Raw genomic sequence first — 55398 nt, forward strand, 5'->3', positions numbered from 1 at the left:
CTGGACGCCGACACGGCCCGGCACCGGCATGTGCGGATCGGCGACGTACTGACGGTGCAGGCGCCGCCGGGCACCTTCCGGGTACGGGTCTCCGGCATCGCCGCCTTCACCACCGTCAACCCGGGCGCCGCGCTGCTCTACCTCGACACCAGGACGGCGCAGACGAGGCTGCTGGGCTCCACCGCCCGCGCCACCGGCATCTCGGTCGACGCGGCCGCGGGCGTCACCGACGCCGAACTGAAGCGGCGCGTCGGCGCGGCGGTGAGCAGCGGGACGTACGACGTGCGGACCGCCGCCGAGCAGGCCAAGTCGGCTGCCGCGAACCTGGGCGGGTTCCTGAAGGTCATCAAGTACGTGATGCTCGGCTTCGCCGGGATCGCGGTCCTGGTCGGCGTCTTCCTGATCGTCAACACCTTCTCGATGCTGATCGCCCAGCGCACTCGCGAACTGGGGCTGCTGCGCGCCCTGGGCGCCGACCGTGGGCAGGTGCGGCGGTCGGTGCTCACCGAGGCGCTGCTGCTCGGCCTGGCCGGCTCCACGCTGGGCCTGGCGGCCGGGATCGGGCTCGCGGCCGGCCTGATGCGGCTCGTGAGCACCTTCGGCGTCCGGTTGCGGACGGCGGGAATGGTCATCGGCTGGGCCACCCCCGTCGCGGCGTACGCCGTCGGCATCGGGGTCACGTTCGCGGCGGCCTACCTCCCGGCCCGCCGTGCGGCGGGCGTCTCCCCCATGGCGGCGCTCGCGGACGCCGAGGCCCCCGGTGCGGGACGGCCCCTGCGGTCGCGCGCGGTGGCCGGCGCCGCCGTCGGGACCCTCGGCGTGGGAGCGCTCGCGGGCTGCGCCGTCGCGGACCGGACCGCGACCGCCGTCGCCCTGCTGGGGGCCGGCGTCGTGCTCACCCTGGTCGCGACCGTCGTCGCCGGGCCGCTGCTGGCGCGCCCCCTGATCCGGGTGCTGGGCGGCGCCTTCCCGGTGCTGTTCGGCTCCATCGGGCGGATGAGCCGGCGCAACGCCCTGCGCAATCCGCGCCGCACCGGCGCGACGGCGGCGGCGCTGATGGTGGGGCTGGCCCTGGTCGGCGGGATGTCGGTGGCCGGCGCCTCCATGACCCGCTCGGTGGACCGCCGGATCGACAGGACGCTCGGCGCCGACTACATCGTGCAGAACCGCACCTTCACGCCGTTCCCGTCGGAGGTCACCGACCGGGTACGCCACACCCCGGGGGCGGGCCTCGTCGTACGCCGGCGGCCGGCGGCGATCGCGGTACGGCTGCCGGACGGCAAGCGGGTCGAGACGTCCGCCTCCGGCTACGACCGGCGGCTGGACGCCGTGGTCCACACGAAGTATGCGGCCGGGAACACGGCGGCGGCGCTGGCCGACGGGCGCCTGGCCATGGACGCGGGCTTCGCCCGCGAGCACGGCGTACGGGCGGGCAGCGTGCTGCCCGCCGAGTTCCAGGGCGGCCGCCGGGCGGAGCTGACGGTGGGCGCGCTGACCGACCAGGAGCAGGCCGAGGGGTTCGGTCCGCGCGGCGGCCTGTTCCTCGGCATCGGCACGCTCGACCGGTACGCGCCCGGCACCCCGGACGCCGCCCTGTACGTGAACGCGGCTCCCGGCACCGGTACCGGGCAGTTGCGCGCCCGTCTGGAGAAGACCCTCGCCCCCTTTCCGAACATGCAGATCCGCGACCAGGCCGACTACAAGAAGCTGGTGCACGACCAGATCGCGGTGCTGCTCCGCCTCGTCTACGCGCTGCTCGGACTGGCCATCGTCATCGCGGTGCTCGGCGTGGTGAACACGCTCGCCCTGTCGGTGGTGGAGCGGACCCGGGAGATCGGTCTGCTGCGTGCGCTCGGACTGTCCCGCCGGCAGCTGCGCCGGATGATCCGGCTGGAGTCGGTGGTGATCGCCGTGTTCGGCGCGGTCCTGGGACTCGCGCTGGGGCTGGTGTGGGGTGTGTGCGTCCAGCGGGTGCTGGCGCTGCAGGGCATGACCGCGCTGGCCGTTCCCTGGGGCACGATCGTCGCGGTCGTGGCCGGGTCCGCGGCGGTCGGGGTGGTGGCGGCCCTGCTGCCGGCCTCGCGTGCGTCGCGCATGAACGTGCTGGCGGCGATCGCCCACGAGTGATGGAATCGCGACGCACGCTCAAATGCCGCGCCCACGGGGAGAGTTCATGCCGCGACCGTTCCGCTTCGGTGTCAATCTGCTGAATCCCGGCTCCGCCGCGGAGTGGCGCGCCAAGTGCCGGCGGGCCGAGGAGCTCGGCTATGACGTGATCCTCGTGCCCGACCATCTGGGCTGGGTCGCGCCCTTCCCGGCGCTGGTGGCGGCGGCGCAGGCCACCGAGCGGCCCCGGCTCGGCACCTTCGTGCTGAACGCGGGCTTCTGGAACCCCGCGCTGCTGGCCCGCGAAGTGGCGACGACGGACGCGCTCACGGACGGCCGCCTGGAACTGGGGCTCGGCACCGGGTACGTACGGGAGGAGCACGAGAGCGCGGGGCTGCCGTTCGGTTCGCCGGGCGAGCGCGTGGGGCACCTGCGGCGCACGGTGGTGGAACTGGACCGGTTGCTCGGATCCCCCGAGCACCGGCCGCGACCGGCGCAGCGGCCGCGGGTACCGCTGCTGATCGGCGCCAACGGCGACCGGATGCTGCGGCTGACCGCCGAGCACGCGGACATCGCCGCGTTCACCGGGGCCCGCGCCGCGGCCGAGAGCCCCACCGGACTCGCCCCGCTGTCGGCCGACGAGCTGGCCGAGCGGGTGGCCCGCTACCGGAAGTACGCGGAGGGCCGCGCCGAGCCGGCCGAGCTGAACCTGCTGATCCAGACCGTCGCCGTCACCGACGACCCCGCCGCCGCGCTGCGACCGCTGCTGGAACGCCGGCCGCAGCTGACCCTGGAGCAGGCGCTGGCGCTGCCCATCGTGCTGGTCGGCACGGTGGAGGAGATCGTCGCGCGGGTGCGGGCCCAGCGCGAGCGGTTCGGCTTCTCCTACCTCACCGTCCTGGAACCGGACATGGAGGCCTTCGCGCCGGTGCTGGAGGCGCTGCGCGGGGAGTGAGGGAAGTGTCGCTCGGGGAGCGGGGCAATGGGCGCACGGGGGTGACGGGAGCGCTGCTCGGGGAGCGGGGCAAGCGGCCCGCGGGCTGCCGGGGAAAGCGGCGCCCCGGTGCGGGACAAGCGGCGTCCGGGTGCGGGGCAAGCGGCGCCCGGATGCGGGGCCGGCGCGTCCGGATGCCGGAATTCCCGTTCCGCGCCCGGGTCCGCGTGGTGGGATCTCCGCATGACGGACCTGCGCATACGCCCCGCGACCGCCGACGACATCGACACCGTGCTGGCCTTCTGGCGGACGGCCGCCGAGGGCACCAGCATCAGCGACGACCGCGACGGGGTGGGACGCCTGATCGCCCGCGACCCCGGGGCCCTGCTCCTCGCGACGGGGAGGGCGGGCGAGTTGCTCGGCACGGTCGTCGCCGGCTTCGACGGCTGGCGCTGCCATCTGTACCGGCTCGCGGTGCACCCCGGTCACCGGCGGCAGGGCATCGGTTCCGCGCTGCTGTCCGCCGCCGAGGAGCGGTTCGCGCGGCTCGGCGGGCGGCGCGGGGACGCGATGGTGCTCACCGGCAACGAGCGGGCGCACCACGCCTGGCGGGCGGCGGGATACACGCCCGAGGAGCACTGGCGGCGCTGGGTGAAGCCCTTGCCGGCCCGGGCGGACTGACGTCACCCGACTTCTTTGCCCATCCTTTACCATCGGAGGAGCACTCGGTCCTCCATGAAAGGTTGTGAGCGTCCGCCCATGGGCGAGCCTCCCGGTGAGCATCACCGCGCGATCCCCTTTGTCCTGACCGACCATGGAAGGGGGGTGACCCGATGACCGAAGTGCTCCTGCTGCTCGTGGCGGTGCTGCTGTCCCTGGCCTGCGGCGCCTTCGTCGCGGCCGAGTTCTCCCTGACCACGGTCGAGCGCAGCGCCCTGGAGCGCGCCGTGGAGCGTGGCGAGCGCGGCGCCTCCGGCGCGCTCAAAGCCGTACGGAACCTGACGTTCCAGCTCTCGGGGGCGCAGCTCGGCATCACCGTCACCAACCTGGTGGTCGGCATGCTCGCCGAGCCGTCGATCGCCGAGCTGCTCGCCGGTCCGCTCCAGGCGCTCGGCGTCTCCCGGTCCACGGCGACCTCGGTGGCGCTGGTGCTGGGCACCGCCCTGTCGACGGTGTTCCTGATGGTGGTCGGCGAGCTGGTGCCGAAGAACTGGGCGATCTCCTCACCGCTGGCGATCGCCCGGCGGGTGGCCACGCCGCAGCGCTGGTTCAGCGCGGCGTTCCGCCCCTTCATCACACACTTGAACAACGCGGCGAACCGGGTGGTGCGCCGGCTCGGGGTGGAGCCCGCCGAGGAGCTGGCCTCCGCGCGCGGCCCGCAGGAGCTGGCCGCGCTGGCCCGGCACTCCGCCAAGGAGGGCGCCCTGGAGGCGGACACCGCCGAGCTGTTCGTGCGGACCCTCAACCTCGCCGACCTCACCGCGGAGAACGTGATGACGCCGCGCGTCCAGGTCGTTGCCCTGGACGCCCAGGCGACCTGCGAGGACGTGGCGAACGCGACCCGGGCCACCGGGCTGTCCCGCTTCCCCGTCTACCGCGGCAACCTCGACTCGGTGGTGGGGACGGCCCACGTCAAGGACGTGCTGGCGGTGCCCGCCGAACGGCGGCTGCATCTGCGCGTCTCCGAGATCATGCGCGAGCCGATGCTCGTGCCCGAGTCGCTGACCGTCGACCGGCTGCTGGACCGGCTCTCCGGCCGGCGCACGATGGCCGTCGTCATCGACGAGTACGGCGGCACGGCGGGCGTGGCGACCCTGGAGGACATCGTGGAGGAGGTCGTCGGGGAGGTGCGCGACGAGCACGATCCGCACGAGACGCCCGACCTCGCTCCGGCGGGGGCCGACGCGGAGGGCCGCGCCCAGTACTCGGCCGACGGTTCCGCGCGCGTGGACCAGCTGGCGCGCGTGGGGCTCAGGGCCCCGGACGGGCCGTACGAGACGCTCGCCGGCCTGGTCGCGGCCGAGCTGGGCCGGATACCCGTGGCGGGCGACGTGCTGGAGGTCGCCGGGTGGCGGCTGGACGTGGTGGACGCGGGCGGCCGCCGGGCCGCGCGGGTGCTGCTGCACGCGCCGCTGGACGACGAGGCCGTCGTGGCGGTCCCCACGCGGCGCGGCAGGCACCGCACCGCGGACCGCGCGGAGCTTCCGGCGCGTGACGGGCGCGCGGACGACGGGAAGGGGGCCGGCCGGTGACCGCCGTACAGATCCTGATCGGTGTGGCGACCCTGGTCGTCAACGCCTTCTTCGTGGGCGCGGAGTTCGCTCTGATCTCGGTGCGCCGCAGCCAGGTGGAGCCCTTCGCCGAGGAGGGCGACCGGCGCGCCAAGAGCGTCCTGTGGGGCCTGGAGCACGTGTCCGCGCTGCTGGCGGCGGCACAGCTCGGCATCACCCTGTGCACGCTGGTCCTCGGCGTGGTCGCCGAACCCGCGATCGCCCATCTGCTGGAGCCGGTCTTCCACGCGGTGGGCGTGCCGGCGGGCGCGGGCCACGTGGTGTCGTTCGTCATCGCGCTGGGCCTGGCGACGTATCTGCACATGCTGCTGGGCGAGATGGTGCCGAAGAACATCGCGCTGGCGGAGCCGGTGCGCAGCGCGCTGCTGCTCGGGCCGCCCCTGGTCACGCTGTCGCGGGCCCTGCGCCCGGTGATCTTCACGGTGAACGCGTTCGCCAACGGCCTGCTCAAGCTGTTGCGGGTGGAGGCGAAGAACGAGGTCTCGGCGACCTTCACGGACTCCGAGCTGGCCGAGATCGTCAAGGACGCCAGCGAGGCCGGTCTGATCGACGACCGGGCGCAGGAGCGGCTGCACGACGCTCTGGAGCTGGGCAGCCGGCCCGTGCGCGATGTGGTGCTCCCGCTGGAGCGGGTCGTCTACGCCCGGCTCGGCGTCACCCCGGAGCAGCTGGAGCGGCTGTCGGCCGAGTCCGGCTTCTCCCGCTTCCCCGTGGTCGACGAGGGCCGCCGGATCATCGGGTACCTGCATGTGAAGGACGCGCTGGACGCCTCGCCGCGCACCGAGCCGTTCCGGCTGCGGGACATGCGTCCGATCGCCCGGGTCCGGGAGGGCACGCCGCTGGACGACGTCCTCACGGCGATGCGCGGCAGCCGTACGCACCTGGCGGCCGCGCTGGGCGCGGACGGACGGCTGGCCGGCCTGGTGACCATGGAGGACGTGCTCCAGGAGCTGTTCGGGCAGCGGGCCTGACCGGACGCCGGAGCCCACGGGAGCCGGACCGACCGCTTGGTATGCGGTCGGTCCGGCGGGTTACCATCGCTCACGCCATGCAGACGAATCCCACACACACCAGTCTGGTCGCGGTCGGCGACTCGTTCACCGAGGGCATGTCGGATCAGCTGCCCGACGGCTCCTACCGGGGCTGGGCCGACGTCCTGGCCGGGCGGATGGCCGCCCGCACGCCCGGCTTCCGGTACGCCAACCTCGCCGTGCGCGGCAAGCTCATCGGGCAGATCGTCGACGAGCAGGTCGAGGCGGCCGCGGCCATGAAGGCCGATGTGGTGACGCTGGTGGGCGGACTCAACGACACCCTGCGGCCCAAGTGCGACATGGGCCGGGTGCGGGGGCTGCTGACGGAGGCGGTGGAGCGGCTCGCGCCGTCGTGCGGACAGCTGGTGCTGATGCGCAGCCCGGGCCGGCAGGGGCCCGTCCTGGAGCGGTTCCGGCCGCGCATGGAGGCGCTGTACGCCTGCCTGGACGACCTCGCGCGACGGCACGGGGCGGTGGTCGTCGACCTGTACGGCGCGCCGTCGCTGGCCGACCCGCGCCTGTGGGGCGTGGACCGGCTGCACCTGACGGCCGAGGGGCACCGCCGGGTCGCTGAGGCCGTGTGGCAGGCGCTCGGGTACGAGCCGGAGGACACCGAGTGGCGCACGCCGATGCCCGCCTCCGCGCGGCCGGGCTGGGCCGACCGCCGGGCCGCCGACGCCCGTTTCGCCCGGGAGCACCTGCTGCCCTGGATAGGCCGGCGGCTGACCGGCCGCTCCTCCGGCGACGGCCGACCCGCCAAGCGGCCCGAACTGCTGCCGTACGAGGACCTGGCGCGGTCGGCGGCCGACGCGGAACCCGCGTAGCGCGACGGCGGCACCGGCCGCGCCTCCCGTGCTTCCGGCACGTCTCCCGCGAACCGGTCGGCCACCGCGTCCAGACGGCCCGCCCATGCGCCGCGGCCGGCAGCCCCGAGCCACGGTGCCTGGGCCCCGCGTGGCTCGCACCCGCCATGGCTCCACGGCCCCCGCATCCGCCGCGCCCCCGCAGCCCTCGGCACCGGGCACCGGGCGCCTCCCGCGGGCCCGGGCGCCCGCCGTCGCCCCGCGGCCCGCACATGCGCCGCATCTGCACAGCCCCCGAACCACGAGGGCCGGGCCCCGCGCGGCCCGGGCACCCGCCTTGGCTCCACGGCCCCCGCATCCGCCGCGCCCCCGAGCACCGATCACCGGGCACCGGGCGCCTCCCGCGGATCCGGGCGCCTGACCGCGTCCGGCACGGCTCGCGGCCGGCCGTCCCGCGCGTTTGCGCGCCGCCAGGTCCCGTGCGGGCTCGGGCACCGGCCGGGCTGCCGGGGCCGGGGCCCGGACGAGTCCCGGGCCCGGACGCCCTGCCGGACCCTCGTAGCTTCCGACGAACAGCCCCGCGGCGCTGGCCTGCACGAATCGCCAGTAGACTCTGGTCACGTGACTTCTGCGCCCGCCAAGCCCCGCATCCCGAACGTCCTCGCCGGACGCTACGCCTCCACCGAGCTCGCCATGCTCTGGTCGCCCGAGCAGAAGGTGAGGCTGGAGCGGCAGCTCTGGCTCGCCGTGCTGCGCGCCCAGAAGGACCTCGGCATCGAGGTGCCGGACGCCGCCCTCGCCGACTACGAGCGGGTCCTGGACCAGGTCGACCTGGCCTCGATCGCCGAGCGCGAGAAGGTCACGCGGCACGACGTGAAGGCCCGCATCGAGGAGTTCAACGACCTCGCCGGGCACGAGCAGGTCCACAAGGGCATGACCTCGCGCGACCTGACGGAGAACGTCGAGCAGCTGCAGATCCGGCTCTCCCTGGAGCTGGTGCGCGACCGCACGGTCGCCGTGCTGGCGCGGCTGGCGAAGCTGGCGGCCGAGCACGGCGAGCTGGTCATGGCCGGCCGCTCGCACAACGTGGCCGCGCAGGCCACCACCCTGGGCAAGCGTTTCGCCACCGCCGCCGACGAGCTGCTGGTGGCCCACGGCCGTGTCGAGGAGCTGCTCGGCCGCTACCCGCTGCGCGGCGTGAAGGGTCCGGTCGGCACCGCCCAGGACATGCTGGACCTGCTCGGCGGCGACGCGGCGAAGCTGGCCGAGCTGGAGGGGCGCGTCGCCCACCACCTCGGCTTCTCGCAGGCGTTCACCTCGGTCGGCCAGGTCTATCCGCGCTCCCTGGACTACGAGGTCGTCACCGCGCTGGTGCAGCTGGCGGCAGCGCCCTCCTCGCTGGCCAAGACGATCCGGCTGATGGCCGGCAACGAGCTGGTCACCGAGGGCTTCAAGCCGGGCCAGGTGGGCTCCTCGGCGATGCCGCACAAGATGAACACCCGCTCCTGCGAGCGCGTCAACGGCCTCATGGTGATCCTGCGCGGCTACGCCTCGATGACGGGCGAGCTGGCGGGCGACCAGTGGAACGAGGGCGACGTGTCCTGCTCGGTGGTGCGCCGGGTCGCGCTGCCGGACGCGTTCTTCGCGCTGGACGGTCTGCTGGAGACGTTCCTGACGGTGCTCGACGAGTTCGGCGCCTTCCCCGCGGTGATCGCCCGGGAGCTGGACCGCTACCTCCCGTTCCTGGCGACGACCAAGGTGCTCATGGGCGCGGTGCGGGCCGGCGTCGGCCGCGAGGTGGCCCACGAGGCGATCAAGGAGAACGCCGTCGCCACCGCGCTCGCGATGCGGGAGCGGGGCGCCGAGCGCAACGACCTGCTCGACAAGCTCGCCGCCGACGAGCGCCTGCCCCTGGACCGCGCGCAGCTGGAAGCCCTGATGGCGGACAAGCTGTCCTTCACCGGCGCGGCCGCCGACCAGGTCGGCGTGGTCGTCGGGCGGATCGAGGAGATCGTCAAGCAGCACCCGGAGGCCGCGGCCTACGCGCCGGGGGCGATCCTCTGACCCGCTTCACCCCCGCGGAGCTTCAGGCCGCCCGCGACCGTCTGGTCCCCGACCTGGTCGCGGACGGCCTGAGCGTGCTCTTCTGCGGTATCAACCCGGGGCTGACGACGGCCGCGACGGGCCACCACTTCGCCCGGCCCGGCAACCGCTTCTGGCCGGTGCTGCACCGGTCGGGATTCACCCCGCGGCTGCTGAGGCCCGCCGAACAGGGCGAGTTGCTGTCGTACGGGCTCGGCATCACCAACGTCGTCGCCCGCGCCACGGCCCGCGCCGACGAACTGACGCGCGAGGAGTACCTGGAGGGCGGCCGACTGCTGGCGCTGAAGGTGGCACGGCTGCGGCCCCGGTGGCTCGCGGTCGTCGGCGTCACCGCGTACCGGGCCGCCTTCGGCGACCGCAAGGCCCAAGTGGGCCCGCAGGAACGGGCGATCGGCGGCACCCGCGTATGGGTGCTGCCCAACCCGAGCGGGCTGAACGCGCACTGGACGGCCGAGACGATGGCGCAGGAGTTCGCCCGGCTGCGAACGGCGGCGAGGGACGGCCACGAGGCGCCCGCGGACGAGTGACGGCCGCCGGCCGCGCGGCTCGACATCGAGTGACGCGAGCGGCCCCGGGGGCCGGTCAGGGCGGGTCGACGTCGGTGACGACCGCGAGCAGCTGGAACGGCCATTCCTTGTCCCACTGGGAGACCCCAAGCGCTATCCACCGGCCGTCCTCGGCCGACCTCCACAGCTGGACGTCCGGCACGTGCCCGCTGAGGCCGCCCCACGGCTCGGGCACGTCCTCCCCCTCCATGCTCCGCACGCACACGCTGTACAGGCTGAACACCTGGGGCGGCCCCCAGCGTCGGGTGAGACGCTCCCCCAGGCCGTCCCGGTCGCACTCGTACTGCTCGGCCGCCTCCTCCCGCCGGGTGCCGTCGTCCTCCCAGAAGTCCTCGCTCGTCGCCAGCTCGGCCGTCCCGTAACCGGGCCCGGCGACGCCGGTGTCCGTCCGGACGTGCTCGGCGGGGAACGCCCCGGAGCACAGCCGGTCGATCACGGCGAGCGCCTTCGCGATGTCCATGCCTTCCTCGCGTCCCATGCGTTTCAGTAAAGCGGCCACCACTGACAATTGGCGGCGCGTCAGCACCCGTACCGGCCGCCCGCGGGCCCGGCGGGGCCCCGGGCTCCGGTGTCCCGCCGGGCCCGCGGGGGCGTCACGCGGGCCCGGCGCCCAGGACCTGCGGGCGCCCCGGCCCGCTCCACCGGTCCCCGGCGCTCGCCGCCCCCGCCCTGGCCGAGTAGCATCCGCCCCACACGCGCACGAGCTGGGAGGACGGACGTTGGGGCGGCTGACCGGCGGGGACCCCTCGCTGCTGCGGAGGATCAATTCCGCGGTGGTGCTGCACGCGCTGCGCGCCACCGACTGTGCGACGCTCACGGAGATCACGCGGGTGACCGGGCTGTCCCGGCCCACGGTCGAGGGCGTCGTCGACGACCTGATCGGAGCCGGCCTCGTCATCGAGACGGCGGCCGAGGAGGGCGCCGCCCGACGGCAGGGACGGCCCGCGCGGCGGTTCCGCTTCCGCGCCGAGGCCGGGCATCTGCTCGGTCTGGAGATCGGCCCCCACCGGGTCGCCGCGCTGCTGGCCGACCTCGACGGCCGGGTGGTCGGCGCCCAGGCCAAGGAGGTGGACGAGACCGCCGCCGCTGACGAACGCCTGGAACGGCTGCGCACCGCTGTCGCCGAGCTGCTGCGCCGGGCCGGGGTGCCGCGCAGCTCGCTGCGGGCCGTCGGCGTCGGCACACCGGGCATCGTCGACGCGGGCGGCACCGTACGGCTGGGCACCGCGCTGCCCGGGTGGACGGGCCTGAACCTGGGCGAACGGCTGAGCCGGTCCTTCAAGTGCCCGGTCCTCGTCGAGAACGACGCCAACGCGGCGGCGGTCGCCGAGCATTGGAAGGGCGCCGCCACCGAGTCCGACGACGTGGTGTTCGTGCTGGCCGGGCTGAGTCCGGGCGCCGGCTCGCTGATCGGCGGCCGGCTGCACCGGGGGTACGGCGGGGCGGCCGGCGAGATCGGCGCGCTGCACCTGCTGGGCCGGGAGGCGACCCCCGAGACGCTGCTGTCGACCACGGACGAGCCGCTGCACCCGCTGGACGAGCAGGCGGTGGCGGCGGTCTTCGCGCTGGCCCGCGAGGGCGACCAGCGGGCCCTGGCGGCCGTGGACCGCTACATCCAGCGGCTCGTCCACGACGTGGCGGCGCTGGTGCTGGCCCTGGACCCGGAACTGGTGGTCATCGGCGGGTGGGCGGCCGGGCTGGACGGTGTGCTGGAACCGCTGCGCCGCGAGCTGGCCCGCTACTGTCTGCGGCCGCCCCAGGTCACTCTCTCCCTGCTGGGCGAGGCGGTCGTGGCGACGGGCGCCGTACGTCTGGCCCTCGACCACGTGGAGGAACAGCTCTTCGCGGTGGAGGGCACGGCGACGGCCCGCCGCTGAGCCCCGCCCCCGGCCCGTCCTCACTCGTCCGAGGGCCGGTTCCGTCCTCGCGCGGCCGTCGGACGCCCGGCGGGCGTACGGTCCGTCGCGGCGCGGGCATCCGGACGCCCGCGCCCCGCGGGTTCCGGCGTGCCCGGTACGAGACCGCCGCGCCCCGGACGGGTCAGGGGCGCGGCGGGTGTCGTCGCCGCTCGGGCGGATCGGGCGGCGGGCGGTGTCAGGAGGCCCGGCGCTCGGGTCCGTGGTGGATCTCCACGCCCCCGGAGTCCCCGAAGGTCAGCCGGCAGGTGTCGGCGCGGTAGGTGGCCACGGACAGCGCGGCGGTCCGGCCCCCGGCGACGAAGCGGGCGGTGACGACGAGGACGGGCGCGCCCGGCAGGCGGTCGAGTTCCTTGGCGTCGTCGGCGCGGGCCGAGCCGAGTTCCACGGCGCGGTCCTGGCCCTCCAGTTCCAGGTGCTGCAGCTCGCGCAGCACGGCACGCGCGCGCGCCGGACCGGACGGGGCGTCGATCGCCGTCAGGCCGGGCACCGAGGACGCCGGGATGTAGAGGAGTTCGGCCGCGACCGGCTGGCCGTGGCTCATCCGGGACCGGCGCACCGTGTGCACGGGCTGGTCCCGGTCGGTCTCCAGGATGTCGGCGACGGCGGACGGCGGGACGGCCTGCACGCAGTCCACGGGGTGCCAGGCGTCTCCGGCCGCTCCCGGCCAGGCGTGCTGCTCGGTGCCGACCGCCACGCCCACGCGCGGCGGCGCGACCGTCGTGCCGACGCCGCGGCGGCGCTGCAGTCTGCCCTCCAGCTCCAGCTGCTCCAGCGCCTGGCGGAGCGTGGCGCGGGCCACGCCGAAGCGGGCGGCCAGTTCCCGCTCGTTGGGCAGGATCTCGCCGACCGCGAACTCGGAGTCCAGTGCCTCACTGAGCACGGTCTTGAGATGCCAGTACTTCGGCTCCGGCACCGTTTCCAGCTGAGTGCTCCCCACCCTGTCCTCCGCAATCGCCGTAGTCCGGCGGCGTTTAGCGCCCTTGTTTATTAAAGGTTGTTGTACTTATCTGCGACGATAGGGCCGCCCCCACCCTTGGTCAAGACCAATCCTCGGCCGCGTGCGCGGCCGAGGGCCTCCGTGCCGCACAGCGTTCACGGGGCGTTCGCACGGCGTCGCACTCGTGACATCACGGCGAAGCCCCCGCCGCGGTGCGGACGGGGGCTCGTGCCGGACGGACGGGAAGTCCGGTCCCGGAGTTCAGGCGGCCGCCAGGAGAGCGGGTTTGTCCCGGTTCTGGGTGATGCGGAGTGTCTGGAAACGGCCGTCCGCCACGTCCGCCCGGAACAGGCTGCCGGGTCTGCCGCCGGACAGCGTGAGCACGGCGGGGCCGCCGTCGGCCTCCGGGAGGCGGGCGGACAGGTCCGGGGCGTTCCTGCGGCCGCGCTCCCCGCCCCGGCCGCCGCTTCCGGCCGTGCCTCGGCGCCCCGCCCCGGCCCGCCACGCGGCCGGCCGGGGCCGCGCCGGGCGCGAAGAGGCCGACGGACCCTGGGGGCTACCCGTCGGTAGTGATTGCTGACAAGCTGTCTACCCTGCGTCCGTCCGTGATCCCCGACGAGGAGCATCCATGTCCGCCACCGTCTCCTTCAAGGTCCCCTCCGCGCACGGTCCGCAGACCGTGACGCTCTCCTACGCGCGCGTGGGCACCGGCGAGCCCCTGCTCCTGCTGCACGGCATCGGCCACCACCGTCAGGCCTGGGACCCGGTGATCCACCTCATCGCGTCCGAACGCGACGTGATCAGCGTGGACCTGCCCGGCTTCGGCGCCTCGCCCGCGCTGCCGGACGGGCTCCGGCACGACCTGCCGACGGTGAACACCGCGCTCGGCGCCCTGTGCGAGGCCCTGGAGATCGGCCGGCCCCACGTCGCGGGCAACTCGCTGGGCGGCCTGCTGGCCCTGGAGCTGGGCCGTGCGGGGCTCGCCCGGTCCGTGACCGCCCTGTCCCCGGCCGGTTTCTGGACCGAGGCCGAACGGCGCTACGCGTTCGGCGTGCTCCAGGCGATGCGGGGGATCGCCCAGCGCACGCCGCTGCCGCTGGTGGAGCGGCTGTCCCGCACGGCGGCCGGCCGGACCGTCCTGACGAGCACCATCTACGCCCGGCCCGCCCGCCGTTCACCCGAGGCCGTGGTCGCCGAGACCCTGGCCCTGGCGCGGGCCTCCGGGTTCGAGGAGACCCTCCGCGCGGGCGTCGACGTGCGGTTCGCGCACGACGTTCCCGGCATCCCGGTCACCGTCGCCTGGGGCAGCAAGGACCGCCTGCTCGTGCGCCGGCAGGGTGTGCGCGCCAAGCAGACGGTCCCGCACGCCCGGCTGGTGCGGCTGCCCGGCTGCGGACACGTCCCCATGAACGACGACCCCGCGCTGGTCGCGCGCGTGCTCCTCGACGGCAGCCGCTGACCGGCGGCGTCCGGCGCGCTGCAGCGCGCCGGACCCCAGGGCCACGCCGGCCCCCACCAGGGCGCTGCCCGCCGCCTGCGCGATCCCGTAGGAGCCGGTGCCGACCAGGGGCGCGGTGCAGGCGGCCGAGACGGGGATGAGCCCGGAGAAGAGGGTGGCGCGCTCGGCGCCGATCCGCTGCATGCCCATGTACCAGCACACGAAGCCGACGACGGTGACGACGGCCGCCTGCCACACCAGCGCGGCGGCCTCGCCCGCGCCGGGGAGCCGCAGCCAGGCGCCGCCGTCCAGGAGGACGCCCGCGACCGCCGACTCCACGGCCGCGACGCCGCACACCACGGCGGACAGCAGCCGGGGTCCGAGGGGGCGCAGCACGGGCACCGCGAGGACCGCGAAACCGACCTCACCGGCCAGCGCGCACGCGGAGAAGGCGATTCCGGCGCCGTCGGTCCGCCCCCACCCCTGCACGGTCAGCGCCCCGGCCGCGACCAGGGCCGCTCCCTGGAGCACGGCCCGCTGCGGACGGCGGCGTTCCAGGAGCGGCACGAGGACCGCGACGGCCACCGGCGCACAGCCCACGAAGACCCCCGGCACCGCCGGTTCGGCGGTCCGCTCGGCGGCCAGGACCGCCAGGTTGAAACCGACCATGCCCACCGCCGACAGCAGCGCCAGCCGGCCCCATCGGCGGGGCCCGAGCCGTCGCAGCCGTGCGCCCGCGTCCCCTCCGGCGAACGGCAGGAGCAGCAGACAGGCCAGGCCGTAGCGCAGGAACTGGCCACCCGCGTAAGGGTAGTGGCCGAGGACGCTGTTGGCGGTGAAGGATCCGCCGACGAGGACGCAGGCGAGTGCGGCGAGCAGGGCGCCGCGCGAGGTGGTGGCGTTCATGGCAGCGACGCTAGGGAGCGCGGCGGCCCGGTTTAAGGTCCACTTCCATGACGTCATCGGGGACCAATCCGGACGGGGCCGCCGGCTCGGCCGCCTGGGAACTGCTGCTGCCCGCCGCGACGGCGCCGGCCCGCGCGCGTGGCCGCTCCCTGCGGGACGCGCTGCGCGAGGCGGTCCGCTCGGGCCGGCTCGTCCCGGGCACCCGGCTGCCCTCCAGCCGTGACCTGGCCGCCGATCTCGGTGTGTCGCGCGGGCTGATCACGGAGGCGTACGAGCAGCTGACGGCGGAGGGCTATCTGCGCAGCGGGCGCGGCGCGGGCACCTGGGTGGGCGGCGCGGCCCGGGCGGCGCGCACGCGCGCGCGTGACCTGGCGCCCCGCTCGGCCGGCGCCCGCGCGGACTTCGTGCCCGGCACGCCCGACCTGTCGCTGTTCCCGCGGGCCGCCTGGGCGGCCGCGCACCGTTCGGTGCTGGCCGGCCTGCCGCACCACGACCTCGGCTATCCCGACCCGCGCGGGCTGCCCCGGCTGCGCACGGCCCTGGCCGGGCTGCTCGCCCGCCGCCGCGGCGCCGTCGCGGACCCGGAGCGCCTGGTGATCGTCTCCGGGGTGGCCCAGGGCGCCGCCCTCCTCGGGTCCGTGCTCCGCTCGCGCGGGATGCGCGCCGTCGGTGTCGAGGACCCGGGAAGTCCGCGGCACAGCGCCCTGTACGCCGCGGCGGGCGTCAGCACCGTTCCGCTGCCGCTGGACGAAGACGGGGTGGTCCTCGCCGCGCTGCGCCGCTCGGGCGTGCGCGCCGTGGTGACCACACCGGCGCACCAGTTCCCCACCGGGATCGCCTGTTCCGCGCGACGCCGTGCCGAACTGCTCGACTGGGCACGCTCGGTGGACGGCTACCTCTTCGAGGACGACTACGACGGCGACTTCCGCTACGACCGGGCGCCGGTGGGCGCGCTGCAGGGCCTCGATCCGGAGCGCGTGGTCTACGCGGGCTCGATCAGCAAGTCCCTGGCGCCGGGACTGCGGCTGGGCTGGCTGCTCGTGCCCGACTCGCTGGCCGACGAGATCGTGGCGCGCAAACTGACCATGGACCTCGGTCATCCAACCCTCGACCAGGCGCTGTTCGCCCACTTCGTCGAACGTGGCGACTACGACCGGCAGTTGCGCCGCTGCCAGCGCGCCTACCGGGAGCGCCGGGACGCCCTCGTCACCGCCCTCGCCGAGCACTTCCCCGGCGCGCGGCTGTCCGGGATCGCCGCGGGCCTGCACCTCATCGCCGAACTGCCCGGCCGGTACGGCCCCGAGGAGCGGTTCCTCGCGCGGGTGGCGGCGGCGGGCGTCGCGGTGCGGGCGCTGGCCGCTTACCGGCACGCGGGTCCGGGGGGCGTCGCGGCCCACGACGGTGGCGAGGGGAGCGTCGCCGAGGGCGGCGGGCCGGGCGGGGGCGTGCGCCTGGTCCTCGGGTACGCGCATCTTCCGCCCGCGCGGATCCGCGCGGGGGTGCGGCTGATGGCGGAGGCGGCCGGCGGCTGAGCCGCCCGTCCGGCCGGCCGGGCAGGACGGCGCCGTCCTCGGCGCGCGGTCGTGGCGACCGGGCGGGGCGGTGACTCCCGTACCCTTCAGCCGGGCCGCGCACCGGCGTCATCCCCCGGTGCGCGGCGCGCCGTTCGCCCGCCGCGCCGACCGTCCTCGAGTTCGGTGCCCTTCGGGTGCGGTGCTCCGACCGCGCGCCGGCGGCCACGGGGTCGCGCCCCGGCCGTCGCCGTCACCATGCCGGCCCAAACGCGAACAAAGGGGCGAATCAACGCTTTACCAGTAAGTCACAGGACGTTCGCGGCCACGCAACACCCGTCCTCCACAGTGGCCGTATGACTCGAGAAATGTCTGATGTGACACGGGCCAGGCACGGCCGGCCGGTGCACCACTGGCGGCGGGACGTGGTCGAACTCGCCGCGCTGTTCACGGCGGTGGCGGTGGCGGACGGTGTGGCGAACCTGATCGGCCACGGGCCCGACGGACCGGCCCTGCTGCTGATCTCGGCGCTGGCGCTGATCGCCACGGCGGCGTTCCACACCTGGTGGGCGAGGCACCACGGCCACGCGCCCCCGGTGGGTGATACCGGCGCCCGGCCGCCCGCCGGCGAACGGCGGCAGGCCGGGCCGTCCGCGCCCGTCCCCGCGGCACACGGCGGGACCGCGCCGAGCGCCCTGTGGCGGCTGCGGACGACGGTGAGGGACGAGCCGGGGTCGCTGGCCACGCTGTGCGCGGCCCTGGCCACCCGGCACGTCGACATCCTGAGTCTGCAGACGCATCCGCTGGCCGAGGGCACCGTGGACGAGTTCCTGCTGCGCGCGCCCGGCCGGGTCGAGGCGTCGGAGGTCGTCCGGGTGGTGGCGTCGGCCGGCGGCGCCGACACGTGGATCGAGCGGGCCGACGCCCACGACCTGGTGGACGCGCCGACGCGGGTCCTGGGACTGGCGACGCGCACGGCGCTGGACGCTTCGGAACTTCCGCTGGCGCTGCGCCAGTTGCTGGGCCGATGCACCATCCGCTCGCTGCCGGGCCGCCCGGTGGGCGGCGGTCACGGCCCCGGGGAGGTGCCCGCGGAGGGCGTGCTGGAGGACACGGTGCTGCGGCTGCGGGCGCCCGAGGGCGGGGTGATCACGGTCGAGCGGGCGTACCTGCCCTTCACCCCCACCGAGTTCGCCAGGGCCCGGGCCCTGGTGGAGCTGGACGCGCGGCTCGGCCCGCGCGTCCCGTCCGGCCAGGACGTGCTGACCCTGCCCGAGGGCGACGCGATCACCGTGCGCCGGGCGGACACGAGCGATCTGCCGGAGGCCGTGCGGATGCACGAGCGGTGCTCTTCGCGGACGCTCGGGCTGCGCTACCACGGGCCGGTCGGTGACGCCGACCGCTATCTGAACCACCTGCTCAGCCCGCGCTTCGGCCGCACGCTCGCCGCACAGACCGCGTCGGGGCGCATCGTCGGCCTCGGACACCTGCTGTGGGACGGCGACGAGACGGAGGTCGCGCTGCTCGTCGAGGACGAGTGGCAGCGGCGCGGCATCGGCGCCGAACTGCTCGGCCGTCTGGTGGCGATGGCCGTCGAGGCGGGCTGCGCGAGCGTGTACGCCGTGACCCAGGCGTCGAACACCGGCATGGTGGCCGCGATGCGCGCCCTCGGCCTCCCGCTGGACTACCAGATCGAGGAGGGCACCTTGGTCATCACGGCCCGTCTGGCCAAGCGCCCGGTCCTCGCCCGGCTGCCGCACGACGGCGGCCTCCGGGGGGAGTTCGGCGACGCGCGCCTGTCCGACTGACACCGGACCGCGCTGCCGCGCCCCTCGTCCACCCGCCCCGGGCCGGGCGGGCTCCGGGTCCGGGCGGCAGGCCGACCGGACCCGCGCCGGGCCGGCGCCGTTCTCAGTTCAGCGCCTCATGCAGTCCCTTGACGTCCGGCGTCTCCGCGCGGGACCGGCCCAGGGCCGTGTCCAGGTCGGCCCACAGGTCGTCGACGTCCTCCAGGCCCACCGACAGGCGCAGCAGCCGGTCGCTGACCCCGGCGCCCCGCCGGTCCTCCGCGTCCACGATGCGGTGGCTGATGGAGGCCGGGTGCTGGATCAGGGTGTCGACGCTGCCGAGGCTCACGGCGGGCGTGATCAGGCGGACCCCGCCGATGACCGCGTGCGGGTCGCCGTGCACCTCGAAGGAGACCATCGCGCCGCCGATGCGCGGGTAGTGCACCCGGGCGACGCGCGGGTCGGCCGCCAGCCGTGCGGCCAGCTCCGCGGCGCCGGCGGAGGCGGCCCGCACCCGGACCGGCAGCGTGGACAGCCCGCGCAGCAGCAGGTAGCCGGCGAGCGGGTGCAGGACCCCGCCGGTGGCGAACCGCACCTGCCGCAGCCGCCCGGCCAGCTCCTCGTCACAGGCCACGACGCCGGCCATCACGTCGCCGTGCCCGCCCAGGTACTTGGTGGCGCTGTGCAGCACCAGCCGGGCGCCGAGTCGCGCGGGACGCTGGAGCACGGGGGTGGCGAAGGTGTTGTCGGCGAGCAGCGGGACCGAGCCGCAGGCGTGGGCGACGGCCCTCAGGTCGACCTCGGCCAGGGTCGGGTTGGCCGGCGACTCCACCATCACCAGTCCGGTGTCCGGCCGCAGCGCGTCGGCGATGCCGGCCGGGTCGGTCCACGTCACCTCGCTGCCGAGCAGCCCGGCGGTCAGCAGGTGGTCGCTGCAGCCGTACAGGGGCCGCACGGCGACGACGTGCCGCAAACCCATGGCGGAGCGGACGAGGAGGACCGCGCTGAGCGCGGCCATGCCGCTGGCGAAGGCGACCGCGGCCTCGGTGCCCTCCAGCCGGGCCAGCGCGGTCTCGAAGCGGGCGACGGTCGGGTTGCCGAGGCGCCCGTAGACCGGGGGCCCGTCGAGTTCGGCGCCGTCGGCGGCGAAGGCGTCGATGCGGGCGGCCTCGGCCCGGCTGTCGTAGGAGGGGTAGGTGGTGGACAGGTCGATCGGCGGGGCGTGCAGTCCCTGCCGGGCGAGGTCCTCACGGCCTGCGTGCACGGCCTCGGTGGCCAGTGCTCTGGGTGCGGGGCGTACGCCGTCGTACGCGGTCGGGCTCGCGGAGTCCATGGGCGTGTCCATGCCCGAAGGGTGAACACCGAGCGGGAGAGCGGCGGTAAACTCCGTGCTACGTTCGCCACATGGCCGAATCTGTCGTACTGGACCCGGTGGATCTCCATCTGCTGCGGCTGCTGCAGAACGACGCCCGGACCACCTACCGCGACCTCGCCGCTCAGGTGGGGGTCGCGCCGTCGACGTGTCTGGACCGGGTGAACCGGCTGCGCCGCTCGGGCGTGATCCTCGGCCACCAGCTGCGACTCGATCCGGCCAAGCTGGGCCGGGGTCTGGAGGCCCTGCTGTCGGTGCAGGTCAGACCGCACCGGCGGGAACTGGTCGGGCCGTTCGTGGAGCGGATCCGGTCGCTGCCGGAGTCGCGCACCGTCTTCCACCTGACCGGACCCGACGACTATCTCGTCCACGTGGCGGTCGCCGACATGGCCGACCTGCAGCGACTGGTGCTGGACGAGTTCACGGCCCACCGCGAGGTGGCCCGGGTGGAGACCCGGCTCATCTTCCAGCAGTGGGACTGCGGTCCGCTGCTCCCGCCGGGCACCGCGGCGGCAACGCTCTCGGCGAAACAGGACCGCATATCGGACGGAACACCGCCGGCGGTCCGGTAACCGGGCTGACGCGGAGGGCGCGCTCGTACGAGGATGGTCGGCATGTCAGAGACCAAGAGCCCGCTGCCCCGTCAGGTCGCCGACGCCTACGTCGACGAACTCATCGCCCTCGATCCGATCACCGGTACCTACCTCGGCGTCAAGGAGAGTTCGAGCAAGCTGCCCGACACCTCCCCCGCCGGCCAGGAGGCGCTCGCCGAGCTGGCGCGCACCACGCTGGCCCGGCTGGAGGAGGCCGAGCGCCGGCCCGGCGCGGACAGCGAGATCGAGCGCCGGTGCGCCCGCCTGCTGCGGGAGCGCCTGACCGCCGAACTCGCCGTGCACGAGGCCGACGAGGCGCTGCGGGCGGTGAGCAACATCCACAGTCCGGTGCACTCGGTGCGCGAGGTCTTCACGCTCACCCCCACCGACACGGACGAGGACTGGGCGGCGGTCGTCGAGCGGCTGCGCGCCGTTCCGCAGGCGCTGCGCGGCTACCGCGAGTCGCTGGCGCTCGGCCTGGAGCGCAAGCTGTACGGCGGTCCGCAGCCGACGGCCACCTTCGTCGAGCAGCTCACCGAGTGGTCGGACACCGGCCAGGGCCGCGGCTGGTTCGAGGACTTCGCGGCCGGTGGTCCCGAGAGCCTGCGCGGGGAGCTGGACGAGGCGGGCCGGGCGGCGACCGCGGCCGTCCTCGAACTGCGTGACTGGATGCGCGACGTGTACGCGCCGGCGGTCGAGGGCTCGCCGGACACGGTCGGCCGCGAACGCTATGCGCGTTTCTCCCGCTTCTACAACGGCACGGACCTGGACCTGGACGAGGCGTACGCGTACGGCTGGTCGGAGTTCCACCGGCTGCTCGGCGAGATGAGGAAGGAGGCCGAGAAGGTCCTGCCGGGCGCCGAGACCCCGTGGACGGCCCTCGCGCACCTCGACCGGCACGGCACGCACATCGAGGGCGTGGACGAGGTCCGCGCCTGGCTGCAGGGGCTGATGGACGAGGCGATCGAAGCGCTCGACGGCACCCACTTCGAGCTCGCGGAACGGGTGCGCAAGGTGGAGTCCTGCATCGCGCCGCCCGGTGGCGCCGCCGCTCCGTACTACACCGCGCCGTCCGCCGACTTCTCCCGGCCGGGCCGCACCTGGCTGCCGACCATGGGGCACACCCGGTTCCCGGTCTACGACCTGGTGTCGACGTGGTACCACGAGGGCGTCCCCGGTCACCACCTGCAGCTGGCCCAGTGGGCGCACGTGGCGGACAACCTCTCGCGCTACCAGGCGACGGTGGGCCACGTCAGCGCCAACGCCGAGGGCTGGGCGCTGTACGCCGAGCGCCTGATGGACGAACTGGGCTTCCTCACGGACCCGGAGCGGCGGCTGGGCTACCTCGACGCGCAGATGATGCGCGCGGTCCGCGTCATCATCGACATCGGCATGCACCTGGAGCTGGAGATCCCGGCGGACTCGCCGTTCCACCCGGGTGAGCGCTGGACGCCGGAACTGGCGCTGGAGTTCTTCGGCGCGCACAGCAGCCGCCCGAGGGACTTCGTGGCGAGCGAGCTGATCCGCTACCTGTCCATGCCCGGCCAGGCGATCGGCTACAAGCTGGGCGAACGGGCCTGGCTGCTGGGCCGCGAGAACGCCCGCAAGCGCCACGGCGACGCGTTCGACGCGAAGGCCTGGCACATGGCGGCCCTGTCCCAGGGCTCGCTGGGGCTGGACGACCTGGTGGACGAACTCTCGCAGCTCTGAGCCCGGCGGAGGGGCGGCCGGACCCCGGCCGCCCTTCCCGTCGCCTTCCCGTTCCGCCCCGACTCCTCCGGCCGTCCCGCCCCGGATCCCTCTGCCGTCCCGCCCCAGGCGCGTCCGGCCCTCGAATCGTCGCTCTCGACCCCTCGGCCTCTCAGCCCCTCGGCCCCGGGCCCCGGGGCCCGGGGTTCAGCAGCCGCAGTCGGCGCCCTCGGCCGGCGCCGTCAGCGGGTCCGCCGTCCGGCGCTCGCCGCCCTGCCAGGTCTCGTACGCGAAGCCCTCGCGCACCCAGTACTCGAAGCCGCCGAGCATCTCCTTGACCCGGTAGCCGAGTTCGGCGAGGGCGAGGGCGGCGCGGGTGGCGCCGTCGCAGCCGGGGCCCCAGCAGTAGACGACGACGGGGACGGACCGGTCGAGCAGCGCCTCGGCCCGCTCGGGCACCAGCGCCGTCGGCAGGTGGACCGCGCCGGGGACGTGTCCCTGGTCCCAGGCCTCGGCGGACCGGGAGTCGACCACGACGAACCCCCTCTCGCCACCGGCCGCGAGCGCGGCGGCGACGTCGGACACGTCCGTGTGGAAGGCGAGGCTCGCCCGGAAGTGGGCGGCGGCCTCGGCCGGGGCCGCGGGGGCCACGCGGAGCACGGGGTCGACGGCGGCCGCGGGGGTCGTGGAGGTCACGGGGGCCGTGGTCGTGGCAGGGGCCGGTGCGGCGGCGGAGGCGGGCATCGTCGGGTCCTTCCGTGGATCGGTTCGACGGCCTGAAATCTACGGTCGGAGATCACCGCCCTGAAGTGACGATCCACGGCACACCTCTTGATCCGCCGGGGATCGTCCTGCTATTCATCGGCCATGACCGCGTTTTCCCCGGACGCCACCGACTGGCGCATCCTCGACGTCCTCCAGCGGGAGGGCCGGGCCAGTTTCGCCGAGCTCGCGCGGGCGGTGTCGATGTCGCCCAGCGCGGTGACCGAGCGGGTGCGCCGGCTGGAGGAGGCGGGCGTCATCCAGGGGTACGCGGCCGTGATCGACCCGGACCGGCTGGGGCTGCCGATCCTCGCCTTCGTCCGGCTGCGCTATCCGAACGGCAACTACAAGCCGTTCCACGACCTGGTCGCCGCCACGCCCGAGATCCTGGAGGCGCACCATGTGACGGGCGACGACTGCTTCGTCATCAAGGTCGCCGCGCGCTCCATGCGCCACCTGGAGGAGGTGTCCGGCAGGATCGGCGCGCTGGGCTCGGTGACGACCAACGTCGTCTACTCCTCGCCCCTGCCCCGTCGTCCCCTCGGCCGCTGAGGGGCGGGCCGGCGACGACCGGGAAAACGGCCGGCGAAGGGCCCGGAGAGGGCCGGGAAGAGGGGGCGGCGCCCGGCGCCGGCTCGGTCAGGCGGTTCCGCGCTGCCGCACCGTCGACCCCGACCGGCCCTTCACTATCTCCAGCTGCGCGTGGACGCGCCGCCGCAGATCGGGCACATGACTGACGATGCCCACGCTGCGGTCGCGTTCGCGCAGCGAGTCGAGCACGTCCAGGACCTCGTCGAGGGTCTGGTCGTCGAGGCTGCCGAACCCCTCGTCGATGAAGAGGGTGTCCAGCCGGACCCCGCCCGCCTCGTCGGTGACCACGTCGGCGAGACCGAGGGCGAGCGCGAGGGAGGCGAAGAACGTCTCGCCGCCGGACAGGGTCGCCGTGTCCCGTTCCCGGCCGGTCCAGGCGTCGACGACGTGCAGCCCCAGGCCGCTGCGGCCGCGGCCGGCGCGGTCGTCGGAGTGGACGAGGGTGTAGCGGCCGGACGACATGCGCCGCAGCCGTACGGTGGCGGCGGCGGCCACCTGTTCCAGGCGGGCCGCCAGGACGTAGGACTCCAGGCGCATCCGGCGCTCGTTGTCGGCGGAGGTGCCCGCGGTGAGGGCGGCGAGCCGGGCCACGCGGTCGTACTCCTCGCGCAGCGGCGCCAGACGCCGGACGCCGGTCGCCGCGCGCGCGGAGAGCCGGTCGAGCTCGCCGCAGCGGCGGGCCGCGGCGTCCCGCGCGGAGGCGGCCTCCCGCAGCCGCCGGCCCGCTCGCGCGGTGGCCGCCTCCGCCGCGGGGAGGTCGGCGGGCGGTCGTCGCGCGGCGGCGACGGTGTCGCTCTCGGCGAGCACCGCCCGCACGGCGGCCTCCTCCGCCTGCCAGGTGTCCAGGCGGTGCTGGAGCTCGCGGTGGGCGCTGTCGTCGAGGAGCGCTCCGGCGGCCTCCCCCGGCGTGTCGAAGCCGGCCCGGAAGGCGGCCTCGGCGAGCCGTCCGTCGGCTTCCTTGAGCCGCTCGGCGCTCTCCTCGGCGGCGCGCGCGGCGTCGGCGGCGTCGGTGAGCAGCGCGGCCCGGCGTTCGAGTTGCGCGGCCCGCGCGGCGACGGTGGCGGCGGTGCCGCGGGCCTCGGCGATCTCCGCCTCCAGGGCCGTCCGCTGCCGGTCCAGGTCCTCGCGGCGGGCCAGCCGGGAGGCCGCGTGGAGCTCGATCCGCCTGCGGTCGTCGAGGCGGCGTTCGCGCTCCTGTTCGGCGGCGCGCAGCTCCGTCTCGGCCTGGTGCAGCGCCGAGGCGGCCCGCCGGTCCTGTGCGAGCCGCCGGTCCAGCTCCTCCGCCTCGGCGGCGAGCCGGTCGGCGGGGGTGTCGCCCGCCTCGGCGGTGGCGGCGGCCAGCTCCGCGCTCAGGGCGGCGAGGCGGCGCTCGTCCTCGGCGTGCTGTCGCTCGGCTGCCTGGTGGTCGGCGAGGGCACGCTCCTCGGTCTCGCGGTCGACGTGTCCGGCGACCTTGCGGGCGGGCGCGGGATGCTCGGTGGCGCCGCACACGGCGCAGGGTGTGCCGTCGGCGAGGTTCGCGGCGAGTTCCGCGGCGATGCCGGTCAGCCGCTCCTCCTTGAGCCGGAGCCAGTGCTCCTTCAGTTCCAGGGACTTCCCGCCGGAGGCGAGGGCGCGCTGCCGTGCCCGGCCGGTCTCCTCGGTCAGCCGGTCCCGGTCACGGGCGGCTCTGAGCCGCGCCTGGGCGGGCTCGCGCCGTACGGCGAGCTGTTCGGCCCGGCCGGCCGCCTCCTGCGCGGTCTCGATCCGGCTCCGCAGCGCCGTACGGGTGCTCTCCCAGTCGGCGAGCCAGCTCTCGGCCTCCTGGAGCGCCTCCGTGTCGGCGCGCTCCTGCCGGTCGGCGTCGGCGCGTTCGTCGAGGAGGCCGGCCAGGCGCCGTTCGGCGCGGCGGGCCGACTCCAGTGAGCCCAGTTCCTCGGCGGCGCGGCGGGCGGCGGCGGCGAGTCCGGCCGCGCCGGCGTCGGCGAAGCGCTCCGGCAGCCGGGCACGCGCGTGGGCGTCGGCGGCGGCCGCCCGCCGGTGTCCGGCGTCGGCGGCGGCCCGCAGTTCCAGCGCGGGCGCCACGGTCTCGGCCTTGCGCCCGCGTTCCATCCGCGCCCGTGTCTCCCGGTGGGCGCCGGCGCGTTCCTCCAGGCGTGCGGCGCGTTCGCGCGCTTCGGCGAACCTCCTCTGCAGCCTGGCCAGTTCGCGTACGTCGTCCAGGTCCTGTTCGGCGGCGCGCTGCGCGGCCTCGGCGGCCGTGAGACGGCAGTGGGCGACGGTGAGCCGGTCGCGGGCGGTGCTGCGGGCGACGGCCGCCGCGGTCAGCACCGCCTCGGCGAGACCGGGCTCACCGGGAGCGAGGTCCGGCAGTTCCATGGCGTCGCCGGCGGCCTGCTGCATCCGGTGCGCGTCGGCGAGCAGCGCGGCGTCACCCTCGCGCACCTGGGCCTCGGTGGCGCGCCGGCGTTCGGCGAGGCGCTTCTCGACCTCGGCGAAGCGACGGGTGTCGAACAACCGGCCGAGCAGCTTGCCGCGGGCCTCGGCGTCGGCGCGCAGGAAGCGGGCGAAGTCGCCCTGGGGCAGCAGCACGACCTGGCAGAACTGCTCGCGGCTCATGCCGAGGAGTTGGGTGATCTCCTCGCCGATCTCCTGGTGGGAGCGGCTGAGGTCCTTCCAGGCGCCCGCCGCCGCGTCGTACGCGCGCAGCGTGCTCTGCGCCTTGTCGACGGTCGTCCCGCTGCCGCGCCGTTTCGGGCGCTCCCAGGGCGGCCGGCGGGTGATCTCCAGCCTGCGGCCGGCGACGGTCAGGTCGAGGGTGACCGCGGTGCGGGTGCCGGCGGCGGCGTGGTCGCTGCGCAGGGTGCTCCCCTGCCCGCTCTGCCGGGCGCCGGGCACGGAGCCGTACAGGGCGTAGCAGACCGCGTCGAGCACGGACGTCTTGCCGGCGCCCGTCGGCCCGTGCAGCAGGAACAGTCCGGCGGCCGACAGCGCGTCGAAGTCGACCACCTGGCTGTCCCCGAAGGGCCCGAAGGCGGTCATCTCCAGCCGGTGCAGCCTCACCGCGTCTCCCCCTCGTCCCGCTCGTCGCGCCGGCGCGCCGCCCGCGCCGCACCGCGGCCCTGTGCCAGGGCGTACGTGCCCTCGCTCACCGCGTCACCTCGTGCTCCGCCCCGTCCACGCGGACGGCGTCGAACGCCTCGCGCAGCACCGCCTGTTCGTGGGCGTCGGGCCCGGCGCCACGCACATGGGCCACGAAGTCCTCCGCGATCTCCTGGTCGCCGCGGCCGGCGAGCCGGCGGGCGTAGGACACGTCCGGGTCGTCGGGGGCGCGCTCGGGGTCGAAGACCAGGCTGAGGGTGTGGGGGAAGCGCTCGGTGAGGCGGGCCATCGGGTCGGCGGGGCGGACCGGGTCGGTGAGGGTCGCCTCGACCCACGACTCCTGGTGCCGGGCGAGGTCCGGGTCGGCGAGCAGGTCCTCCAGCGTGCCCCGGATCCGGGCCAGCGCGCGCGGGACCGGGCAGTCGACGCGCTCGGCGGTGACCGAGCCGTCGGCGTCCAGGTCGACGAGCCACATGCTCTTGCGGTGCTCGGCCTCGGAGAAGGAGTACGGCAGCGGGGAGCCGGAGTAGCGCACACGCTCGGTGATGGTCTGGCAGCCGTGCAGATGGCCCAGGGCCGCGTAGTCGACGCCGTCGAACACGCCGGCGGGGACGGCGGCCACCCCGCCGACGGTGATGTCCCGCTCGCTGTCGCTGGGTTCGCCGCCGGTGACGAAGGCGTGCGAGAGGACGACCGAGCGGGTGCCGTGCGCGCGGGCCGCGAGGTCGGCGCGCACCCGGTCCATGGCGGCGGCGAGCACCGCCTCGTGGGCGGCCGTACCGACTCCGAACTCGTCCTTGACGAGGGCCGGTTCGAGGTAGGGCAGGCCGTAGAAGGCCACGTCGCCGTGGGCGTCGCGCAGCACGACGGGCGTTCCGCACGCCGCCGGCTCGGTGCGCAGATGGATGCCCGCGCGGTCGATCAGCCGCGCGCCGACGCCGAGCCGGCGGGCGGAGTCGTGGTTGCCGGAGATCATCACGGTGGGCACGCCGAGGTCGGCGAGGCGGTGCAGGGCGTCGTCGAACAGTTCGACGGCGGCCAGCGGGGGCACGGCACGGTCGTACACGTCTCCCGACACGACCACGGCGTCGACGTCGCGCTCGCGCACGGTCGCCACGAGGTGGCCGATGAACCCGGCCTGGGCGTCGAGCATGTTCACCCGGTGGAACGCCCGGCCCAGATGCCAGTCGGAAGTGTGGAGCAGCCTCATGATTTTCGAAGACTAACGGCCCGGTCCGACAACACGGGCGGTTGTTTCCGCATCCCCCGCCACAAGCGAGACGAAGTGCCCCGTTTCAGCACTGAATGCCCGTTACGTCGCGTGAGTTTTCACGCGTCGCCGTACGCCTCCCCGCCCAGCTCGAAACCGGCGGTCCCCGCGGTGGCGTCCGCCAGCCACGCGCGGAATGCGTCGACGTCGGCGTCCGGCAGGCCGATCTCGATGACGACCGACTCGCCGTAGCGCACGTCCCGGACCTCGCGCCCGGTCGCCCTCAGGTCGTTCTGCACCTTGCCGGCCCGCTGGTGGTCGACGGTCACCGTGGCGAGGCGGAACCGCCTGCGCGTCAGGGTCCCCAGCGCGTCCAGGGCCTCGCCGACCGCGCCGCCGTAGGCCCGGATGAGACCGCCCGCGCCGAGCTTGACCCCGCCGTAGTAACGGGTGACGACGGCGACGACGTAGCGCATGTCGCGGCGCAGCAGCATCTGGAGCATGGGCACGCCGGCGGTGCCGCCGGGTTCGCCGTCGTCACTGGCCTTCTGGACGCCCGCGTCGGCGCCGATGACGTAGGCCCAGCAGTTGTGCGTGGCGTCGGCGTGCTCCTTGCGGACGGCCGCGACGAAGTCCTGGGCCTCCTGCTCGGTGGCCGCCGGGGCGAGGGCGCACAGGAAGCGGGAGCGGTTGATCTCGATCTCGTGCACACCCGCGTGGGCGACCGTGCGGTACTCGTCCTGCATCCGGCCAGCCTATGCGGACCGCCTCGGGGCCCGGACCGCAGGTGCGCGCGCCGTCCGGTGCGGGGACCTCGGGTTCGGGGGGCGCGCGGTCCGGTGCGGGGGCCCCGGGCTCGGGGGCGCGCGCCGTCCGGTGCGACAGCCCCGCGGGGCCGTCGGGCGCGGCCGCGGTCCGGGCCGGCTGCCGCGCGGGCGGTCACGGCGTGCGTCCCACGTCCCGGGTGAGGTCCAGGCCGAGCAGCCGGTCGGCGTGCGCGTAGGTCTCGAAGCGGGCGCCGTCCGGGAGGTCCGGGCGGGTCCCGGCCCACTCCAGCACCCGCAGCGCCGCCGGCACGTCCAGGTCGTCCTCCCAGGCGCCGCGCAGCCGGCCGCGCACGTCCTCGGGTATCGGGCGGGACGGCCGGTCCGCCCACCCGGCGACCGCGTGACGCCAGCGCGCCAGGGTGCCGCGGGCCTCGTCCAGCGCCCGCGTGTCCAGCCGTACGGGCCGGCTGCGGGGGCGGGCGAGCAGGGCGAGCCGCCGGACGGCCGGGTCGTCGTCGGCCGCCGGCGCGGCGGGCACGGCGGCTTCGACGGGGGCGACGGCGACCCAGACCGTCCCGTCGTTCCCCGGACCGGCTCCCGGACCCCGGCCCTCCCCGGCCACATGGACGACCTGCGCCTCGCCCAGCGCCGCGCCGAGGTCACGGCTGTCCTCGAAGGGCCGGATGCCGAGGGCCGCGGCCCCCGCGCGGAGCTCCGCCTGCTCGCGGGCACCGGTCAGCAGCGACCACACCGGCGTACCGCCCAGTTCCAGGGCGCGCACGATGAGGTCGGCGACCAGGAGCACCCGCAGCCCGGAGGCGTCGTACCCGGAGGCGTGCGCCTCGACCCGGGTCAGGCCGCGGCGGGCGGGGGCGGCGGTCACGGGCTCGCCGGTTCGGGCGTCGATGATGCGCAGCACGGCCCGAGCGTAGGCGGCCGGGGGGCGGCCCGCAGGCGAGTGGCGCACATTCCGGTCAGTGCGGCGCAGCCGCGCGGCCGGCTGACTCCGCTCGCCCGCCGCCCGACCGGCCGGCCCGAGCGGAGTCGGCCGGCCCGCCCGAGAAAGGTCGTCCGGCGGGAGGGAGCTCGTCCGGCCGGCCCGGGAAGGAGCCCGCGGCGGCCCGGGGGAATCGCCCGGCCGTGCTCGCTGTTGGCCGGAGGGCAATCGTTCCCCCCAGACGCGAGGAGAGACCTGCGGTGTACGGCGATGCGGCGACGATCCGGAAGATCCTGACCGAACTCGGTGACACGTGGGCCGTGGTGGGCCTGTCGTCCAACCGGAACCGTGCCGCCTACGGCGTGGCCGAGGTGCTCCAGCGGTTCGGCAAGCGGGTGGTCCCGGTCCACCCCAAGGCGGAGACCGTGCACGGCGAGCAGGGCTACGCCTCCCTCGCCGACATCCCCTTCGACGTGGACGTGGTCGACGTCTTCGTCAACAGCGAGCTGGCCGGCCGGGTCGCCGACGAGGCGGTCGCCAAGGGCGCCGAGGCGGTCTGGTTCCAGCTGGACGTGGTCGACGAGGCCGCCTGGGAGCGCACCCGCGCGGCCGGTCTCGACATGGTCATGGACCGCTGCCCGGCGATCGAGATCCCCCGGCTGGGCTAGCCCCTCTCCGGCGGATCACCCCTCGTTCGCGGCGCCTCCCGGGAGGTCAGGTGCCGAGGCCGTCCAGGACCACGGCGCCCGGCAGTTCCGCGAACGCCTTGCCGGGCACCAGGAGCTTGCCGCGCCGCCGGCCACTGCCGACCAGGACGTACGGCAGGTCGACCACGGCGGAGTCGACCAGCACGGGCCAGTCGGCGGGGAGGCCGATCGGGGTGATGCCTCCGTACTCCATGCCGGTCTCCCCCGTGGCCACCTCCATCGGCGCGAACGAGGCCTTGCGGGCGTCGAGTCGGCGGCGGACCACGCCGTTGACGTCCACGCGGGTGGTGGACAGCACCAGGCAGGCGGCCAGCCGGCTCTCCCCGCCGCGCTTGCCGGACACCACCACGCAGTTCGCGGACCGCTCCAGCAGATCGCGGCCGTAGTGCTCGACGAAGGTGGCGGTGTCCGCCCACCGCGGGTCGGTGTCGACGTAGACGATCTGGTCGGCGGGAACGCCGCCGCGCCAGTGGCGTACGGCGTCGGCGACCGGGCGGATCAGCACGTCCAGGCAGTCGGGGGCGGCGGCGGCCTGCTGGAAGTCTCCGATGGGTGCGCGCATGCGGGCACGCTAACAGCCGCGCGGGTCCGCCCGCCGCGGCGTCTCAGCGCACGGGCGGGACGGAGACCGCCATGATCATGTCCATGGGCGCCTCACCGGTGTTGGCGTAGGTGTGCGGGGTGTCCGCCTCGAAGGACGCGCTCGCGCCCTCGGGCACCCGGTGGTCCACCCCGTCGACGGTGAGCGTCAGTTCACCCGCGGTGACGTGGACCAGTTCGACCGTTCCGCCCGGGTGCGGGTCGGAGGGGCTGCCCTCGCCGGGCATCAGCCGCCACTCCCACATCTCCAGCGGGCCCGGCGCCTCGGCGCCCGCGAGGAGCCGGTTGTAGCTTCCGGCGTCGGTGTGCCAGAGCCGCACCGCCTGGTCGGCGGGGACCACGCGCACCTTGGGGCCCTGTTCGTAGTCGAGCAGGGTGGTGATGCTGACGCCGAGCGCGTCGCCGATCTTGACGACGGTGCCGAGACTGGGGTTGGTGCGCGCCTGCTCGATCTGGATGAGCATGCCGCGGCTGACTCCCGCGCGGGCGGCGAGCGTGTCGAGGGTGAAGCCGCGCTCGGTGCGCCAGCGTTTGACGTTGCGCGCCAGGGACTGGGTCAGCAGGTCGAGATCCGACACATTCCGTCCAATATTCTGGATGACAGAGTTCACTGTATTGAACTACGGTGGGGTGCACCCGATCGTTCACCGAACTGTACTGCGAGGCGTCCCGTGACAGCATTCTTCGCCCTGGCCACCAGCCTCCTGTGGGGTCTGGCCGACTTCGGCGGCGGGCTGCTCACGCGGCGCCACTCCGCCCTGACGGTCGTCGTGGTCTCCCAGTCGATCGCGGCCCTGGTCCTGGGCGTCGTCGTGGTGGCCACCGGCGGCTGGAGCGAGGCCGGCCCGCGCCTGTGGTTCGCGGTGGCGGCGGGCCTGGCCGGACCGGTGGCGATGCTCGCCTTCTACAAGGCGCTCGCGCTCGGCCCGATGGGCGTGGTGTCCCCGCTCGCCACACTGAGCGTGGCCGTCCCCGTCGGCGTCGGCCTGGCGCTCGGCGAACGGCCGGGCCTGCTCCAGGTCGCGGGCATCGCGGTCGCCGTCGGCGGGGTCGTGCTCGCGGGCGGCCCGCGGCTGGGGGGCGCGGCCGTGCAGCGGCGGACGATCGGGCTGACGCTGGTCGCGGCCCTCGGCTTCGGCGCGGTGTTCGCCCTGATCGCCGAGGCGTCGACCACCGTCACGGGGCTCTTCCTCGCGCTGTTCGTGCAGCGCGTGACCAACGTGGTGGTGGGCGGGGTGGCGCTGGGCGCGTCCCGGCGGCGGGGCGGCGCGGTGCTGCCGGAGGGCGGGTTCCCGTGGGCCGAGCTGCCGGCGCTCGCCTTCGTCGGTCTCGCCGACGTCGCGGCCAACGGCACCTACGCGGTGGCCGCCCAGCACGGGCCGGTCACCGTCGCCGCCGTGCTCGCCTCGCTCTACCCGGTGGTGACGGCGCTGGCCGCCCGCGGCTTCCTCCGTGAACGGCTGCGTGCCGTCCAGGCGGCGGGAGCGGGCCTGGCCCTGCTGGGCACTCTGCTGCTCGCGACGGGCTGAGCGGCTACCGGCGCGAGCGTTCCGCGCGCGCCCGTGTCGCCCGCCCGGCGGCACGTCGCCGACCCGGCGGGTTCAGCCCTCCGCGTCGACCTCGGCGAGGGACGGACGGACCGGCTGCCGGCCGTCCCCGGGGCGGCCGGGGTCCGGCCGGTCGCGACCGACGGCGTCCCCGTCGTCCAGTTCGGCCAGCCGGGCCACGCTCTCGTCGTCCAGGCCGGCGAGGGCCGCCAGCTGTTCGGGGGTGACACCGTCCGGCACCGGCACCGGCGCCGGGGTCCGCAGCGGCGGCTGCCAGCCCTCGGCGGGCGTCCAGCGCCGTACGACCCGGGCGGGCGCCCCCGCGACGACGGCGTGGTCGGGCACCTCGCCGCGCACCACCGCACCGGCGGCGACCACCACGTTCCGGCCGATCCGCGCGCCGGGCAGGATCACCGCGCCGGTGCCGATCCAGCACCCGGGACCGATCTCCACCGGCTCCATCCGCGGCCACTGCCTGCCGATGGGCTGGTGCGGGTCGTCGTACGAGTGGTTGGTCGAGGTGACGTAGACGTACGGCCCGAAGTAGCAGTCGCTGCCGATGGTCACCGTCGTGTCCGCGATGACGTGGCTGCCCCGGCCGAGGACGACTCCGTCGCCGATGCGCAGGATGGGATCCGGGCCGAGGTCCAGGTCCGGCATGAGGCCCGCGGTCAGCGTGACCTGCTCGCCGATGATGCAGTACGCGCCCAGGCGGATCCAGGGCTCGCCGAAGACGGTGCCGAGCGGGAAGGCCAGCCGCGTCCCCTCCCCCAGGGCGCCGAAGCGGAACCGCCCCGGGTGCTCGGCCGAGACCGAAGCCGTGCGCTGCACCCAGGCCCAGGCCGCGTGGACGGCGCGCTGCGCGAGGCGGCGGCGCCGGGACGAGAACGTGTTCTGGGGCTTGGGCACCCGCTCACCGTACTCAGCCCGCATCGCGCCCGAGCGGTCGGGCACCTGTGATCTTCACCCCACCGGATGACGTACGGTTCCGGGAGACCGTGGCCCCGGAAAAGCAGTGGAAGGCAGGACGAGCATGACGCACAAGGCGCTGATCACGGGCATCGGCGGGCGCGAACCGCGGGTGGACGAGCAGGCGTTCGTGGCGCCGACGGCCACGGTGGTCGGCGACGTGTCGCTGGGCGCGGGCGCCGGCGTCTGGTACGGCGCCGTGCTGCGCGGCGACGTCGAGCGGATCGCCGTCGGCGCGAGCAGCAACGTCCAGGACAACTGCACGCTGCACGCCGACCCGGGCTTCCCGGTCGTGGTGGGCGAGCGGGTCTCCATCGGGCACAACGCCGTGGTGCACGGCGCCACGGTCGAGGACGACTGCCTGATCGGGATGGGCGCGACGGTGCTGAACGGCGCGGTGATCGGCGCCGGGTCGCTGGTGGCCGCGCAGGCGCTGGTGCCGCAGGGGATGCGGGTCCCGCCGGGGTCGCTGGTGGCCGGCGTGCCCGCGAAGGTGCGGCGGGAGCTGACGGAGGAGGAGCGTCAGGGGATCACGCTGAACGGCACGATGTACGCGGAGCTGGCGGTGGCGCACCGCGAGGTGCACGAGAAGTAGGGACCGCTCCGAGGGGTGTTCCGGGGCCGTCCCGGGGTGACGCGGGCACCGGGCGTTCGCCGCGGGGGGCCGGGCGCGCGGCTCCCGTCCGCCGCGAGGCGCCCGCTCCAGGCCCCGGCCTTCACCACGCCACGGAACCCGCCCGGGCTCCGTGGCGCCGGTCCGCGCATCGGGAACGGACGTTCCAGGATCTGCGCCACCGGTTCCGGGACCTGCGGTACGGCTCCCGCCCCCCACGGTCGCCGCCGGGCGGGCCCGGGTCTCACTCCCCGGCGGGCACCGGCTCGGGCGCGTCGGACTCCTGGCGGTCGGCCTGGGCCTTCTTCGCCTTGCGCCGGAGCACCAGCATGGAGACCAGGCCGATGAGCACGGCCACGACCAGGCCGAGCCAGGAGAACTTCTTCAGCCAGGACTCGGCGACGACGCCGACGTAGTAGATGACGGCCGTGGTGCCGCCCGCCCAGCAGATGCCGCCGAGCACGTTGGCGGTCAGGAACTTCCAGTACGGCATGTGCAGCACGCCCGCCAGCGGGCCGGCGAAGATGCGCAGCAGGGCGACGAAGCGGCCGAAGAACACCGCCCACATGCCCCACTTCTCGAAGGACCGTTCGGCGGTGGCGACATGGCCCTCGCTGAAGTGCCTGGGGAACTTCTTCCCCAGCCAGGCGAGCAGCGGCCTGCCGCCCTTGCGTCCGATGGCGTAGCCGATGGAGTCGCCGACGACCGCGCCGACGACCGCGCAGGCGCCGAGCACGACGGGATTGATGCCGGTGTGCTGGGAGGACATCAGCGCGGCGGAGACCAGGATGATCTCGCCGGGCAGCGGGATGCCGAGGCTCTCCAGACCGATGACGAGGGCCACCACGGCGTAGACGGCGGCCGCGGGTACCGTGTCGAGCCACTCCTGGACGTGCACCGCCGGTTCCTCCCCGTTTCGTCCATGCGTTCCCGGGAGCGCCGCGCGGACGCGCCCTCCGACGAAGCCTACCGGTTCGGCCCGCCGGTGCCGCGGGCGTCGGGCGGGGCCGGGGCCGCGCTTCGGCCACGGGCCCGAGGCGTCACCGCCTCCGGACCGCCCACAGCGCGCTCCCATGTTCCTCCGGGCTCGCTCTCATCCCCGTGGGTCAGCATGACCGCATGATCGACTCCGGCTCCGCACCCGCTCCCTGGCCCTCCTCCGCGCTCGCGTCCTCGTCCGGGACCGCGCCCGCCCCGGCCCGTACCGCCCGTACCGCCTCCCGTACCGCCCGTGCGGCCTCCCCCACCGCGCGTGCGGCCGGCGCCGTCCGCAAGGCCGTGATCCCGGCGGCCGGGCTCGGCACCCGGTTCCTGCCGGCGACGAAGGCGACGCCCAAGGAGATGCTGCCGGTGGTCGACAAGCCGGCCATCCAGTACGTGGTCGAGGAGGCCGCGGCGGCCGGGCTCCACGACGTACTGATGGTCACCGGGCGGCACAAGCGCGCGATCGAGGACCACTTCGACCAGGCTTTCGAACTGGAACAGGCGCTGGCGGCCAAGGGGGACAGCGTGCGGCTGGAGGCCGTGCGCGATCCGGCGCGCCTCGCCGCCATCCACCACATCCGCCAGCGCGACCCGCTCGGTCTCGGCCACGCCGTGTGGTGCGCCCGCCACCACGTCGGCGACCAGCCGTTCGCCGTCCTCCTCGGCGACGACCTCATCGACCCGCGCGAGACGCTGCTCAGCCGCATGCTGGAGGTCCGCGACCGCTGCGCGGGCAGCGTGGTCGCCCTGATGGAGGTCGACCCGGCGCAGATCCACCTCTACGGCTGCGCGGCCGTCGAACCGACCGGGGAGGAGGGCGTCGTACGCGTCACCGGGCTGGTGGAGAAGCCGTCGCCCGGGGACGCGCCGAGCGCGTACGCGGTGATCGGCCGTTACGTCCTCGACCCCGGCGTGTTCGGCGTCCTGGAGCGCACCCCTCCCGGCCGGGGCGGCGAGATCCAGCTGACGGACGCCCTCCAGGAACTCGCCTCGGGCGGCACGGTGCACGGCGTCGTGTTCGACGGGCTGCGCTACGACACCGGCGACAAGGCGGACTACCTGCGCTCGGTCGTCCGGCTGGCCTGCGACCGCCCTGACCTGGGGCCCGCATTCCTGTCCTGGCTCAAGGAGTTCGTCCGGGCGACGACGGGCGACGCCGAGCGGACTTCGGACCGGCGGATCGCCGCGTAGACACCGGAGCGGCCGATCACCGCGCAGGGCGCCGGGGTCGGCCGATCCCCTCGTGGGCAGGGGGAGGCCGTCGGCGCGGCCGCCCGATGCCGCCGGCCCTCGGGACCCGGCGTGCGGGGACACGAGGCCCGGCGTGCCGAGGCGGCCGGCCGGGGAGCGGAAGCCCGTCCGGTCCCTTGCCCTTGCCCCCGCGTCCCCGCCCCGGGGACGGCGGGGAACCCGGCTCACGACCTCACCGGCCCCCGGACACCCCTCAGTTGTTCGGACGCAGGGTCCAGACCACCGTCATCTCGCTGGTCACCGCGCCGTCCTGCCGCTCGATCAGCACGCTGACCGGGAACTCGGGGCGCCGCCCCTCGTCGAGCTCGGCGACGACGTCCGCGATGGGGCGGCCGAGGGTCGCGGTGGCCTTGACCGGGCCGAGGGCGAGCTTCTTGAACGCGATCCGGGCGTCCACCGGCAGCGGCACCGCCCGCGAGAGCTGGTCGCCGAAGGCGGCGAGCACGACCGCGCCGCTGGCCGACTCACCGAGCGTGAACATCGCTCCGGCGTGCGGCCCGCCGACGTGGTTGCGGTAGTCCTCCTCGTCCGGCAGGGCCAGCACCGCCCGCTCGGGCGTGGTCTCCAGGTACTCCAGCTTCAGGGTGCGGACCATCGGCACCGTGGCGGCGAGCATTTCGCCGATCGTCATCTGTTCTGCGCTCATGACGCTGATGTTACTCACGAGTAGGTCGCGCTGACCAGAGCGGACCGCGCACCCGTGCCGCCTTTCCGGTACGTCCCCGACGAGGACCGGTGACCGGAACGTGCCCCCGCGCCACTAGGGTTACTGCCCATGTGGCCAGGACAGCAGCCGCCCGGGGGCGAGCAGAACCCGCAGAACAACCCGTACCAGCAGCCGGGATACCAGCAGCCGAATCCCTATCAGCAGCCCGGCTTCCAGCAGCCCGGCCCCTATGGGCAGCACCAGCCGCCCACGCCCCAGTGGGGCACCCCGGCCCCCGTGGGCGGGCCGCAGCCGCCGAGCGGCGGGAACGGAGGCGGCAACCGGACGAAGCTGGTCGCGATCATCGCGGCGGCGGCCGTGGTCGTGGCCGCGGGCGTGACCGGATTCCTCGTGCTCGGCGGGAAGAAGGACGACAAGGCCGACGGCGGCAAGGACGACCCCACGGCGAGCCGGTCCGCCTCGGCCTCGGCATCGGCGTCCGAGAACCCGAGCCCCTCCTCCTCCGCGTCGGAGGAGAACCCGCGCGGCGCCGAGACCGAGAAGCCGACGATCCCCGGCTGGAAGGTCGTCGTCAACCCGAAGCACGGCACCGCGTTCGACGTGCCCGCCGACTGGGAGGTGTCGTCCCCGGGCTGGTCCACCTTCTTCGAGGACAAGAAGGACGGCGGGCCGTACATCGGCTTCTCCGCGCCTGCCTTCCTGCAGAAGAACTGGTGCACGTCGGACGACGACAAGGACGGGCGGGTCGAGTCGTCGTCGCTGGGGGCCGCCGGCACCAAGGGCGAGAACGGCGGGAAGGACACCGCGAGCATCGCCCGCGGGGACGCCGCCGCCTTCGCCTTCGGCGGTTACACCGACCAGAACGACGCGTCCAAGAAGTACCTGAAGGTCGGCAAGGCCCAGCCCTACACCACCGCGTCGGGGGTGAAGGGCAGCGTCGCCACCTCGTACACCTCCGGCGTGCCCAAGAAGCACAAGTGCGACAGCGACGGCAAGGCGACCACCTTCGCCTTCAAGAACTCGAAGGGCGACTTCGTCTCCTGGACCCTGTACGCGCCCAAGGGCGTGAAGAACGAGATACCCGACGCGACCGTCAGGAAGATCCTCGGCACGGTCCGGGTGCACGGCGACCCCACCGCCTGACCGTCACCCGCCGGTCCGGCGGGGAAGCGGGGGCGGGCGGGGTCAGCCGATCCCGAACGCCCCGCCCGGCGGCTCCGGTGAGGGGACGGCGTCCTCGTCCGGCACCGGGGTGGCGGCGCCGATGAACTCCCGCAGCGCGGCGCCGTGTTCGACGCGGGCGGGGAAGGCGTCGGCGGCCGTCAGCCGGGCCAGGCCGGCCGTGTCGACGGGCCGGTGCGCCGCGACCAGCACCGCGTTGCCGAAACGGCGGCCGCGCAGCACGCCGGGCTCGGCGATGAGTGCCAGCTCGCCGAAGACCGCGGCGAACGTGGCGAGTTGGGAGCGCAGGAAGGCGAAGGGCGCGGCGTCGGCGAGGTTGGCGAGGTAGACGCCGTCGGGACGCAGCACGCGCTCGGCCTGCCGGGCGTAGGCCAGGGTCGTCAGGTGGGCCGGGATCCGGGAGCCGCCGAAGACGTCGGCTATCACCACGTCCGCCGAGTCCGCCGGGGCCGCCTCCAGCCAGGTACGGGCGTCGGCGGGGTGCAGCGCGACCGCGGCGTCGTCCGGCATCGGGAGGTGCTCCGCGACGAGCCGGAGCAGGCCCCGGTCGGCCTCGACCACGTCCTGGCGCGAGCCGGGGCGGGTCGCGGCGACGTACCGGGGCAGGGTGAGCGCGCCGCCGCCCAGGTGCAGCACGTCCAGCGGGCGGCCCGGCCGCGCGAGCGCGTCCAGGACGTGGCCGAGCCGGCGCGCGTACTCGAACTCCAGGTGGGTGGGCTCGTCCAGGTCGACGTAGGACTGCGGCGCGCCGTCCACGGTCAGCAGCCAGGCCCGGGCGCGGTCGACGTCGGGCATCAGCTTGGCCGTCCCGTGGTCGACGGCGCGGGTCACGGGTATCGGCTCGGACTCGGTCACCCGTCCATTGTGCCGTTCCCGCCCGACCCCGGACGCGCCGGTGCGCGCCAGAGCGGGCGCGCCGGTCCGGACCCACGCGAGGAAGCCGGTGCCCACCCGGTCGGGAACGCCGGTCCCCGCCCCGGAAGAGCGGGCGGGGAACGCGCCGGTCCGGTTCCGCGTCCCCCGCCCGCTCACGGCGGCGGTCCGGTCACTCGACCGTGGTCACGGTCCCCGCGCCCACGGTCCGGCCGCCCTCGCGGACGGCGAAGCCGAGCCCCGGCTCCAGGGGCACCTCGCGCCCGAGTTCCACCGAGATCGTGACGGTGTCCCCGGGCCGGGCGACCGCCACGTCGCCGAGGTCGACGTCGCCGACCACGTCGGCGGTGCGGATGTAGAACTGCGGCCGGTAACCGGTGGACACCGGTGTCGTACGGCCGCCCTCGCGCGCCGACAGGACGTACACCCGGGCGGTGAAGCGCCGCCGGGGCGTCACGCTGCCGGGCGCCGCGACGACGTGGCCGCGGCGGACCGCGTCGCGCGGGACGCCGCGCAGCAGCAGCGCCACGTTGTCCCCGGCCTGCGCCTCGGTCATGGGCTTGCCGAAGGTCTCCAGGCCGGTGACCACGGTCTCCGCCGCCGCGCCCAGCACCTCGACCCGGTCGCCGACGCGGACGGTGCCGCGCTCGACGGCGCCGGTGACGACGGTGCCGCGGCCGGTGATGGTGAGCACGTTCTCCACCGGCAGGAGGAACGGCGCGTCCAGGTACCGCTCGGGCGTGGGCACGTAGGTGTCCACCGCGTCGAGCAGCGCCTCGATCGACGCGGTCCACCGCGGGTCGCCCTCCAGCGCCTTCAGTCCGGAGACCCGGACGACCGGCACCGAGTCGCCGGCGTACCCCTGCCGGCTGAGCAGGTCGCGGACCTCCAGCTCGACGAGGTCGACGAGCTCCTCGTCGCCCGCGTCGGCCTTGTTGAGCGCGACGACGATGTGGTCCACGCCCACCTGCCGGGCGAGCAGCACGTGCTCGGCGGTCTGCGGCATGATCCCGTCGAGCGCGGAGACGACGAGGATCGCGCCGTCCAGCTGCGCGGCCCCGGTGACCATGTTCTTGACGTAGTCGGCGTGGCCGGGCATGTCCACGTGCGCGTAGTGCCGGGTGTCGGTCTCGTACTCGACGTGCGCGATGTTGATGGTGATGCCGCGCGCGGCCTCCTCCGGGGCGCGGTCGATGCGGTCGAACGGCACGAACGTGCCGGTGCCGCGCTCGGCGAGGACCTTGGTGATGGCGGCGGTCAGGGTGGTCTTGCCGTGGTCGACGTGGCCCATCGTGCCGATGTTCAGGTGCGGTTTGGTGCGTACGTACGCCGTCTTGGGCATGGCTCTACCTCGAAGCCTCGTAGCCGGTGCGGGACCCCGAGGGACGACCGACCCTCCCCCTGCGGGGTCCGCCGGGCGATCCGGGGAGGGTCAGCTTCGGGCGCCGTCGGCAGCGGCCGGGAAGACGAGGACGGCAGCCTTCGGAACATCCGCTGCCGCGGATGCTGCGAGGACGAAGGCGTGCCGGAACATGGGTCGATCATCGCCGACCCCCCGCGGCACGTCGAATGGTTTTCGCCGCACGGGGACTGACGGTCCACCAGTGGTGACCGAACGTCAGGAACGACGCCTCGGCGGCGGTGCGGACCCGCGGCCTGTGACAAGCATGAGACGAACCCTACGGCGATCACACATATCCGTCGGTTAGTGTCACAAGATGTTCGATGCCACCACCCGCTCTGGGGGCACCGCCACGGCCTCTCCCCGGGCCACCGCCACGGAGCACGGCGTCGCCGGCCCCACGGGCGTCCCGGCTCCTCCCCCTTCCTCCGGCGCGCCGGCCCCCGCCGCGTTCGCCGGGCCCACGGGCCTGGCCGCCCGCTGCGTCAGAGCCCTGCTCTCCCCCTGGTCGCGGCTGTCGCTGCTGCTCGTCCTGCTCGCGGCGGCCGGTACGTCCGTGCTGCTCTTCCAGCCACAGAGACTGCTCACCCACGGCTGGCCGCCACAACTCGGCGGCGCGGCCGCGGCGGTGGCCTTCGCGGTGGCCTACGGGCTGTGCACGGTGGCGTTTCTGCCCCGGCCGCTGCTGAACCTCGCCGCGGGCGCGCTCTTCGGCTCCCAGGTCGGACTCGCCACCGCGCTGGCCGGAACGGTGCTTGGCGCCGGCGTGGCCTTCGGGCTGGGCCGGGTGCTGGGCCAGGACGCGCTGCGTCCGCTGCTGCGCGGCCGGCTGCTGAAGGCGGCGGACGGGCAGCTCAGCCGGCACGGGTTCCGGTCGATGCTCGCGGCCCGGCTGTTTCCCGGGGTGCCGTTCTGGGCGGCGAACTACTGCGCCGCCGTCTCCCGCATGGGCTGGCCGGCGTTCCTGCTGGCGACGGCGCTCGGCTCGGTCCCGAACACCGCGGCCTACGCCGTCGCCGGCGCCCGGGCCGCCGCGCCCACCTCCCCGGCCTTCCTGATCGCGATGGCCTGTATCGCCGTACCGGCCCTGGCGGGCGCGGTGGTGGCCTGGCGCAAGCGCCACCACCTGCGCGCGCGCTGACCACGGCGGGCGCGGCGGCCCGGGCGGCACCAAGGCCGCCGGCCGTCGTCGCCCGCGCCGGGGCGCCGCCGCCTCCGCCCTGTCGTCGGCCCTTTCGGCCGCTGCGGTCCGCGGGCGTGACGGCCGCCGGGCCCATCGAGCGCGGGCGTGCCGGGGCAAGGCACCGGGGCGACGGCCGGGCGGTGGCTCGCGGGTGACCGAGTCCATACGGTCCGCGTAGCCGTCCGGTAGCGCAGCGTCAGGGCTTGCCCCTAGGCTTGGGGTCATGTCCCCCGATTCCATGGCCCTTGGTTCCGTGCGCTCTGCCGCCGAACTGAACGAGCAGATCCGGGCGCTCTGGCTGCGCTCGGGCGGGTCGCTGTCCGCCCAGGAGCGAGCGGAGTACGAGCTGCTGCTGGTCGAGTGGGCCGCCGCCATCCGGGGCAGAGTGATCGAGGCCGCCTGAGGGCCGGCACCTCCTCTCAGCGCCCGCCCGACACCCGCAGCACCGCGCCGGAGGCGTAGGAGGCGTCCGGCGACATCAGCCAGGCGACGGCCGCGGCGATCTCCTCGGCCCGGCCGGGCCGGCGCAGCGGGATCGTCCCGGCGGCGCGCCCGGCCCGCTCCGGGTCCCCCATCTCCTCGTGCATCTCGGTGTCGATCATGCCGGGCGCGACCGCGTTGACGCGGATGCCGTCGGGACCGAGCTCCTTGGCCAGCCCCAGGGTCAGGGTGTCGACGGCGGCCTTCGTCGCCGCGTAGTGGACGAAGTCGCCGGGGCTGCCGAGCGTGGCCGCCGCGGACGAGATGTTCACTATCACGCCGCTGCCCCGGGGCACCATGAGCTGCGCGGCGCGGCGCGCGCACAGCAGGGTGCCGAGCAGGTTGACCTCCACGACCCGGCGCAGGTCGGCGGTGTCCGTGTCGGTGAGGCGGCCCAGCGGTCCGGTCACGCCGGCGTTGTTGACCAGGCCCGTCACCGGTCCGAGCCGTTCCTCGGCGGTGGCGAAGAGCCGTGCGACGTCCGCCTCCTCGGAGGTGTCCATCCGGACGGTGACACTGCGTGCCCCGGCCTCCAGCACCTCGTCGGCGACCGCCTCGGCGGCCCGGGTGTCGCTGACGTATCCGATCACCACGTCGTGCCCGTCGGCCGCCAGCCGCCGGCAGACCGCGGCGCCGATGCCCCGGCCGCCGCCGGTGACGACTGTGACAAGACGTTTCATGCGGACCTCCGCTGCACTTCCGGCGCCGCTCGTCCGCCGCGCCCGGCGAACCCCCTCTGCGATCAGACTAGGCCCGCAGGTGCTCGAGCACCTCGTCGGCGAGGGGGCAGGGCCGTTCCTCGGGCAGCAGTGCGGCGGCCCGCTCCCGCTCACCCGTTCGGACCAGTGCGTGCGTCTCGGCCGCGCCGCGAGCGGGGTGACGTCCTCGATGCCGGTGATCCACTCGTCCGCGTACCGGGTCGCGGCCGGTCCGGCCGGTCCTGGCCGCAGGGACCGGTGGGCCGGCGGATCGAGCGCTAGTCGCGCTCGGGGTCCCACCGCACGCGCGCGGACGCCTCGCGCAACCTCATGCGTCCGGCCCGGACGCCGTCATGCGGAAGCCACCACCTCGCCGGCCATGACCTGGGGAGGGTCGGGGAGCAGCGACGCGAGGTTGTCCCGCACGAAGTCCGCAGCCCTCGAGATCGATTCGTCGGCACCGGCCCGGTCCTGGAAGACGCTGGTCGAGACCATCACTCCGTCCCCGGTGTCGATCCAGTAGTAGGCCACGAAGCCGGAGACCTGGCGCATGAGCGGCACGAACCCCTCCTTCACGACACGTGCGGCCTCGGCCGGATCGGTCACCCCTTCGTACCGTCGGACTGCTGCGTACATCCCCGAGCTCCTCACGGTGTTCTGGGCCCGTCCTCTGCCGAGACGTCGTACCCCCTGTGCCGGCTGCCTGGCTCTCAAGGCGTCCGGCAATCACCTGAAGGGCCGCCTCGAGCGATCCGAACGGCGTCCGTCGGCCCGGACAGACGGCCCTGCGCACGTCCGCCACGAGAAGTCATCGACGTGGAGCGGAGCGCCTGAGCAGGTGGCTGCCCGCAGTACGGAAGAGGCTGTGAACCCGGCTCGGTGACCCGTGTCACCGGTCGCGTCGCCAGGTGTCCGGGAAGCGGCCGGCGCGGGCGGCGGGCCCGCCGAGCCGCGGGGGGGGCAGGCCTGGTGGACGGTGATCGTGGTGTCGGTGTGGCGGGCGCGGACCCGGGACCGGGGCTCTCGCTCGGCATGGTGATCGTCCACCCGTCCGCGATCGTCCGCTGTGCCCGCCCGGGGGCGCCGAGTGTCCCGGCCTCGGTGCGACGGCACTCCGGTTCGGCGACCTCGGTACGGCGGCCTCCGGTTCGGCGGCCCCGGTGTCGACCGGCCCGGGTACGGCGACCCCGGTTCGGCGGGGTGAGGGCCGCGGCCGGCTGTCCGGAATGCGGCTCCCGGCCGCACACTGGAGCCGTTCGCCGGGTAGCCGGAGCCGGCCGCGGGTAGGAGGGCGCCCTATGAAGACGTTCGGCCGCCTGCCGGCCTCCCCGTGGCGCCGTTCGGTGCTCGCCGTCCTCGCGGGCGCGCTGCCCGTGTTCGCCTTCCCCGCGCCGTCGCTGTGGTGGTTCGCCTACGTCGCCCTGGTGCCGTGGATCCTGCTCGCCCGTTCCGCCGGAACCGGGCGCCGGGCCGCCTGCGACGGCTGGTGCGGCGGGCTGGGCTTCATGCTGGCCGTGCACCACTGGCTGCTGCCCAGCCTGCACGTGTTCACGGGGGTGCTGGCGGCGCTGCTCGGTCTGCTGTGGGCGCCGTGGGGGTGGCTGGTGCGGCGGTTCCTCGCCGGGACGCCCTCGGCGGGGCGGGCGGCCGCCGCCCTCCTCGTGCTGCCGTCGGCCTGGCTGGCCGTCGAGCTGGTCAGGTCCTGGCAGGGGCTGGGCGGGCCCTGGGGGATGCTGGGCGCCAGCCAATGGCAGGTGGCGCCCGCGCTGCGGCTGGCGTCGGTGGGCGGGGTATGGCTGCTGAGCCTGCTGCTGGTGGCCGTGAACGTCGCCGTAGCCCTGTTGGTCGCCGTCCGGGCGGCGCGGACGGCCGCGGTCGCCGCTCTCCTCGTCTCGGCCGTGGCGACCTCGGCCGTCTGGGCCTGGGCGCCGCGCCCGGACGTCGACGGCCGGGTCCGGATAGCCGTCGTCCAGCCGGGGACGATCGGCGGGGCGGACAGCGGGCAGCGGCGTTTCGACCGCGAGGAACAGCTGACCCGGACCCTGGCGGGACAGCATGTCGACCTGGTCGTGTGGGGCGAGAGCAGCGTCGGCTTCGACCTGGCCGACCGGCCGGACATCGCCCGGCGCATAGCCGCCCTCTCCCGCGCCGTCGGCGCCGACGTGCTGGTCGACGTGGACGCCCGGCGCTCGGACCGGCCCGGCATCTACAAGAGTTCCGTGCTGGTCGGCCCGCAGGGCCCCACCGGCGACCGTTACGACAAGATGCGGCTCGTGCCGTTCGGCGAGTACGTCCCGGCCCGCTCCCTGCTCGGCTGGGCGACCTCCGTCGGCAAGGCGGCGGGCGAGGACCGCAAGCGGGGCGGCGGGCAGGTGGTGATGGACGTCGGCCACGGCCTGCGCGTCGGCCCGCTGATCTGCTTCGAGACGGCGTTCCCGGACATGAGCCGGCACCTCGCCGCCGACGGCGCCGACGTGCTCCTCGCGCAGTCCTCCACCGCCACCTTCCAGCACAGCTGGGCCCCCGAGCAGCACGCCTCGCTCGCCGCGCTGCGCGCCGCCGAGACCGGCCGGCCCACGGTGCACGCCACCTTGACCGGGGTGTCCGCCGTCTACGGTCCGACCGGGCGCCGCGTGGGCTCCTGGCTCGGCACCGACGCGAGCACCGCGCGGGTGTACGACGTGCCGACCGCGCGCGGTGTCACCCCGTACGTCCGCTTCGGCGACTGGCCGGTGCACGCGGCCCTGCTGGTGCTGGCCGCGCTGTGCGTGACGGAGGGGGTACGGGCGCTCAGGCCGCGCCGGAGCGCTCCAGCACCGTCCGCACCACCCGCTCGCACAGTTCGTGAGTCTCCAGCGCGTCCCGGGCGCTGAGCACCTTCCCGGCGCGCACGGCGTCGAGGAAGGACAGCACGGCCTGCTCGATCCCGCGCTGCCGGGCGACCGGCACCCAGTCCCCGCGCCGTCGTACGGTCGGCTGGCCCTTGTGGTCGATCGTCTCGGCGAGGTTGACGACCTGACGCTTGGTGTCCTGCCCGGAGACCTCGAGGATCTCCTCGGCCGAGCCGCTGAGCCGGTTCATCACGCCGAGCGCGGTGAACCCGTCCCCGCCGAGCTGCAGCACGACGTGGTGCAGCAGCCCGTCGCGCACCCGTCCGCGCACGGTGACGTCGTCGACCGGGCCGGGGACCAGGAACCGCAGCGTGTCCACGACGTGGATGAAGTCGTCGAGGATCATCGTGCGGGGGTCCTCGGGCAGCCCGACGCGGTTCTTCTGCATCAGGATCATCTCGCGCGGGTGCTCGGCGCACTGGGCGTAGCCGGGCGCGTGGCGTCGGTTGAAGCCGACCGCGAGCGAGACGTTCCGTTCCTCGGCGAGCTCCACCAGGCGCGCGGAGTCGGCGAGTTCGTAGGCGAGCGGCTTGTCGACGTACGTGGGCACACCCGCTTCGAGCAGCCGGGCGACGATCTCGGGGTGGACTGCGGTGGGCGCGTGCACGAAGGCGGCGTCGAGGCCCGCGCCGAGCAGCGAGTCGAGGTCCGTGTGGCACTGCGCGACGGGCAGGTGGAGGCCGTCGGCGACCTGCCGCAGCGTCGCCGGCGTCCGGGTCTGCAGGTGCAGTTCGACCCCGGGCCGCGTGCCGAGGACCGGCAGGTACGCCTTTCGCGCGATGTCGCCGAGTCCGATGCAGCCGACCTTCACGTGCTCTCCTCCACCATTCGTCCGCGTTCGCCGCGCACCGCTCGTACGCGTCCGCCGCGCTCCTCCACCGACGGCCGCGTCCGCACCGATCGCGCCGGTGTCGCCGCTGCGCGCCGGCCGGCGGTCAGCGGCGGTCCGCGTCCGTCCGCACGGCAGCATACGGCGGCTGCGGGGGCCGCCAGTCGGCGATGCCGTCGAAGCCGCGCAGCAGGAGCCCGGGCCGGAGGCGGGAGGCCGTGGCGATCACGACGTTCCGCAGGGCGATGCCGGCGCGGTCGCGCATCATGTCCACCCGCGCGACACGGGCCGCCCGGCGGGCGATGGCGGTGGTGCGGGGCAGCCGGGCGGCCGTGTAGGCGGCGAGGTCGCCGGACAGGTGGGCGAGGACGACGGCGTCCTCGACGGCCTGGTTGGCGCCCTGCCCGAGCGTCGGCGCCATGGCGTGCGCGGCGTCGCCGAGGAGGGCGACCCGGCCGCGGTGGTAGGCGGGCGGCGGATCGGCGATGTGGTGCACGTCGTGCCGGAGCACGTCCTCGGGCCGGACGGCGGCCAGCACCTCGGGGACCGGGCTGTGCCAGTGGCCGAAGCGGCGCAGGAGTTCGGCCCGCTCGTCGTCGGGGGCGTGCCGTCCGGCGGGGGTCATGGCGGCGGCGTACGCGTACACCCGGCCGTCCTCGAGCGGGTGCGTGCCCCACAGGCAGCCGCGGCCCCAGGTCTCGTGGGAGGCGAAGCGGACGCCGGGCACGGGGACGACCGTCCGCCAGGTGGTGAACCCGGCGTAGACGGCACCGGGGTGGGCGGGGAACAGGGTGCGCCGGGTCGTGGAGTGGACGCCGTCGGCGGCCACGACCAGGCCGGCCTCCAGGTCGCCGTCGGGTGTGCTCACCCGGGCCGGACGGCGGTCGTCGCCTGGGTCGGCGAGGCGCGCCTCGGCGCTGGTGCGGACGGCGCCGGGCGGCAGGAGCCCGGCCAGGGCGTCGATCAGGACGGCGCGGTGCAGCAGGACGAGGGGGCCGCCGAACCGCTCGGCCGCCGCGGCGGCGTCGGTGCGGGAGATCCAGCGCCCGCCGGGTGCGCGCAGTCCGCCGTCGCCCTGCCAGGCGGCGAGGTCACGGATCCGGTCGCCGACGCCGAGGACGTCCAGGGCGCGCAGGGCGTTCGGGGAGAGCGAGACGGCGGCGCCGACCGGCTCCAGGGACCGGGCCCGTTCCAGCACGGTGACCGGCCGGCCGGCCAGATGCAGGGCCGCCGCCGCGGCGAGACCTCCGATGCCGCCGCCGATGACGACGGCGCCGGACGGGGACTGGGGCATGGCTCCTCCTAGGGCGCTTCCCGCACCACCGAGACTACATCCGTAGTGGATGGACGGCTCGACCATACTACGGCCGTAGTGAGCGTCGTACCGCGGCCGCGGCCGACGGGTAGGTTGATCTCCATGTCCGCCGAGCCCCCTCGTCCCGCGCACGCCTCCCGCGCCGATCGCGTCGCCGACGCCGCCCTCGCCCTGCTCGCCGAGCGCGGGACGCGCGGCCTGACACACCGGGCGGTGGACGAGGCGGCCGGTCTGCCGCAGGGCTCCACGTCGAACGTCGCGCGGACCCGGCAGGCCCTGCTGGAACTGGCGGTACGGCGACTGGCCGACCGGGAGGCGCGCGTGCTGGCCCTCGATGAGCTGCCGGCCCCCGCGGGCGGACTGGACTCCCTGGTGGACGGGCTGGCGCTGGCCACGCATCGCGCCCTGACCCGCAACCGCGAACTGACCCTCGCCCGCTACGAGCTGGCCCTGGAGGCGACCCGCCGGCCGGAGCTGCGGGTCCACTTCGACGCGGCCGGCGCCCGCTTCCGCGACCGGCTCGGCGTCCTGGTGCGGGCGGCGGGGTCCACCGCCCCCGAGCGGCATGTGCTGTCCCTGGTCGCCTGGGCGGACGGGCTGATGTTCTCCTGCGTGGCCGGCACTTTCCACGCCGAGGCCCCGGAACTGGACGAGGTGCGCGCCGGACTGCGCGAGCTGCTGGCGGGGATGTCCGGCGAGACAGCGTCCGGCGGCGGAAAAGGTGTGGTGTGACGGGGCCGGGTCAGGACAGGATCGGGCCATGACGACCGAGCGCCGTGAGCCCGCCCAGAACGCCGACGAACGCACCATGCTGGAAGGCTGGCTGGACTACCACCGGCAGACCCTGGCCTGGAAGTGCGAGGGCCTGACCGACGAGCAGTTGCGCACCGCCGCCGTGGCGCCGTCCGGACTGTCCCTGCTGGGACTGGTGCGGCACATGGCCGAGGTGGAGCGCGGCTGGTTCCGCACCGTGCTGACCGGCGAGGACGCGGGGCCGATCTACTGCACCGACGAGGACCGTGACGGTGACTTCCACGTCACCGCGGCCGACACCTGGGCCGAGGCCCGCGCCACCTGGCAGGCCGAGATCGAGGCCGCGCGCCGCAACGCCGCGGGCCGCGGCCTCGACGACCTGTCCGAGGGCCGGGGCAGGACCAGCGGCGAACCGTTCAGCCTGCGCTGGATCTACACCCACATGATCGAGGAGTACGCCCGCCACAACGGCCACGCCGACCTGCTCCGCGAGTGCCTCGACGGGGCGACCGGGGACTGACGGGGCGACCGGGACCGGCGGGACGAGCGGGGACCGGCGGGACGGCCGGCAGCCGACAGCCGGCGGGACGGATTCCCGCGCGGGCGGCGCGCCGCGTCCCCTCGCGGCCGAAGGGACTTGCCCGAGGGAGCCACGGCGCGCGAGGGGCGCGGCCCGCACCGCCAGACGCGGCGCGCGCGAGACGCGCCCGGCGGGGAAAGCGCGCTCCCGCGCCGCTCCCGGCGTCATCTCCGTGCCGTCCTGCGCCCGCCGTACGGGGCGGGAGATCACCCGTGCGGGGCATCATCCGCCCGTCCGGCGTCCGTCGGCGGCCCGGACCCAGCAGAGTGGCGCGGGTGCATCGAACGACGACCACCGCAACGCTTCTGGTGACCGTGGCGGTCTCGGCCCTCACCGGCTGTGTCACGGTCCAGCGGACGCCCGTGTCCGACCCGGCGGCGGGCCCCGCCCGGCCGCCCGCCCCACGCCCCGATGGCACCGCCGGGCCGGGCGCCTTACAGGCCCCCGCCCGTGAGGCGCTGGGGCGCGTCGGACCGTCGCGCCGCGAGGAGACGGCCACGCCCCGGCCGGCGACGGAACCGAGCGACGAGCGGCAGCGGCCGGAGTCGCCGCGCTCCGCCGATCCCCTGCCGCCCCCGCCGGCGCCCCGGCACCGGCGGGCGCCGCAGGTGCCGCGCGCCGACATCCCGGACATCGGTCACTCGGTGCCGGGCAACACCGGCGTCTGCGCCCTCGGCAGGGAGTACGGCCACTGGCCGGCGGACAGCCCCCAGGCGAGGATCTGCGGGCAGGCGTACGGCCGCTGAGGGTTTGGCAGACAGGTCCTAGGGCGTGTTTCGAAAGTCCCGCCTGCCCCGCGACGCCTGGCACGCGCACTCGCCGCGTTGTCGGGATCGTCCACGTACGCCCAGTACGAGGACGACCCTCCGCCTTGCGATCACACGCACCAGACGCCGCAGGGCCCGCCCTTCGGGCGGACAGCGCCACTTTCGAAACACGCCCTAGGACGCCCGACGCGGCGGTCCCGGCTCGCCGGTGGACCCCGGACCCGCGTCGCCGAGCCTGGACGCCAGCCGGTGGATCGCCGCACGCACCCCGTCGCCGTAGCTGTCGTCGGCCAGGGCCTCGGCCGCGCCCCGGGCCTGGCGCAGATGGGTGCGGGCGGCCTCCGAGCGGCCGAGCTTCGCGTAGTCGGCGGCCAGGTTCAGCTGGAGGGACGGGTAGAGGGCACGGACCGCGACCTCGGCCTCGTGCCCCGCGAGCCGGTCGTCCGTGAGTTCCCGGGCGGCCGAGAGCGCCCGGAGGTCCCAGGCCAGCTCGTCGGCCGGGTCGTCCTGGGTGTCGGCCATGTAGTGGGCGAGCGTGCAGCGCTGGAGTGCGTCGCCGTCCTCGCCGATCTCCCGCCACAGGTCGAGGAACCGCGTCCGGGCCTCCTCCCGGTCCCCCGCGTGATGCAGCATCACGCCCTGCCCGATCCGCGTCATCACGGCATCCGACGCCGTCTGCTCCTGCCGCTCGGCCACCGCGTCCTCCAGCCCTGTCCCCGTCCCGACCCCTCCGACGCTAGGGCCTGCCCGGCCGTTCGTGGCGCAGACGCGTGCGGAGGACACTCCGGCGACCGACCGGAGGGCGGGGAGCGGGGCTTCGGGAGCAGCGCAGGGGGCGGCCGCCGGGACGGGACCACCGGGTGCCGCCCGCTGTCCGGGCGGGGCGGGCCGCCCTGCCGCCGGAGGCCGATCGCCCCCGTCCGCCCGCCTGGTCGGCCACCGCGGACGACGGCCCCCAGCGGTGAACCCGGCGCGGGTCCCGCGGTCCGCGGCCCCGGAAGGAGATCAGCCCAGGTCGGGAATGGTCCAGTCGATCGGCTCGTGCCCCTGGCGGGCCACCGCCTCGTTGATCTGGGTGAAGGGGCGGGAACCGAAGAACTTCTTGGCCGACAGCGGCGACGGGTGGGCGCCCTTCACCACCACGTGCCGGCTCTCGTCGATCAGCGGGAGCTTCTTCTGCGCGTAGTTGCCCCAGAGCACGAAGACCGCCGGGTCGGGCCGGTCGGCCACCGCGCGGATCACCGCGTCGGTGAACTTCTCCCAGCCGCGCCCCTTGTGGGAGTTGGCCTCGCCGGCGCGGACCGTCAGCACCGCGTTCAACAGCAGCACGCCCTGCTCGGCCCACGGCATGAGGTAGCCGTTGTCCGGGACGGGCGTGCCCAGCTCCGCGTGCATCTCCTTGTAGATGTTGCGCAGCGACGGCGGGATCCGCACTCCCGGCCGCACCGAGAAGCACAGACCGTGCCCCTGGCCCTCGCCGTGATACGGGTCCTGCCCGAGGACGAGCACCTTCACCTTGTCGTACGGCGTGGCGTCCAGCGCGGCGAAGACCTCCTCGCGCGGCGGGTACACCGGCCCCTTCGCCCGCTCCTCCTCGACGAACTCGGTCAGCTCCTTGAAGTAGGGCTGTTGCAGCTCGTCGCCCAGAACCCCGCGCCAGGACCCGGGCAGCATGGCGATGTCGGTCACGTCAACGTCCTCACGATGTGCGGTCACTTCCAGGCCACTGAACCTACAGGCGACCACTGACAACGCCCCCGCGTCCCCGGGAACCGGCCGTCTACCAGCTGGTCTTGCGGTACAGCTCCCACATGGTCATGATCGACGACGGGTCGAGCGCGCGTTCGCCGCCGGAGATGTCGTCGCTGGCGGCCACGTACTGCCGGCCCTGCCAGAGCGGCAGCAGCCGCGCGTCGTCCACGAGGAACTGCTGGGCCTCCTCGAACTCCTTCACCACGGCGGCGCGGTCGCTCTCGCGCCGCGACTGAGGCAGCAGCACCCTGGTGATCTCGGGCGCCGGGTACGGCGTGCCGAGCGCGTTCTGCCGGCCCACGAACGGGGCGATGAAGTTGTCCGGGTCGGGGAAGTCCGGGGACCAGCCACGCCCGAACACCGGGTACTCGCCCTTCTGGTAGCCCACGACGTACGTCTTCCAGGGCCGGCTGCGCAGGGTGATCGTGAACAGGCCGGAGGCGTCGAGCTGCCGCTTGAGCTCCTGGAACTCCTCGGCGGTCTCGGAGCCGTAGCGGTCGGTGGTGTACCAGAGGGTGAGCGGGACCTTTCCGGTGATGCCGGCCGAGGTGAGGATATCGCGGGCCTTGGGGACGCTGGGGTCGCCGAAGTCGTCGAAGAAACCCGTGGTGTGGCCGGTGAGGCCCTTGGGGACCATGGAGTACAGCGGGTCGACGGTGTCCTTGTAGACCTTGTGCGCGATCGCCGCGCGGTCGACGACCTGGGCGACGGCCCGGCGCACGGCCCGCTTGGCGGCCCACGGGTCCTTCGGGTTGAACACCAGGTAGCTGATGTCGGCGCCGGAGCCCTCGACGAGCTGCAGGTTCTTCGCCCCGTTGCCCTGGAGGGCGACGACGTCGCCGGCGGCGAGGCCGCGGTAGGTCACGTCGATCTGTCCGTCCCGCAGCGCCTTGACCATCGTGGCCGAGTCCTGGAAGTAACGGATCGTGACAGCATCGTTTCTGCGGTCGGCGTACCCCGTGTAGTGGGTGTTCTTGACCAGCTCGGCCTGCTTGCCCTCGTCGTACGACTTCAGGACGTAGGGGCCGGAGCCGAAGACCTGGCCGTCCTTGCGCAGGGTGTGGGCCGAGTAGTCGTCGGGGTCGACGATCGACATGGCCGGTGCGGCGAGCACGAACGGGAAGGTGGCGTCCGGCTTGTCGAGCCGGAAGACGACGTCCCGGTCGCCGACCGTCTGCACCTGGTCGAGACTGCCGAGCAGCCCGGCCGGGCCGCCGGCGACGTCGATGCTCCTGATGCGGTCGATGGAGAACTTGACCGCCTCGGCGTCCAGCGGGTCCCCGTCGGCGAACTTCATGCCCGCGCGCAGCCGGCACCGGTAGACCCGGTTGGCGGTGTCGGTGAACCCGCAGCTCTCCGCGGCGTCGGGCTGGGGCGTCGTGGCGCCGTTCGGGTAGGCCAGCAGCGTCTGGTAGATGTTGCGGAACAGCTCCCAGGAGCCGTCCCAGGAAGCCGCCGGGTCCAGGGTGGTGGGGGCACTGGTGGTGCCCACCACGATCGGTTCACTGGTGTCCGGGCCGCTGTCGGAAAGGACGCCGCACCCGGCCACCAGGCTTATGGACGCGATCGCCGCCGCCGGCCGCAGGCATCGGTTCCGGTTGAACACGCGCACGCTCCTCGATCCGCCGTGCCAAGGGTCGGCAGACCATACCGCGGCTCGTCGCCCGGTGAACCCGCATTGAACACGGTCTTGATCAGTGCGTGACTGACTACGTTGTCATACCGGCGCCGACCCGGCGTCGCACGACGTCGGGGCCGTTCCCGTCAAGGGGCGCGGGGAAATCCGCGCCGAACGGAGACGGCCCCGACGGCCGGTCAGCCGACCCCGGCGTTGAGGAAGATGCCGCCGTCGACGACGAGCGTCTGCCCGGTGATCCAGTCGGACTGCCCGGAGGTGAGGAACGCCGCCGCGCCGCCGATGTCGGAGGGCACGCCGAGCCGGCCGAGCGGGTAGGACGCCGCCGCCTCCTCCTCGCGGCCCTCGTAGAGCGCCTGCGCGAACTTGGTCTTCACCACGGCCGGGGCGATCGCGTTGACCCGCACCCGGGGCGCGAACTCGTGCGCCAGCTGCTGGGTGAGGTTGATCATCGCGGCCTTGCTGACGCCGTAGGCGCCGATGAACGGCGAGGGCGCGAGGCCCGCGATCGAGGCGATGTTGACGATCGCGCCGCCGTTGTCCTTCTGCCAGGCGTGCCAGGTGCGCTGGGCGAAGCCGAGCGCGGAGATCACGTTGGTCTCGAAGACCTTGCGCGCCACGTTCAGGTCGAGGTCGGCGATCGGGCCGAACACCGGGTTGGTGCCGGCGTTGTTGATCAGGTGGTCGACGCGGCCGAACGCCTCCATGACGCGCTCGACGGCCTCGGCCTGGTGCGCCTCGTCGTGGGCCTTGCCCGCGACGCCGATCACCCGGTCGGCGCCGAGCCGGTCGACGGCCTCCTTGAGCGCCTCCTCGTTGCGGCCGGTGATGCACACCCGGTCGCCCCGGGCGACCAGTGCCTCGGCGACGCCGTAGCCGATGCCGCGGCTGGCGCCGGTGACGAGGGCGACCTTGCCGGAGAGTTCCACGGAAGTCATGTACCCGACCCCTTAGTTGAGCGGTCCGCCGGCGACGTACAGCACCTGGCCGGAGACGAAGCCGGCCGCGTCGCCCGTGAAGAAGGCGACGGCGTTGGCGATGTCCTCCGGCTCGCCGACGCGCGCCACCGGGATCTGGGTGGCGGCGGCGGCCTTGAAGTCCTCGAAGCCCATGCCGACGCGCTCGGCGGTGGCCTTGGTCATCTCGGTGGCGATGAAGCCCGGGGCGACGGAGTTGGCGGTGATGCCGAACTTGCCGAGCTCCTTGGCGAGGGTCTTGGTGAAGCCCTGCAGGCCTGCCTTGGCGGCGGAGTAGTTGACCTGGCCGCGGTTGCCGAGCGCGGAGGACGAGGAGAGGTTGACGATGCGGCCGAAGCCCGCGTCCACCATGTGCTTCTGGACGGCCTTGGTCATCAGGAACGAGCCGCGCAGGTGCACGTTCATGACGGTGTCCCAGTCGGAGACGCTCATCTTGAACAGCAGGTTGTCGCGGAGCACGCCCGCGTTGTTGACGAGGATGGTCGGCGCGCCGAGCTCCTCGGCGATCCGCGCGACCGCCGCCTCCACCTGCGCCTCGTCGGACACGTCGGCGCCGACCGCGATGGCCCGGCCGCCGGCCGCGGTGATCTTCTCCACGGTGTCCTTGCAGGCGGCCTCGTCGAGGTCGATCACCGCGACGGCACGGCCCTCGGCGGCCAGTCGTACGGCGGTGGCGGCGCCGATGCCGCGCGCGGCCCCGGTGACGACGGCTACCCGCTGGTCAGTGGTGGACATGTCTGCTTCTCCTCGCCCTTGAGAGAACCCGGTCTGCGGTGAGCGACCGCTTAGTACCTTCGGTAGACGTGACGCTAGAAGCCCTGGCACCCGGTGTCAACGGGACACCGGGCGGGTGTGATCCATTACCTCACCAGGAGGTCCAGCAACCGCTCCGCCTCGGCGGCCGGGTCGGCGGTGAGACCGGTGTGGACGGGGCCGGGCTGGACGATGGTGGAGCGGGGCGCGACCAGCCAGCGGAACCGTCTTCCGGGGTCGTCGCCCGCGGCCTGTCCGGCGGCCGCCCCGCCGGCGCACACGCCCTCGACGGCGCCGAGCGCGGCCCGCACCCCGGCCACGTCCGCGGCCGGGTCCAGGGCGAGCAGCCGGGCCTCGTCGAGGTGGGTGCGGGCGCCGACGTAGGCCTGGGCCCGGCAGTAGACGAGCACGCCGGCGTTGACGCACTCGCCGCGCTCGATACGCGGGACGACGCGCAGCAGCGCGTACTCGAACACGTCACGGCCGCCGCCCTGGCCCGCCCGGATGATGTGCCGGTCGCCGGCCCGGCGGCCTCCGAGGATGTGGTGGTCGCTCACTTCGCCCCCTCGAGGCCGTCGACGCGCTCATGGACGGCCGCGGCGCGGGCCAGCAGCGGCCGCGCGTAGGCCCGCCGCAGGTCGTCGGGTGTGTCGAA

At 74.8% G+C, this 55398-nt stretch carries 52 protein-coding genes and 1 pseudogene (2 of these 53 only partly in view); 26 read left to right on the top strand and 27 right to left on the bottom strand.

Annotated features, from left to right (window positions below; translation table 11 throughout):
- The 8 genes from ACH5A8_RS15990 to mug all read left to right on the top strand — a co-directional run.
- Positions 1-2127, top strand: partial view of an ABC transporter permease gene (locus ACH5A8_RS15990; RefSeq protein WP_399002222.1) — the 3' portion only. Its footprint begins 441 nt before the window's first position; only the last 2127 of its 2568 coding nucleotides appear in the window; its start codon lies off the left edge, out of view; it ends in the stop codon at positions 2125-2127.
- Between the two features lie 46 nt (positions 2128-2173).
- Positions 2174-3061: an LLM class F420-dependent oxidoreductase gene (locus ACH5A8_RS15995; RefSeq protein ID WP_399002224.1), complete on the top strand. Its 888-nt coding sequence runs from the start codon at positions 2174-2176 to the stop codon at positions 3059-3061.
- Positions 3062-3283: 222 nt separating this feature from the next.
- Entirely contained in the window at positions 3284-3721 is a 438-nt protein-coding gene (locus ACH5A8_RS16000) for a GNAT family N-acetyltransferase (RefSeq protein ID WP_399002226.1), read from the top strand.
- Positions 3722-3873: 152 nt separating this feature from the next.
- Positions 3874-5292: a hemolysin family protein gene (locus tag ACH5A8_RS16005; RefSeq protein ID WP_399002228.1), complete on the top strand. Its 1419-nt coding sequence runs from the start codon at positions 3874-3876 to the stop codon at positions 5290-5292.
- A complete protein-coding gene (locus ACH5A8_RS16010) occupies positions 5289-6302 on the top strand; it encodes a hemolysin family protein (protein ID WP_399002230.1) in 1014 nt (337 codons plus the stop codon). Before ACH5A8_RS16005 ends, ACH5A8_RS16010 begins: the two co-directional genes overlap by 4 nt.
- Positions 6303-6379: 77 nt before the next feature.
- Positions 6380-7186 (top strand): SGNH/GDSL hydrolase family protein, encoded by an 807-nt coding sequence (locus ACH5A8_RS16015; protein ID WP_399002232.1) that lies wholly within the window; start codon positions 6380-6382, stop codon positions 7184-7186.
- Between the two features lie 600 nt (positions 7187-7786).
- Positions 7787-9229, top strand: coding sequence for an adenylosuccinate lyase (gene purB / locus ACH5A8_RS16020; protein ID WP_399002234.1), 1443 nt, complete (start codon positions 7787-7789; stop codon positions 9227-9229).
- Entirely contained in the window at positions 9226-9795 is a 570-nt protein-coding gene (mug, locus tag ACH5A8_RS16025) for a G/U mismatch-specific DNA glycosylase (protein WP_399002415.1), read from the top strand. Before purB ends, mug begins: the two co-directional genes overlap by 4 nt.
- A gap of 55 nt (positions 9796-9850) precedes the next feature.
- On the opposite strand, the gene ACH5A8_RS16030 is transcribed toward mug, so the two are convergent.
- A complete protein-coding gene (locus ACH5A8_RS16030; RefSeq protein WP_399002417.1) occupies positions 9851-10294 on the bottom strand; it encodes a hypothetical protein in 444 nt (147 codons plus the stop codon).
- A 259-nt stretch (positions 10295-10553) separates the two neighbouring features.
- Between ACH5A8_RS16030 and ACH5A8_RS16035 the strand changes: the two genes are divergently transcribed.
- Positions 10554-11711, top strand: coding sequence for an ROK family transcriptional regulator (locus tag ACH5A8_RS16035; RefSeq protein WP_399002236.1), 1158 nt, complete (start codon positions 10554-10556; stop codon positions 11709-11711).
- 217 nt (positions 11712-11928) lie between these two features.
- On the opposite strand, the gene ACH5A8_RS16040 is transcribed toward ACH5A8_RS16035, so the two are convergent.
- Positions 11929-12690 carry a GntR family transcriptional regulator gene (locus ACH5A8_RS16040; protein WP_399002238.1) on the bottom strand — a complete coding sequence of 254 codons (762 nt, stop codon included), beginning with the start codon at positions 12688-12690 and terminating at the stop codon, positions 11929-11931.
- 628 nt (positions 12691-13318) lie between these two features.
- Between ACH5A8_RS16040 and ACH5A8_RS16045 the strand changes: the two genes are divergently transcribed.
- Positions 13319-14149: an alpha/beta fold hydrolase gene (locus ACH5A8_RS16045; protein WP_399002240.1), complete on the top strand. Its 831-nt coding sequence runs from the start codon at positions 13319-13321 to the stop codon at positions 14147-14149.
- A 96-nt stretch (positions 14150-14245) separates the two neighbouring features.
- Here the strand turns inward: ACH5A8_RS16045 and ACH5A8_RS16050 are convergent.
- A pseudogene (locus ACH5A8_RS16050) lies at positions 14246-15091 on the bottom strand (DMT family transporter); the annotation flags it as partial.
- Between ACH5A8_RS16050 and ACH5A8_RS16055 the strand changes: the two are divergent.
- Both ACH5A8_RS16055 and ACH5A8_RS16060 read left to right on the top strand, forming a co-directional pair.
- Positions 15082-16566: a PLP-dependent aminotransferase family protein gene (locus ACH5A8_RS16055; protein WP_399002242.1), complete on the top strand. Its 1485-nt coding sequence runs from the start codon at positions 15082-15084 to the stop codon at positions 16564-16566. The pseudogene ACH5A8_RS16050 and the gene ACH5A8_RS16055 sit on opposite strands and share 10 nt — an antisense overlap.
- Positions 16567-16913: 347 nt before the next feature.
- On the top strand, positions 16914-18353 hold the full coding sequence (locus tag ACH5A8_RS16060; protein WP_399002244.1) for a GNAT family N-acetyltransferase: 1440 nt from the start codon (positions 16914-16916) through the stop codon (positions 18351-18353).
- 103 nt (positions 18354-18456) lie between these two features.
- Here the strand turns inward: ACH5A8_RS16060 and ACH5A8_RS16065 are convergent, their stop codons facing one another.
- Positions 18457-19665, bottom strand: a complete 1209-nt coding sequence (locus tag ACH5A8_RS16065; RefSeq protein ID WP_399002419.1) for a trans-sulfuration enzyme family protein — start codon at positions 19663-19665, stop codon at positions 18457-18459.
- Between the two features lie 71 nt (positions 19666-19736).
- Between ACH5A8_RS16065 and ACH5A8_RS16070 the strand changes: the two genes are divergently transcribed.
- Both ACH5A8_RS16070 and ACH5A8_RS16075 read left to right on the top strand, forming a co-directional pair.
- The gene (locus ACH5A8_RS16070; protein WP_399002246.1) at positions 19737-20276 is read left to right on the top strand and encodes an Lrp/AsnC family transcriptional regulator; all 540 of its coding nucleotides are present in this window, start codon (positions 19737-19739) and stop codon (positions 20274-20276) included.
- Between the two features lie 42 nt (positions 20277-20318).
- Positions 20319-22007, top strand: coding sequence for a DUF885 domain-containing protein (locus tag ACH5A8_RS16075; RefSeq protein WP_399002248.1), 1689 nt, complete (start codon positions 20319-20321; stop codon positions 22005-22007).
- 186 nt (positions 22008-22193) lie between these two features.
- Here ACH5A8_RS16075 and ACH5A8_RS16080 read toward each other — a convergent pair whose 3' ends face one another.
- Positions 22194-22730 (bottom strand): rhodanese-like domain-containing protein, encoded by a 537-nt coding sequence (locus tag ACH5A8_RS16080; RefSeq protein ID WP_399002250.1) that lies wholly within the window; start codon positions 22728-22730, stop codon positions 22194-22196.
- Between the two features lie 123 nt (positions 22731-22853).
- On the opposite strand from ACH5A8_RS16080, the gene ACH5A8_RS16085 reads away from it, so the two are divergent.
- Positions 22854-23300, top strand: a complete 447-nt coding sequence (locus tag ACH5A8_RS16085; RefSeq protein WP_399002252.1) for an Lrp/AsnC family transcriptional regulator — start codon at positions 22854-22856, stop codon at positions 23298-23300.
- An 87-nt stretch (positions 23301-23387) separates the two neighbouring features.
- On the opposite strand, the gene ACH5A8_RS16090 is transcribed toward ACH5A8_RS16085, so the two are convergent.
- The 4 genes from ACH5A8_RS16090 to ACH5A8_RS16105 form a co-directional block, all read right to left on the bottom strand.
- The gene (locus ACH5A8_RS16090) at positions 23388-26381 is read right to left on the bottom strand and encodes an AAA family ATPase (protein WP_399002254.1); all 2994 of its coding nucleotides are present in this window, start codon (positions 26379-26381) and stop codon (positions 23388-23390) included.
- 85 nt (positions 26382-26466) lie between these two features.
- Positions 26467-27630: an exonuclease SbcCD subunit D gene (locus ACH5A8_RS16095; RefSeq protein ID WP_399002256.1), complete on the bottom strand. Its 1164-nt coding sequence runs from the start codon at positions 27628-27630 to the stop codon at positions 26467-26469.
- 119 nt (positions 27631-27749) lie between these two features.
- Positions 27750-28376: a YigZ family protein gene (locus tag ACH5A8_RS16100; RefSeq protein WP_399002258.1), complete on the bottom strand. Its 627-nt coding sequence runs from the start codon at positions 28374-28376 to the stop codon at positions 27750-27752.
- Positions 28377-28569: 193 nt separating this feature from the next.
- Positions 28570-29316, bottom strand: coding sequence for a hypothetical protein (locus ACH5A8_RS16105; RefSeq protein WP_399002260.1), 747 nt, complete (start codon positions 29314-29316; stop codon positions 28570-28572).
- 278 nt (positions 29317-29594) lie between these two features.
- Between ACH5A8_RS16105 and ACH5A8_RS16110 the strand changes: the two genes are divergently transcribed.
- Complete coding sequence (locus ACH5A8_RS16110) at positions 29595-30002, top strand: CoA-binding protein (RefSeq protein WP_399002262.1); 408 nt, start codon at positions 29595-29597, stop codon at positions 30000-30002.
- 46 nt (positions 30003-30048) lie between these two features.
- Here the strand turns inward: ACH5A8_RS16110 and ACH5A8_RS16115 are convergent, their stop codons facing one another.
- The gene (locus ACH5A8_RS16115) at positions 30049-30603 is read right to left on the bottom strand and encodes a YbaK/EbsC family protein (RefSeq protein ID WP_399002264.1); all 555 of its coding nucleotides are present in this window, start codon (positions 30601-30603) and stop codon (positions 30049-30051) included.
- 43 nt (positions 30604-30646) lie between these two features.
- Complete coding sequence (locus ACH5A8_RS16120) at positions 30647-31219, bottom strand: helix-turn-helix domain-containing protein (protein ID WP_399002266.1); 573 nt, start codon at positions 31217-31219, stop codon at positions 30647-30649.
- A 93-nt stretch (positions 31220-31312) separates the two neighbouring features.
- Here ACH5A8_RS16120 and ACH5A8_RS16125 point away from each other — a divergent pair, with 93 nt between their 5' ends.
- Complete coding sequence (locus ACH5A8_RS16125; RefSeq protein ID WP_399002268.1) at positions 31313-32170, top strand: EamA family transporter; 858 nt, start codon at positions 31313-31315, stop codon at positions 32168-32170.
- Between the two features lie 72 nt (positions 32171-32242).
- Here the strand turns inward: ACH5A8_RS16125 and ACH5A8_RS16130 are convergent, their stop codons facing one another.
- Positions 32243-33097, bottom strand: a complete 855-nt coding sequence (locus ACH5A8_RS16130; RefSeq protein ID WP_399002270.1) for an acyltransferase — start codon at positions 33095-33097, stop codon at positions 32243-32245.
- A gap of 124 nt (positions 33098-33221) precedes the next feature.
- Here ACH5A8_RS16130 and ACH5A8_RS16135 point away from each other — a divergent pair, with 124 nt between their 5' ends.
- Positions 33222-33752, top strand: a complete 531-nt coding sequence (locus ACH5A8_RS16135; RefSeq protein WP_399002272.1) for a gamma carbonic anhydrase family protein — start codon at positions 33222-33224, stop codon at positions 33750-33752.
- Between the two features lie 262 nt (positions 33753-34014).
- Here ACH5A8_RS16135 and ACH5A8_RS16140 read toward each other — a convergent pair whose 3' ends face one another.
- A complete protein-coding gene (locus ACH5A8_RS16140; protein WP_399002274.1) occupies positions 34015-34668 on the bottom strand; it encodes a DedA family protein in 654 nt (217 codons plus the stop codon).
- A 221-nt stretch (positions 34669-34889) separates the two neighbouring features.
- Here ACH5A8_RS16140 and galU point away from each other — a divergent pair, with 221 nt between their 5' ends.
- Complete coding sequence (gene galU, locus ACH5A8_RS16145) at positions 34890-35945, top strand: UTP--glucose-1-phosphate uridylyltransferase GalU (protein WP_399002276.1); 1056 nt, start codon at positions 34890-34892, stop codon at positions 35943-35945.
- Between the two features lie 253 nt (positions 35946-36198).
- Here the strand turns inward: galU and ACH5A8_RS16150 are convergent, their stop codons facing one another.
- On the bottom strand, positions 36199-36636 hold the full coding sequence (locus ACH5A8_RS16150) for a DUF4442 domain-containing protein (RefSeq protein ID WP_399002421.1): 438 nt from the start codon (positions 36634-36636) through the stop codon (positions 36199-36201).
- A 144-nt stretch (positions 36637-36780) separates the two neighbouring features.
- Here ACH5A8_RS16150 and ACH5A8_RS16155 point away from each other — a divergent pair, with 144 nt between their 5' ends.
- A complete protein-coding gene (locus tag ACH5A8_RS16155; protein ID WP_399002278.1) occupies positions 36781-37815 on the top strand; it encodes a hypothetical protein in 1035 nt (344 codons plus the stop codon).
- A 42-nt stretch (positions 37816-37857) separates the two neighbouring features.
- Here ACH5A8_RS16155 and ACH5A8_RS16160 read toward each other — a convergent pair whose 3' ends face one another.
- Positions 37858-38649 (bottom strand): spermidine synthase, encoded by a 792-nt coding sequence (locus ACH5A8_RS16160; RefSeq protein ID WP_399002423.1) that lies wholly within the window; start codon positions 38647-38649, stop codon positions 37858-37860.
- A 250-nt stretch (positions 38650-38899) separates the two neighbouring features.
- On the bottom strand, positions 38900-40069 hold the full coding sequence (gene tuf, locus ACH5A8_RS16165) for an elongation factor Tu (RefSeq protein ID WP_399002280.1): 1170 nt from the start codon (positions 40067-40069) through the stop codon (positions 38900-38902).
- A gap of 376 nt (positions 40070-40445) precedes the next feature.
- On the opposite strand from tuf, the gene ACH5A8_RS16170 reads away from it, so the two are divergent.
- Both ACH5A8_RS16170 and ACH5A8_RS16175 read left to right on the top strand, forming a co-directional pair.
- Positions 40446-41270 carry a TVP38/TMEM64 family protein gene (locus tag ACH5A8_RS16170; RefSeq protein ID WP_399002282.1) on the top strand — a complete coding sequence of 275 codons (825 nt, stop codon included), beginning with the start codon at positions 40446-40448 and terminating at the stop codon, positions 41268-41270.
- 265 nt (positions 41271-41535) lie between these two features.
- A complete protein-coding gene (locus ACH5A8_RS16175) occupies positions 41536-41715 on the top strand; it encodes a hypothetical protein (RefSeq protein WP_399002284.1) in 180 nt (59 codons plus the stop codon).
- A gap of 16 nt (positions 41716-41731) precedes the next feature.
- On the opposite strand, the gene ACH5A8_RS16180 is transcribed toward ACH5A8_RS16175, so the two are convergent.
- Together ACH5A8_RS16180 and ACH5A8_RS16185 are read right to left on the bottom strand one after the other, a co-directional pair.
- The gene (locus ACH5A8_RS16180) at positions 41732-42472 is read right to left on the bottom strand and encodes an SDR family NAD(P)-dependent oxidoreductase (protein ID WP_399002286.1); all 741 of its coding nucleotides are present in this window, start codon (positions 42470-42472) and stop codon (positions 41732-41734) included.
- Positions 42473-42841: 369 nt separating this feature from the next.
- The gene (locus ACH5A8_RS16185; RefSeq protein WP_399002288.1) at positions 42842-43126 is read right to left on the bottom strand and encodes a hypothetical protein; all 285 of its coding nucleotides are present in this window, start codon (positions 43124-43126) and stop codon (positions 42842-42844) included.
- 662 nt (positions 43127-43788) lie between these two features.
- Between ACH5A8_RS16185 and lnt the strand changes: the two genes are divergently transcribed.
- Positions 43789-45363 carry an apolipoprotein N-acyltransferase gene (lnt, locus tag ACH5A8_RS16190; RefSeq protein WP_399002290.1) on the top strand — a complete coding sequence of 525 codons (1575 nt, stop codon included), beginning with the start codon at positions 43789-43791 and terminating at the stop codon, positions 45361-45363.
- On the opposite strand, the gene ACH5A8_RS16195 is transcribed toward lnt, so the two are convergent.
- Positions 45281-46192 carry a Gfo/Idh/MocA family protein gene (locus ACH5A8_RS16195; RefSeq protein ID WP_399002292.1) on the bottom strand — a complete coding sequence of 304 codons (912 nt, stop codon included), beginning with the start codon at positions 46190-46192 and terminating at the stop codon, positions 45281-45283. The genes lnt and ACH5A8_RS16195 overlap by 83 nt on opposite strands.
- Before the next feature lie 124 nt (positions 46193-46316).
- The gene (locus ACH5A8_RS16200; protein WP_399002294.1) at positions 46317-47504 is read right to left on the bottom strand and encodes an FAD-dependent monooxygenase; all 1188 of its coding nucleotides are present in this window, start codon (positions 47502-47504) and stop codon (positions 46317-46319) included.
- A gap of 123 nt (positions 47505-47627) precedes the next feature.
- On the opposite strand from ACH5A8_RS16200, the gene ACH5A8_RS16205 reads away from it, so the two are divergent.
- The 3 genes from ACH5A8_RS16205 to ACH5A8_RS16215 all read left to right on the top strand — a co-directional run bounded on the left by ACH5A8_RS16205 (position 47628) and on the right by ACH5A8_RS16215 (position 49604).
- Entirely contained in the window at positions 47628-48257 is a 630-nt protein-coding gene (locus ACH5A8_RS16205) for a TetR/AcrR family transcriptional regulator (protein WP_399002296.1), read from the top strand.
- A gap of 28 nt (positions 48258-48285) precedes the next feature.
- Positions 48286-48798 (top strand): DinB family protein, encoded by a 513-nt coding sequence (locus tag ACH5A8_RS16210; protein WP_399002298.1) that lies wholly within the window; start codon positions 48286-48288, stop codon positions 48796-48798.
- A 326-nt stretch (positions 48799-49124) separates the two neighbouring features.
- Complete coding sequence (locus ACH5A8_RS16215; protein ID WP_399002300.1) at positions 49125-49604, top strand: hypothetical protein; 480 nt, start codon at positions 49125-49127, stop codon at positions 49602-49604.
- A 195-nt stretch (positions 49605-49799) separates the two neighbouring features.
- On the opposite strand, the gene ACH5A8_RS16220 is transcribed toward ACH5A8_RS16215, so the two are convergent.
- The 7 genes from ACH5A8_RS16220 to ACH5A8_RS16250 form a co-directional block, all read right to left on the bottom strand.
- Positions 49800-50321: a hypothetical protein gene (locus ACH5A8_RS16220; RefSeq protein WP_399002302.1), complete on the bottom strand. Its 522-nt coding sequence runs from the start codon at positions 50319-50321 to the stop codon at positions 49800-49802.
- 309 nt (positions 50322-50630) lie between these two features.
- Entirely contained in the window at positions 50631-51314 is a 684-nt protein-coding gene (gene ung / locus ACH5A8_RS16225) for a uracil-DNA glycosylase (RefSeq protein WP_399002304.1), read from the bottom strand.
- A gap of 91 nt (positions 51315-51405) precedes the next feature.
- A complete protein-coding gene (locus ACH5A8_RS16230) occupies positions 51406-52983 on the bottom strand; it encodes an ABC transporter substrate-binding protein (protein WP_399002306.1) in 1578 nt (525 codons plus the stop codon).
- 209 nt (positions 52984-53192) lie between these two features.
- Positions 53193-53951, bottom strand: a complete 759-nt coding sequence (locus ACH5A8_RS16235; RefSeq protein WP_399002308.1) for an SDR family oxidoreductase — start codon at positions 53949-53951, stop codon at positions 53193-53195.
- Between the two features lie 12 nt (positions 53952-53963).
- Positions 53964-54725: a 3-oxoacyl-ACP reductase FabG gene (gene fabG, locus ACH5A8_RS16240; RefSeq protein ID WP_399002310.1), complete on the bottom strand. Its 762-nt coding sequence runs from the start codon at positions 54723-54725 to the stop codon at positions 53964-53966.
- Between the two features lie 125 nt (positions 54726-54850).
- Positions 54851-55300, bottom strand: coding sequence for a DUF3037 domain-containing protein (locus ACH5A8_RS16245; RefSeq protein ID WP_399002312.1), 450 nt, complete (start codon positions 55298-55300; stop codon positions 54851-54853).
- Positions 55297-55398, bottom strand: the 3' end of a protein-coding gene (locus ACH5A8_RS16250) for a HipA family kinase (RefSeq protein ID WP_399002313.1). 663 nt of this gene lie beyond the right edge of the window; the window shows 102 of its 765 coding nt (coding positions 664-765); the start codon falls outside the window, past its right edge; its stop codon occupies positions 55297-55299. The genes ACH5A8_RS16245 and ACH5A8_RS16250 overlap by 4 nt, the downstream gene beginning before the upstream one ends.

The organism is Streptomyces sp. NPDC018610 (assembly GCF_044391765.1).
Taxonomy (GTDB): domain Bacteria; phylum Actinomycetota; class Actinomycetes; order Streptomycetales; family Streptomycetaceae; genus Streptomyces.

Coding starts and splice junctions, on each gene's coding strand:
- ACH5A8_RS15995 (WP_399002224.1), top strand. CDS start 2,174: ATGCCGCGACCGTTCCGCTTCGGTGTCAATCTGCTGAATCCCGGCTCC.
- ACH5A8_RS16000 (WP_399002226.1), top strand. CDS start 3,284: ATGACGGACCTGCGCATACGCCCCGCGACCGCCGACGACATCGACACC.
- ACH5A8_RS16005 (WP_399002228.1), top strand. CDS start 3,874: ATGACCGAAGTGCTCCTGCTGCTCGTGGCGGTGCTGCTGTCCCTGGCC.
- ACH5A8_RS16015 (WP_399002232.1), top strand. CDS start 6,380: ATGCAGACGAATCCCACACACACCAGTCTGGTCGCGGTCGGCGACTCG.
- ACH5A8_RS16030 (WP_399002417.1), bottom strand. CDS start 10,294: ATGGACATCGCGAAGGCGCTCGCCGTGATCGACCGGCTGTGCTCCGGG.
- ACH5A8_RS16045 (WP_399002240.1), top strand. CDS start 13,319: ATGTCCGCCACCGTCTCCTTCAAGGTCCCCTCCGCGCACGGTCCGCAG.
- ACH5A8_RS16055 (WP_399002242.1), top strand. CDS start 15,082: ATGACGTCATCGGGGACCAATCCGGACGGGGCCGCCGGCTCGGCCGCC.
- ACH5A8_RS16060 (WP_399002244.1), top strand. CDS start 16,914: ATGTCTGATGTGACACGGGCCAGGCACGGCCGGCCGGTGCACCACTGG.
- ACH5A8_RS16065 (WP_399002419.1), bottom strand. CDS start 19,665: ATGGACTCCGCGAGCCCGACCGCGTACGACGGCGTACGCCCCGCACCC.
- ACH5A8_RS16070 (WP_399002246.1), top strand. CDS start 19,737: ATGGCCGAATCTGTCGTACTGGACCCGGTGGATCTCCATCTGCTGCGG.
- ACH5A8_RS16075 (WP_399002248.1), top strand. CDS start 20,319: ATGTCAGAGACCAAGAGCCCGCTGCCCCGTCAGGTCGCCGACGCCTAC.
- ACH5A8_RS16080 (WP_399002250.1), bottom strand. CDS start 22,730: ATGCCCGCCTCCGCCGCCGCACCGGCCCCTGCCACGACCACGGCCCCC.
- ACH5A8_RS16085 (WP_399002252.1), top strand. CDS start 22,854: ATGACCGCGTTTTCCCCGGACGCCACCGACTGGCGCATCCTCGACGTC.
- ACH5A8_RS16095 (WP_399002256.1), bottom strand. CDS start 27,630: ATGAGGCTGCTCCACACTTCCGACTGGCATCTGGGCCGGGCGTTCCAC.
- ACH5A8_RS16100 (WP_399002258.1), bottom strand. CDS start 28,376: ATGCAGGACGAGTACCGCACGGTCGCCCACGCGGGTGTGCACGAGATC.
- ACH5A8_RS16115 (WP_399002264.1), bottom strand. CDS start 30,603: ATGCGCGCACCCATCGGAGACTTCCAGCAGGCCGCCGCCGCCCCCGAC.
- ACH5A8_RS16135 (WP_399002272.1), top strand. CDS start 33,222: ATGACGCACAAGGCGCTGATCACGGGCATCGGCGGGCGCGAACCGCGG.
- galU (WP_399002276.1), top strand. CDS start 34,890: ATGATCGACTCCGGCTCCGCACCCGCTCCCTGGCCCTCCTCCGCGCTC.
- ACH5A8_RS16150 (WP_399002421.1), bottom strand. CDS start 36,636: ATGACGATCGGCGAAATGCTCGCCGCCACGGTGCCGATGGTCCGCACC.
- ACH5A8_RS16155 (WP_399002278.1), top strand. CDS start 36,781: ATGTGGCCAGGACAGCAGCCGCCCGGGGGCGAGCAGAACCCGCAGAAC.
- ACH5A8_RS16160 (WP_399002423.1), bottom strand. CDS start 38,649: ATGCCCGACGTCGACCGCGCCCGGGCCTGGCTGCTGACCGTGGACGGC.
- tuf (WP_399002280.1), bottom strand. CDS start 40,069: ATGCCCAAGACGGCGTACGTACGCACCAAACCGCACCTGAACATCGGC.
- ACH5A8_RS16170 (WP_399002282.1), top strand. CDS start 40,446: ATGTTCGATGCCACCACCCGCTCTGGGGGCACCGCCACGGCCTCTCCC.
- ACH5A8_RS16175 (WP_399002284.1), top strand. CDS start 41,536: ATGTCCCCCGATTCCATGGCCCTTGGTTCCGTGCGCTCTGCCGCCGAA.
- ACH5A8_RS16180 (WP_399002286.1), bottom strand. CDS start 42,472: ATGAAACGTCTTGTCACAGTCGTCACCGGCGGCGGCCGGGGCATCGGC.
- ACH5A8_RS16185 (WP_399002288.1), bottom strand. CDS start 43,126: ATGTACGCAGCAGTCCGACGGTACGAAGGGGTGACCGATCCGGCCGAG.
- lnt (WP_399002290.1), top strand. CDS start 43,789: ATGAAGACGTTCGGCCGCCTGCCGGCCTCCCCGTGGCGCCGTTCGGTG.
- ACH5A8_RS16200 (WP_399002294.1), bottom strand. CDS start 47,504: ATGCCCCAGTCCCCGTCCGGCGCCGTCGTCATCGGCGGCGGCATCGGA.
- ACH5A8_RS16205 (WP_399002296.1), top strand. CDS start 47,628: ATGTCCGCCGAGCCCCCTCGTCCCGCGCACGCCTCCCGCGCCGATCGC.
- ACH5A8_RS16210 (WP_399002298.1), top strand. CDS start 48,286: ATGACGACCGAGCGCCGTGAGCCCGCCCAGAACGCCGACGAACGCACC.
- ACH5A8_RS16235 (WP_399002308.1), bottom strand. CDS start 53,951: ATGACTTCCGTGGAACTCTCCGGCAAGGTCGCCCTCGTCACCGGCGCC.
- fabG (WP_399002310.1), bottom strand. CDS start 54,725: ATGTCCACCACTGACCAGCGGGTAGCCGTCGTCACCGGGGCCGCGCGC.